Source organism: Streptomyces sp. NPDC002784, assembly GCF_053592135.1.
In genome coordinates, this window is the sequence record NZ_JBSFVD010000003.1 from 55,921 (window position 1) to 110,494 (window position 54,574).

The 54,574-nt window shown below is 72.5% G+C and carries 56 protein-coding genes and 2 pseudogenes (2 of these 58 running past the window's edge); 27 read left to right on the forward strand and 31 right to left on the reverse strand.

Features of this window, described 5'->3' with window-relative positions; all coding sequences use genetic code 11:
* The 4 genes from ACWD1Z_RS07570 to dhaM all read left to right on the forward strand — a co-directional run.
* Positions 1-384: the final stretch of a quinone oxidoreductase family protein gene (locus ACWD1Z_RS07570; RefSeq protein WP_451116423.1), read on the forward strand. Its footprint begins 594 nt before the window's first position; only the last 384 of its 978 coding nucleotides appear in the window; the start codon falls outside the window, past its left edge; its stop codon occupies positions 382-384.
* A gap of 115 nt (positions 385-499) precedes the next feature.
* On the forward strand, positions 500-1,492 hold the full coding sequence (dhaK, locus tag ACWD1Z_RS07575) for a dihydroxyacetone kinase subunit DhaK (RefSeq protein WP_451116424.1): 993 nt from the start codon (positions 500-502) through the stop codon (positions 1,490-1,492).
* Between the two features lie 47 nt (positions 1,493-1,539).
* Positions 1,540-2,139, forward strand: coding sequence for a dihydroxyacetone kinase subunit DhaL (dhaL, locus tag ACWD1Z_RS07580; protein WP_451116425.1), 600 nt, complete (start codon positions 1,540-1,542; stop codon positions 2,137-2,139).
* Positions 2,132-2,542: a dihydroxyacetone kinase phosphoryl donor subunit DhaM gene (dhaM, locus tag ACWD1Z_RS07585; protein ID WP_451116426.1), complete on the forward strand. Its 411-nt coding sequence runs from the start codon at positions 2,132-2,134 to the stop codon at positions 2,540-2,542. Before dhaL ends, dhaM begins: the two co-directional genes overlap by 8 nt.
* A 31-nt stretch (positions 2,543-2,573) precedes the next feature.
* On the opposite strand, the gene ACWD1Z_RS07590 is transcribed toward dhaM, so the two are convergent.
* The gene (locus ACWD1Z_RS07590; protein WP_451116428.1) at positions 2,574-3,200 is read right to left on the reverse strand and encodes a TetR/AcrR family transcriptional regulator; all 627 of its coding nucleotides are present in this window, start codon (positions 3,198-3,200) and stop codon (positions 2,574-2,576) included.
* Between the two features lie 137 nt (positions 3,201-3,337).
* Between ACWD1Z_RS07590 and ACWD1Z_RS07595 the strand changes: the two genes are divergently transcribed.
* Positions 3,338-4,090 carry an SDR family NAD(P)-dependent oxidoreductase gene (locus ACWD1Z_RS07595; protein WP_451116430.1) on the forward strand — a complete coding sequence of 251 codons (753 nt, stop codon included), beginning with the start codon at positions 3,338-3,340 and terminating at the stop codon, positions 4,088-4,090.
* Positions 4,091-4,099: 9 nt separating this feature from the next.
* Here the strand turns inward: ACWD1Z_RS07595 and ACWD1Z_RS07600 are convergent, their stop codons facing one another.
* Positions 4,100-4,810: a glycoside hydrolase family 75 protein gene (locus ACWD1Z_RS07600; RefSeq protein WP_451116431.1), complete on the reverse strand. Its 711-nt coding sequence runs from the start codon at positions 4,808-4,810 to the stop codon at positions 4,100-4,102.
* Positions 4,811-5,229: 419 nt separating this feature from the next.
* On the opposite strand from ACWD1Z_RS07600, the gene ACWD1Z_RS07605 reads away from it, so the two are divergent.
* Together ACWD1Z_RS07605 and ACWD1Z_RS07610 are read left to right on the forward strand one after the other, a co-directional pair.
* Positions 5,230-6,228, forward strand: coding sequence for a fibronectin type III domain-containing protein (locus ACWD1Z_RS07605; RefSeq protein ID WP_451116433.1), 999 nt, complete (start codon positions 5,230-5,232; stop codon positions 6,226-6,228).
* 293 nt (positions 6,229-6,521) lie between these two features.
* The gene (locus ACWD1Z_RS07610; protein WP_451116435.1) at positions 6,522-7,067 is read left to right on the forward strand and encodes a hypothetical protein; all 546 of its coding nucleotides are present in this window, start codon (positions 6,522-6,524) and stop codon (positions 7,065-7,067) included.
* Here ACWD1Z_RS07610 and ACWD1Z_RS07615 read toward each other — a convergent pair.
* From ACWD1Z_RS07615 to ACWD1Z_RS07630, 4 genes are all read right to left on the reverse strand, one after another.
* Positions 7,055-7,612, reverse strand: coding sequence for a PadR family transcriptional regulator (locus tag ACWD1Z_RS07615; RefSeq protein WP_451116437.1), 558 nt, complete (start codon positions 7,610-7,612; stop codon positions 7,055-7,057). The two genes, ACWD1Z_RS07610 and ACWD1Z_RS07615, sit on opposite strands and share 13 nt — an antisense overlap.
* A gap of 62 nt (positions 7,613-7,674) precedes the next feature.
* Entirely contained in the window at positions 7,675-9,690 is a 2,016-nt protein-coding gene (locus ACWD1Z_RS07620) for an FAD-dependent oxidoreductase (protein ID WP_451116439.1), read from the reverse strand.
* 89 nt (positions 9,691-9,779) lie between these two features.
* The gene (locus ACWD1Z_RS07625) at positions 9,780-10,154 is read right to left on the reverse strand and encodes a hypothetical protein (RefSeq protein WP_451116440.1); all 375 of its coding nucleotides are present in this window, start codon (positions 10,152-10,154) and stop codon (positions 9,780-9,782) included.
* A gap of 115 nt (positions 10,155-10,269) precedes the next feature.
* Positions 10,270-11,145, reverse strand: a complete 876-nt coding sequence (locus ACWD1Z_RS07630) for a hypothetical protein (RefSeq protein WP_451116442.1) — start codon at positions 11,143-11,145, stop codon at positions 10,270-10,272.
* A 1,016-nt stretch (positions 11,146-12,161) separates the two neighbouring features.
* Here ACWD1Z_RS07630 and ACWD1Z_RS07635 point away from each other — a divergent pair.
* A complete protein-coding gene (locus ACWD1Z_RS07635) occupies positions 12,162-14,186 on the forward strand; it encodes a SpoIIE family protein phosphatase (RefSeq protein WP_451117121.1) in 2,025 nt (674 codons plus the stop codon).
* Between the two features lie 212 nt (positions 14,187-14,398).
* On the opposite strand, the gene ACWD1Z_RS07640 is transcribed toward ACWD1Z_RS07635, so the two are convergent.
* The gene (locus ACWD1Z_RS07640) at positions 14,399-15,181 is read right to left on the reverse strand and encodes a putative protein N(5)-glutamine methyltransferase (RefSeq protein ID WP_451116444.1); all 783 of its coding nucleotides are present in this window, start codon (positions 15,179-15,181) and stop codon (positions 14,399-14,401) included.
* A gap of 202 nt (positions 15,182-15,383) precedes the next feature.
* Here ACWD1Z_RS07640 and ACWD1Z_RS07645 point away from each other — a divergent pair, with 202 nt between their 5' ends.
* The gene (locus ACWD1Z_RS07645; RefSeq protein ID WP_451116445.1) at positions 15,384-15,812 is read left to right on the forward strand and encodes a MarR family winged helix-turn-helix transcriptional regulator; all 429 of its coding nucleotides are present in this window, start codon (positions 15,384-15,386) and stop codon (positions 15,810-15,812) included.
* Here ACWD1Z_RS07645 and ACWD1Z_RS07650 read toward each other — a convergent pair.
* Positions 15,809-16,519: a GNAT family N-acetyltransferase gene (locus ACWD1Z_RS07650; protein WP_451116446.1), complete on the reverse strand. Its 711-nt coding sequence runs from the start codon at positions 16,517-16,519 to the stop codon at positions 15,809-15,811. The genes ACWD1Z_RS07645 and ACWD1Z_RS07650 overlap by 4 nt on opposite strands.
* Before the next feature lie 136 nt (positions 16,520-16,655).
* On the opposite strand from ACWD1Z_RS07650, the gene ACWD1Z_RS07655 reads away from it, so the two are divergent.
* The 5 genes from ACWD1Z_RS07655 to ACWD1Z_RS07675 all read left to right on the forward strand — a co-directional run bounded on the left by ACWD1Z_RS07655 (position 16,656) and on the right by ACWD1Z_RS07675 (position 20,725).
* Positions 16,656-17,261: a sulfite oxidase-like oxidoreductase gene (locus ACWD1Z_RS07655; RefSeq protein ID WP_451116448.1), complete on the forward strand. Its 606-nt coding sequence runs from the start codon at positions 16,656-16,658 to the stop codon at positions 17,259-17,261.
* On the forward strand, positions 17,254-18,009 hold the full coding sequence (locus ACWD1Z_RS07660) for a ferredoxin reductase (protein WP_451116450.1): 756 nt from the start codon (positions 17,254-17,256) through the stop codon (positions 18,007-18,009). Before ACWD1Z_RS07655 ends, ACWD1Z_RS07660 begins: the two co-directional genes overlap by 8 nt.
* Before the next feature lie 32 nt (positions 18,010-18,041).
* On the forward strand, positions 18,042-18,626 hold the full coding sequence (locus ACWD1Z_RS07665) for an Rv1733c family protein (RefSeq protein ID WP_451116452.1): 585 nt from the start codon (positions 18,042-18,044) through the stop codon (positions 18,624-18,626).
* 252 nt (positions 18,627-18,878) lie between these two features.
* A complete protein-coding gene (locus tag ACWD1Z_RS07670; RefSeq protein ID WP_451116453.1) occupies positions 18,879-19,847 on the forward strand; it encodes an acetylxylan esterase in 969 nt (322 codons plus the stop codon).
* A 134-nt stretch (positions 19,848-19,981) separates the two neighbouring features.
* Positions 19,982-20,725 (forward strand): GntR family transcriptional regulator, encoded by a 744-nt coding sequence (locus tag ACWD1Z_RS07675; protein ID WP_451116455.1) that lies wholly within the window; start codon positions 19,982-19,984, stop codon positions 20,723-20,725.
* A gap of 13 nt (positions 20,726-20,738) precedes the next feature.
* Here ACWD1Z_RS07675 and ACWD1Z_RS07680 read toward each other — a convergent pair whose 3' ends face one another.
* Both ACWD1Z_RS07680 and ACWD1Z_RS07685 read right to left on the reverse strand, forming a co-directional pair.
* Positions 20,739-21,467, reverse strand: a complete 729-nt coding sequence (locus tag ACWD1Z_RS07680) for a class I SAM-dependent methyltransferase (protein WP_451116457.1) — start codon at positions 21,465-21,467, stop codon at positions 20,739-20,741.
* A gap of 5 nt (positions 21,468-21,472) precedes the next feature.
* The gene (locus ACWD1Z_RS07685; protein ID WP_451116459.1) at positions 21,473-22,036 is read right to left on the reverse strand and encodes a PadR family transcriptional regulator; all 564 of its coding nucleotides are present in this window, start codon (positions 22,034-22,036) and stop codon (positions 21,473-21,475) included.
* 70 nt (positions 22,037-22,106) lie between these two features.
* Here ACWD1Z_RS07685 and ACWD1Z_RS07690 point away from each other — a divergent pair, with 70 nt between their 5' ends.
* The 3 genes and pseudogenes from ACWD1Z_RS07690 to ACWD1Z_RS07700 all read left to right on the forward strand — a co-directional run.
* Complete coding sequence (locus ACWD1Z_RS07690; protein ID WP_383309303.1) at positions 22,107-22,505, forward strand: nuclear transport factor 2 family protein; 399 nt, start codon at positions 22,107-22,109, stop codon at positions 22,503-22,505.
* A 395-nt stretch (positions 22,506-22,900) separates the two neighbouring features.
* The gene (gene rho / locus ACWD1Z_RS07695; protein ID WP_451116461.1) at positions 22,901-24,028 is read left to right on the forward strand and encodes a transcription termination factor Rho; all 1,128 of its coding nucleotides are present in this window, start codon (positions 22,901-22,903) and stop codon (positions 24,026-24,028) included.
* Positions 24,029-24,121: 93 nt separating this feature from the next.
* Positions 24,122-25,039: pseudogene (locus ACWD1Z_RS07700) on the forward strand (D-alanyl-D-alanine carboxypeptidase family protein); the annotation flags it as partial.
* Positions 25,040-25,077: 38 nt separating this feature from the next.
* Here ACWD1Z_RS07700 and ACWD1Z_RS07705 read toward each other — a convergent pair.
* Together ACWD1Z_RS07705 and mptB are read right to left on the reverse strand one after the other, a co-directional pair.
* Positions 25,078-26,445: a glycosyltransferase 87 family protein gene (locus ACWD1Z_RS07705; protein WP_451116463.1), complete on the reverse strand. Its 1,368-nt coding sequence runs from the start codon at positions 26,443-26,445 to the stop codon at positions 25,078-25,080.
* Positions 26,442-27,836 carry a polyprenol phosphomannose-dependent alpha 1,6 mannosyltransferase MptB gene (gene mptB, locus ACWD1Z_RS07710; RefSeq protein ID WP_451117122.1) on the reverse strand — a complete coding sequence of 465 codons (1,395 nt, stop codon included), beginning with the start codon at positions 27,834-27,836 and terminating at the stop codon, positions 26,442-26,444. The genes ACWD1Z_RS07705 and mptB overlap by 4 nt, the downstream gene beginning before the upstream one ends.
* A gap of 121 nt (positions 27,837-27,957) precedes the next feature.
* Between mptB and ACWD1Z_RS07715 the strand changes: the two genes are divergently transcribed.
* The gene (locus ACWD1Z_RS07715) at positions 27,958-28,779 is read left to right on the forward strand and encodes an MOSC domain-containing protein (protein WP_451116465.1); all 822 of its coding nucleotides are present in this window, start codon (positions 27,958-27,960) and stop codon (positions 28,777-28,779) included.
* 288 nt (positions 28,780-29,067) lie between these two features.
* Positions 29,068-29,343: pseudogene (locus tag ACWD1Z_RS07720) on the forward strand (aldo/keto reductase); the annotation flags it as partial.
* Here ACWD1Z_RS07720 and ACWD1Z_RS07725 read toward each other — a convergent pair.
* From ACWD1Z_RS07725 to ACWD1Z_RS07765, 9 genes are all read right to left on the reverse strand, one after another.
* Entirely contained in the window at positions 29,312-30,253 is a 942-nt protein-coding gene (locus ACWD1Z_RS07725) for a glutaminase (RefSeq protein WP_451116466.1), read from the reverse strand. The pseudogene ACWD1Z_RS07720 and the gene ACWD1Z_RS07725 overlap by 32 nt on opposite strands.
* A 143-nt stretch (positions 30,254-30,396) precedes the next feature.
* The gene (locus tag ACWD1Z_RS07730) at positions 30,397-31,413 is read right to left on the reverse strand and encodes an asparaginase (protein ID WP_451116468.1); all 1,017 of its coding nucleotides are present in this window, start codon (positions 31,411-31,413) and stop codon (positions 30,397-30,399) included.
* Positions 31,414-31,457: 44 nt separating this feature from the next.
* Entirely contained in the window at positions 31,458-32,126 is a 669-nt protein-coding gene (locus tag ACWD1Z_RS07735) for a FadR/GntR family transcriptional regulator (RefSeq protein WP_451117124.1), read from the reverse strand.
* A gap of 129 nt (positions 32,127-32,255) precedes the next feature.
* Positions 32,256-32,615: a fluoride efflux transporter CrcB gene (crcB, locus tag ACWD1Z_RS07740; protein WP_451116470.1), complete on the reverse strand. Its 360-nt coding sequence runs from the start codon at positions 32,613-32,615 to the stop codon at positions 32,256-32,258.
* Positions 32,612-33,124: a fluoride efflux transporter CrcB gene (crcB, locus tag ACWD1Z_RS07745; protein ID WP_451116472.1), complete on the reverse strand. Its 513-nt coding sequence runs from the start codon at positions 33,122-33,124 to the stop codon at positions 32,612-32,614. Before crcB (ACWD1Z_RS07745) ends, crcB (ACWD1Z_RS07740) begins: the two co-directional genes overlap by 4 nt.
* A gap of 60 nt (positions 33,125-33,184) precedes the next feature.
* Complete coding sequence (locus tag ACWD1Z_RS07750; protein WP_451116474.1) at positions 33,185-34,147, reverse strand: SMP-30/gluconolactonase/LRE family protein; 963 nt, start codon at positions 34,145-34,147, stop codon at positions 33,185-33,187.
* Between the two features lie 9 nt (positions 34,148-34,156).
* Complete coding sequence (locus tag ACWD1Z_RS07755; protein WP_451116475.1) at positions 34,157-34,444, reverse strand: ArsR family transcriptional regulator; 288 nt, start codon at positions 34,442-34,444, stop codon at positions 34,157-34,159.
* Positions 34,445-34,639: 195 nt separating this feature from the next.
* Entirely contained in the window at positions 34,640-36,199 is a 1,560-nt protein-coding gene (locus tag ACWD1Z_RS07760; RefSeq protein ID WP_451116476.1) for a glycoside hydrolase family 53 protein, read from the reverse strand.
* Between the two features lie 119 nt (positions 36,200-36,318).
* On the reverse strand, positions 36,319-38,340 hold the full coding sequence (locus ACWD1Z_RS07765; protein WP_451116477.1) for a beta-galactosidase: 2,022 nt from the start codon (positions 38,338-38,340) through the stop codon (positions 36,319-36,321).
* A 184-nt stretch (positions 38,341-38,524) separates the two neighbouring features.
* On the opposite strand from ACWD1Z_RS07765, the gene ACWD1Z_RS07770 reads away from it, so the two are divergent.
* From ACWD1Z_RS07770 to ACWD1Z_RS07800, 7 genes are all read left to right on the forward strand, one after another.
* A complete protein-coding gene (locus ACWD1Z_RS07770) occupies positions 38,525-39,853 on the forward strand; it encodes an ABC transporter substrate-binding protein (protein ID WP_451116479.1) in 1,329 nt (442 codons plus the stop codon).
* Positions 39,850-40,824, forward strand: coding sequence for a carbohydrate ABC transporter permease (locus ACWD1Z_RS07775; protein WP_451116480.1), 975 nt, complete (start codon positions 39,850-39,852; stop codon positions 40,822-40,824). Before ACWD1Z_RS07770 ends, ACWD1Z_RS07775 begins: the two co-directional genes overlap by 4 nt.
* On the forward strand, positions 40,821-41,726 hold the full coding sequence (locus ACWD1Z_RS07780) for a carbohydrate ABC transporter permease (RefSeq protein ID WP_389417882.1): 906 nt from the start codon (positions 40,821-40,823) through the stop codon (positions 41,724-41,726). Before ACWD1Z_RS07775 ends, ACWD1Z_RS07780 begins: the two co-directional genes overlap by 4 nt.
* Complete coding sequence (locus ACWD1Z_RS07785; RefSeq protein WP_451116482.1) at positions 41,723-42,754, forward strand: LacI family DNA-binding transcriptional regulator; 1,032 nt, start codon at positions 41,723-41,725, stop codon at positions 42,752-42,754. The genes ACWD1Z_RS07780 and ACWD1Z_RS07785 overlap by 4 nt, the downstream gene beginning before the upstream one ends.
* A gap of 132 nt (positions 42,755-42,886) precedes the next feature.
* Positions 42,887-43,237 (forward strand): VOC family protein, encoded by a 351-nt coding sequence (locus ACWD1Z_RS07790; RefSeq protein ID WP_451116483.1) that lies wholly within the window; start codon positions 42,887-42,889, stop codon positions 43,235-43,237.
* A gap of 70 nt (positions 43,238-43,307) precedes the next feature.
* A complete protein-coding gene (locus ACWD1Z_RS07795) occupies positions 43,308-43,697 on the forward strand; it encodes a MarR family winged helix-turn-helix transcriptional regulator (protein ID WP_451116485.1) in 390 nt (129 codons plus the stop codon).
* Positions 43,698-43,789: 92 nt separating this feature from the next.
* A complete protein-coding gene (locus tag ACWD1Z_RS07800; protein WP_451117125.1) occupies positions 43,790-44,773 on the forward strand; it encodes an AraC family transcriptional regulator in 984 nt (327 codons plus the stop codon).
* A 213-nt stretch (positions 44,774-44,986) separates the two neighbouring features.
* Here ACWD1Z_RS07800 and ACWD1Z_RS07805 read toward each other — a convergent pair whose 3' ends face one another.
* Positions 44,987-45,388 (reverse strand): SseB family protein, encoded by a 402-nt coding sequence (locus ACWD1Z_RS07805; protein ID WP_451117127.1) that lies wholly within the window; start codon positions 45,386-45,388, stop codon positions 44,987-44,989.
* A gap of 192 nt (positions 45,389-45,580) precedes the next feature.
* On the opposite strand from ACWD1Z_RS07805, the gene ACWD1Z_RS07810 reads away from it, so the two are divergent.
* Positions 45,581-46,159 carry an AMIN-like domain-containing (lipo)protein gene (locus tag ACWD1Z_RS07810; protein ID WP_451116487.1) on the forward strand — a complete coding sequence of 193 codons (579 nt, stop codon included), beginning with the start codon at positions 45,581-45,583 and terminating at the stop codon, positions 46,157-46,159.
* A 16-nt stretch (positions 46,160-46,175) separates the two neighbouring features.
* On the opposite strand, the gene ACWD1Z_RS07815 is transcribed toward ACWD1Z_RS07810, so the two are convergent.
* From ACWD1Z_RS07815 to ACWD1Z_RS07855, 9 genes are all read right to left on the reverse strand, one after another.
* Positions 46,176-46,649 (reverse strand): SRPBCC domain-containing protein, encoded by a 474-nt coding sequence (locus ACWD1Z_RS07815; RefSeq protein ID WP_451116489.1) that lies wholly within the window; start codon positions 46,647-46,649, stop codon positions 46,176-46,178.
* Between the two features lie 16 nt (positions 46,650-46,665).
* Positions 46,666-47,349, reverse strand: a complete 684-nt coding sequence (rosC, locus tag ACWD1Z_RS07820) for an 8-demethyl-8-aminoriboflavin-5'-phosphate phosphatase (RefSeq protein ID WP_451116490.1) — start codon at positions 47,347-47,349, stop codon at positions 46,666-46,668.
* Between the two features lie 141 nt (positions 47,350-47,490).
* On the reverse strand, positions 47,491-47,949 hold the full coding sequence (locus ACWD1Z_RS07825) for a PaaI family thioesterase (protein WP_451116492.1): 459 nt from the start codon (positions 47,947-47,949) through the stop codon (positions 47,491-47,493).
* A gap of 31 nt (positions 47,950-47,980) precedes the next feature.
* Positions 47,981-49,201: a beta-ketoacyl-[acyl-carrier-protein] synthase family protein gene (locus tag ACWD1Z_RS07830; protein WP_451116494.1), complete on the reverse strand. Its 1,221-nt coding sequence runs from the start codon at positions 49,199-49,201 to the stop codon at positions 47,981-47,983.
* A 16-nt stretch (positions 49,202-49,217) separates the two neighbouring features.
* On the reverse strand, positions 49,218-49,517 hold the full coding sequence (locus tag ACWD1Z_RS07835; RefSeq protein ID WP_451116495.1) for an acyl carrier protein: 300 nt from the start codon (positions 49,515-49,517) through the stop codon (positions 49,218-49,220).
* Complete coding sequence (locus tag ACWD1Z_RS07840; protein ID WP_451116497.1) at positions 49,514-51,184, reverse strand: AMP-binding protein; 1,671 nt, start codon at positions 51,182-51,184, stop codon at positions 49,514-49,516. The genes ACWD1Z_RS07835 and ACWD1Z_RS07840 overlap by 4 nt, the downstream gene beginning before the upstream one ends.
* Positions 51,181-52,707: a B12-binding domain-containing radical SAM protein gene (locus ACWD1Z_RS07845; RefSeq protein ID WP_451116499.1), complete on the reverse strand. Its 1,527-nt coding sequence runs from the start codon at positions 52,705-52,707 to the stop codon at positions 51,181-51,183. The genes ACWD1Z_RS07840 and ACWD1Z_RS07845 overlap by 4 nt, the downstream gene beginning before the upstream one ends.
* Complete coding sequence (locus tag ACWD1Z_RS07850; RefSeq protein ID WP_451116501.1) at positions 52,704-54,011, reverse strand: B12-binding domain-containing radical SAM protein; 1,308 nt, start codon at positions 54,009-54,011, stop codon at positions 52,704-52,706. The genes ACWD1Z_RS07845 and ACWD1Z_RS07850 overlap by 4 nt, the downstream gene beginning before the upstream one ends.
* Positions 54,012-54,449: 438 nt before the next feature.
* Positions 54,450-54,574, reverse strand: the 3' portion of a protein-coding gene (locus ACWD1Z_RS07855; RefSeq protein ID WP_451116502.1) for a helix-turn-helix transcriptional regulator. Its footprint extends 907 nt past the window's final position; 125 of the gene's 1,032 nt are visible here — the last part of the coding sequence; its start codon lies beyond the right edge, outside the window; its stop codon occupies positions 54,450-54,452.

Here is a 54,574-nt window from a genome sequence, read left to right on the forward strand (position 1 = left end):
CGCCGCGCCACCGGCGGCCGGGGCGTGGACCTGGTCCTGGACCCGGTCGGCGGGGACACCCTGCGCCGCGGGCTGGACGCGCTGGCGGTCTACGGGCGCCTGGTGTCGTTCGGCAACGCGAGCGGATCGGAGCCGTGGCAGGTGGGCCGGCCCGAGCTGTACGCGCAGGGCCGCTCGGTGGCGGGCTTCTCCATCCTGGCCCTCGCCCAGTCGGCACCGGACGCGCTGCGCGCGCTCGCCGAGCGGGCCTTCCGCACGGTCACCGACGGCACCGTGCGACTGCCGGTCACCGCGGAGTTCCCGCTGTCGGACGCGGCCGGGGCACACCGGCTCATGGGGAGCCGTACGTCCACGGGCAAGCTGGTGCTGCGGGTGGCCGCCTGAGCCGGGCGCCCCGCGCGCCGACGGGTCCTCCCCCGCACGTGACCTTCCCCGCCCCAAGGTCGATACTGCCGACAGCGGTCCGGAAGCTGTCTGCCCACCTCACCAGGAGGCACCCATGAGGATGCTCATCAACGTCCCGGAGACCGTCGTCACCGACGCCCTGCGCGGTATGGCGGCCGCTCACCCCGAACTGACCGTGGATGTCGAGAACCGGGTGATCGTACGGCGGGACGCCCCGGTGCCCGGAAGGGTCGCCCTCGTCTCCGGCGGCGGTTCGGGACACGAGCCGCTGCACGGCGGGTTCGTGGGGCCCGGAATGCTGTCGGCGGCCTGTCCGGGCGAGGTGTTCACCTCTCCGGTGCCCGACCAGATGGTGCGGGCCGCGGCGGCCGTGGACAGCGGCGCGGGCGTGCTGTTCATCGTGAAGAACTACACCGGCGACGTCCTCAACTTCGACATGGCGGCCGAACTCGCCGAGGACGAGGGCATCCAGGTGGCGAAGGTGCTCGTCGACGACGACGTGGCGGTCACCGACAGCCTCTACACCGCCGGCCGCCGCGGCACCGGCGCGACCCTGTTCGTGGAGAAGATCGCGGGCGCGGCGGCCGCGGAGGGCATGCCGCTGGAGCGGGTGGAGGCGATCGCGCGCCAGGTCAACGACAGCGCCCGCAGCTTCGGCGTGGCGCTCAGCGCCTGCACCACCCCCGCCAAGGGCAGCCCCACCTTCGACCTGCCCCCCGGCGAGCTGGAGCTCGGCGTCGGCATCCACGGCGAACCGGGCCGCGAGCGGCGGCCCATGATGACCTCGGGCGAGATCGCCGACTTCGCGGTGCACGCGATCCTGGAGGACATGGCCCCGAGCAACCCCGTCCTGGTCCTGGTCAACGGCATGGGCGCGACCCCGCTGCTGGAGCTGTACGGCTTCAGCGCCGAGGTCCAGCGGGTGCTCGCCGCCCGCGGGGTGGCCGTGGCCCGCACCCTCGTCGGCAACTACGTCACGTCCCTCGACATGGCCGGCGCCTCGGTCACCCTGTGCCAGATCGACGAGGAGCTGCTGCGCCTGTGGGACGCTCCGGTGCGGACGGCCGGACTGCGCTGGGGCATGTGAGCGGGCGGCGCCCGGGTGTCAACGTACCTACCACGCAAGGAGATCTTGTGCTCGACGCCGACTTCTTCCGCCGCTGGATGACCGCGACCGCCGCGTCCGTCGCCCGTGAGGCGGAACGGCTCACCTCCCTCGACTCGCCGATCGGGGACGCCGACCACGGCAGCAATCTGCTGCGCGGCTTCCGCGCCGTGACCGAGACCCTGGACAAGGAGTCCCCGGACACTCCCGGCGCGGTGCTGACCCTCGCCGGACGGCAGCTGATCTCGACGGTGGGCGGCGCCTCGGGGCCGCTGTACGGGACGCTGCTGCGGCGCACCGGCAAGGCGCTCGGGGAGGCGGCCGAGGTCGACGAGGCACAGTTCGCGGAGGCGTTCCGTGCCGGAGTGGACGCGGTGATGACGCTCGGGGGTGCCGCGCCGGGCGACAAGACGATGATCGACGCGCTGGTGCCGGCCGTGGACGCGCTCGGCTCCAGTTTCGCCGCTGCCCGGGCCGCCGCCGAGGAAGGGGCGCGGGCCACGACGCCGCTCCAGGCGCGCAAGGGGCGGGCGAGCTATCTCGGCGAGCGCAGCATCGGGCACCAGGATCCCGGTGCCACCTCCTCGGCCCTGCTCGTCGCGGCGCTGGCGGAGGCGAACGGTGAGTGACGACAAGCGGGTCGGGATCGTGCTGGTGTCGCACAGCGCCGAGGTGGCCGCGTCGGTGGCCGAGCTGGCGAAGAGCCTCGCTGGCGGCGGGACGTCGGTGCCGGTGGCGCCGGCGGGCGGCACCGAGGACGGCGGCCTCGGCACCAGTTCCGAGCTGATCGCGGCGGCGGCCGCGGCCGTGGACCAGGGGGCCGGGGTGGCCGTCCTGACCGACCTCGGCAGCGCGGTGCTGACCGTGAAGGCGCTGCTCGCCGAGGGCGACGAACTCCCCGACGGCACGCGGCTGGTGGACGCGCCCTTCGTCGAGGGCGCGATCGCCGCGGTCGTCACGGCGGCCACCGGCGCCGACCTCGCGGCGGTACAGGCGGCCGCGGAGGAGGCGTACACCTACCGCAAGGTGTGAACCTCCCGCACGGTGCGACCGGCGACGGGGTCTAGGCGATGCCGCGGGAGGCCACTTCCAGTGCCGTCCGCAGGGCCGCCTCCAGTGCGGCTCGCGTCGCCGTCGCGTCGGGGGCCTGGTCCGCGGTGTGCCAGGCGTGGTGTTCCACGGCCGCCCGCAGGGCCGCGTTGAACATCGCGGCCTGGATCACCGGGCGCAGGTCGTCGGCGGGCAGTCCGGCCCGCTCGGCGAGCGCCCGGGCGAAGGCCGGCTCGGCCTCGTCGTAGGTCTGGAGCCAGACGGCGCGCAGTCCCGGCTCGGTGCGGGTGAGCCGTACCAGGGCGCCGACGGTGTCGTGCGCGGAACCCTGGTCGGCCGGAAGGCTGCGGTCGAGGATCCGCTCCAGGGGCTCCCCGGGACGCCAGCTGCGCAGCGACTCGGCGATCATCTCGATCCCGGCCGAGAACAGCGGCTGTACGCAGTTCTCCTTGCTCGGGAAGTAGCGCCACACGGTCCGCGCCGAGACGCCGACCGCCTGCCCGATCTGCTCTCCGGTGGTCGCCGTCACCCCCTGGGCGACGAACAGGCCGACCGCGGCCCGGGCGATCTCCAGCCGGATCTCGGCCCTGCGCTCCTCGGTCAGCGGCGGTCGTCCCGTGCGTGCGCGGGCTGCGGTCATCTCTGCCTCCGGTCCGGTGATCACTGCCGGAATTCTCCCCCACCGCCCTCACCCGACTTTATGTCACTCACAGACATTAAGTGAGTAGGGTGGGCGCGCACAGGGCACTCGGCCCTGGCACAGGACGGGAGCAGCAGATGACCGAGGGACGTGGCGTCATCGTCACCGGGGCGGGTTCGGGCATCGGCCGGGCCGCGGCGCTGGCCTTCGCCGCCCAGGGCGACCGGGTGCTGGTGGCGGATCTCAACGCCGAGGGCGCACGCGCCGTCGTCGCGCGGATCGAGGGGGCGGGCGGCGCCGCGGTCGCCGTCACCGGCGATCTGAGCGAGCAGCCGGTCGTCGACGCGGTGGTGGCCACCGCCGTGGAGCGGTTCGGCGGGGTGGACGTGCTGGTCAACAACGCCGGGATCATGGACCGTATGTCGGCGGTCGCCGATGTGAGCGACGCGGAGTGGGAGCGGGTCATCCGGGTCAACCTCACCGCCCCGTTCCAGCTCACCCGGGCCGTCCTGCCGCACATGCTGGCGGCGGGCAAGGGCGTGATCGTGAACACGGCGTCCGAGGCGGGCCTGAGGGGCAGCGCGGCGGGCGCCGCGTACACGGCCTCCAAGCACGGGATGGTGGGCCTGACGAAGAACCTCGCGGTGATGTACCGCGGCAAGGGGATCCGCGCCAACGCCATCGCGCCCGGCGGCACCGAGACCGGTATCGTCGTCGACGCCGAGCAGGGCGCCCACGGGCCGGCGGCGCTCGGCCCGCACTTCGTCAACGTCGGCCGGCTGGCCCGGCCCGAGGAGCAGGCCGCGGCCATCGTGTTCCTCGCCTCGGACGCGGCGAGCAACATCAACGGCGTGGTGCTGCCCGTGGACGACGGCTGGTCGGCGGTCTGACCGAGGCGGTCAGCCGCCGCGCGCGAACGTGCGCGCCAGCCGCTCCCCCACCGTCACGGCGGCCTCGTGGTCCTCGATCGGGTCCACCCGGGTGTCCTTGAAGAGGATGTAGGTGACCTCGGAGTCCGTGCCGCCGCCGTGCGGGTCGGCGGGGATGCCGAGGGCCTCGGCGGCGGCGTAGGACGCCTCGCCGATGATGTCGCGGGGCCCCACGTCGCCGACGACCGCGTACCGCACACGGTCCCGGTGCACGAGGGCGACCACCGAGCCGCCGCGGATCCCGTGGTCCCGGTAGTCCCAGATGCGGCTCGGCGTGGGCACGACGACGTACGGGAGGCGTTCGGCGTCCAGGTAGCGGCCGTCGGACTGGGTGAAGGCGGTGGCGTCACTGAACCAGGGGTCGGTGCGGCCGTTGCAGCGGGGGCCCGGGCGGCCGTCGCAGTCGATGTCCAGGTCGGCCTTCCAGAAGACGGCGTCCGGGGTTCCGCAGACGGGGACCGTCGGGGAGCGGCCGTCGTCCGTGCGGTAGCGACCGCGGGAGATCTGGGCGCAGCGGCGCGTCTGGGCCAGCAGTTCGGCGGCGCGGACGTCGCCCTGGGGCCCCATCGCGGGCCGCACCGCCGACCTCTCCTCGGCGCGCGGCGGGGCGGTGGTGGGCGAGGTGGTCGGGGCGAGCAGGGCGGCGCTTGCCGCGACCAGCGTCAGCGACTGGACAGGCATGGATAAGGGACCCTCTCCGGGGGGACACTGACGGACACTCAGCCCAATCTGGTACCTGGCCGATCAAGAGGCCACCATTCGAGGGCCAGACGGGGTGCCCCGGCGCGTCCTTCCGCGACGGGTGGACCGAATCTCCGGCAGCGGCCGGGAGTCTGAGCCGGTGTCGGCCCGTCCTCCCGGCCGCGCACGGCCGGCGCGGCATCAGCGACGACAGCGGTCCGCGCCCCCGGCGTGAACTCCCGATTCCCCCGGGGGAGTCCAACCGTCGAGGGGCCAGCATACGTAACCGCCGCGAACGGTCACCCCCCACCGCCCTCTTGATGTGATCGCGTCAGTCGCGCCATATTGGTCCGGACCATTGCCGTGCCGGTGCCGGGAGTGCCGCCGCGGCCCCGGTTCCCCCCACGGGAGGCTCAGCCGTGCGACGCGTTCCGGTCCCCGCCCGCCCGCACCGACTCGCCCTGCTCTGCGGCGCCCTCGCCCTGGTCGCCTCCTGCGGCGGGCAGGGGCAGGCCGAGCAGGTCCCGCTGCCCGGCGCGCCGAGGGGCGTCACGGCCGAGGCGGGCAGCGCGACCAGCGTGCACGTGATGTGGAACGCGGTGGCGGTGAGCCAGGGCATCGACGGTTACGAGGTGTATCGCGGCCCCACAAAGGTCAAGGACGTGCCGGGTGACGCACACATGGTGGACGTCACCCGGCTCCGCCCGTCCACCACCTACACCTTCACCGTGCGGGCCCGCGACACCGACGGCCGCCTCGGACCGCCCAGCGAGAAGGTCCGCGCGACGACACCCGCCTCAGCCGCCGCGGACCGCGCGGCCCCGAGCGCGCCGGGCGCCCTCCGGGGCCGCGCGGTGGGCAGCCGGGCCGTCCAGTTGTCCTGGTCCCCGGCGAAGGACGACCGGGGGGTGGTGTCGTACGACATCCATCAGGGCGATACGAAGATCCACAGTGTGGGCGGGAACCAGCTGGCGGCCGTGGTGACCGGACTGCGGCCGGGCACCCGCTACACCTTCACCGTCCGCGCCCGGGACGCCGCCGACAACCGCTCCGCGCCGGGCACGCCGGTCCGCCTGACCACCCCCGGCACCGACGACGGCCGCGGCACCGCACCGTCCGGCTTCCGCGCCACGAGCCACCGCGACCAGGAGGACGGGGCCTACTACATCGACCTGAGCTGGGTCCCGCCGCGCGCCGACGGCCGGATCACGGAGTATCAGGTGCACCTGGACGGCAAGCCCGCCACCTCGGTGGTCTTCGGCGGCGACGAACCGCTCGAGAAGGCCACGTACAGCTTCTACGCGGGCGAGGAGGCGGGCGCGCGCCACCGGGTCCGGCTGCGGGCGCGGCTGCCCGACGGGACGTGGGGCGGCTTCTCGGCCGAACGCACGGTCACCACGGGCGACGCGGCACGGTGAGACGCGGCACGATGAGCAAGGCCCGGCCATGGGCCGGACCCGGCACGGTGGGCAAGGCCGCGCCATGGGCCGGACCCGGCAGGGTCAGCAAGGCCGCGCCATGGCCCGGACCCGGCACGGTCAGCAAGGCCCCGCCATGGGCCGGACGGTGGACCGCGTCACCTGCCCGGGTGCCGTCCGCATGCGCGCCGGGCCGAGGGGACGTTGGCTGACCCCGAGGCAGCACGGGCCTTTCCCGACCCTCGGCGGCGCAAGGGATGTACCGCCAACCGTGCCGCTGGAGGGCAGTCCACATGCGCAACTCATCGCCCATTGTCCGCTCGGGGCTGACCGTGGCGGCCGTCGCCGCGCTTCCGCTCGCCCTGACCGCCCCGACGGCCGGCGCGCAGTCCGGGATCTCCGTGAGCACCAGCGGCAACACGGTCTCGGTCACCACCAGCGCGTGCAGCCAGACCAGCTCCACCGGCAGCTGGGGCACCGCCTCGCTGCTCACCAGCAGCCAGGCCAACTTCGCCCAGGGCCGCCAGGTGGCGCTCTCGGGCACGACCAGCCAGCAGTCGGCGGCCTGGTCGAGCGTCAGCCCGGGCACGTACACCGTCGTGGTGCAGTGCACGTTCAACAACCAGACCGCGGGCACCCAGGCCGTCGTCGTCTCCTCGGCCCCCACGCCCACCGTCTCCGCGACGGCCTCCCCGTCCCGCGGGGTCATGGGCGGCGTGGGCGGCGGCACCAAGGACTACGGCACGCTGACCCTCGCCGCGGGCGGCGGACTGCTGGCGATCGGCGCCGCGGCGACCGTCTGGTTCCTGCGCCGCCGCTCCAAGCCCTACCGGCTCTGAGGCTCGGCGCCGGACAGCTCGGCGAACTCCTCCAGCGCGTGGGTGAGCCACTGGGTCCAGAAGGTCTCCAGATCGATGCCCGCCCGCAGCACCAGATGGCGCAGCCGGTCCTCGGGGCCGTCCTTGCCGGGCGGGAAGTCGCGCTCCTCGATCTCCCGGTACTCGGCCAGCTGCCGGGTGTGCAGGTCGAGATGACGGCGCAGATCGGCCGCGATGCCCTCGGTGCCGACCACGGCCGCCGCGCGCAGCCGCAGCAGCAGCGTGTCCCGCAGCGGCTTGGGGTCCTGGGGGGCGGCGCTCCAGCGGGCCAGCTCGGCGCGGCCCGCCGGCAGGACCTCGTAACTCTTCTTCTGGCCGCGGACGGGCTGCTCGGACGCGAGCGCGCGGATCAGCCCGTCCGCCTCCAGCTTTCCCAGCTCGCGATAGATCTGCTGATGCGTCGCCGACCAGAAGTAGCCGATCGACTTGTCGAAGCGACGGGTCAGCTCCAGCCCCGAGGACGGCTTTTCCAGCAGGGCGGTGAGGATCGCGTGCGGGAGTGACATGACGTCATCCTAGGGACGGCCCGGGACGGCCCGGGACGGCCCGGGACGGCCCGGGACGGCCCCTACAGGGCCGCCGCGACCTCCGTGCCCTGCTTGATGGCCCGCTTGGCGTCGAGTTCCGCGGCCACGTCCGCGCCGCCGATCAGGTGCGCGCTGCGGCCCGCGGCCACCAGCTCCCGGTACAGGTCGCGGCGCGGCTCCTGGCCGGTGCACAGGACGATGGTGTCGACCTCCAGGACCGTGCTCTCCTCGCCCACGGTGACATGCAGCCCGGCGTCGTCGATCCGGTCGTAGCGCACGCCCGGGACCATGCGCACGCCGCGGTGCTTGAGCTCGGTGCGGTGGATCCAGCCGGTGGTCTTGCCGAGGCCCGCGCCGACCTTGGTGGTCTTGCGCTGGAGCAGGTGGACGGTGCGCGGCGGGGCGGGCCGCTCGGGCGCCGCCAGCCCGCCGGGGCCGTCGTACGCCGTGTCGACGCCCCAGTGGCGGAAGTACGTCTCGGGGTCCTCGCTCGCCTTGTCGCCGCCGTCGGTGAGGAACTCGGCGACATCGAAGCCGATGCCGCCCGCGCCGAGGATCGCGACCCGCTCGCCGACGGGCACCCGGTCGCGCAGGACGTCGAGGTAGCCGACGACGCTGGGGTGGTCGACGCCGGGGATGTCCGGGGTGCGCGGGGTGACGCCGGTGGCGACGACGACCTCGTCGTAGCCCTCCAGGTCGGTGGCCTCGACGGGCGTGTTCAGGCGTACGTCGACACCCCGCGCGTCGAGCTGGTGGCGGAAGTAGCGCAGGGTCTCGTCGAACTCCTGCTTGCCGGGGACCTGGCGGGCGACGTTGAGCTGGCCGCCGATCTCGCTGCCGGCGTCGTACAGGGTGACCTCGTGGCCGCGTTCGGCGGCCGAGACCGCGCAGGCGAGACCGGCCGGGCCCGCGCCGACGACCGCGACCCGCTTGCGCAGCCGGGTCGGCGCCAGGACCAGCTCCGTCTCGTGGCAGGCGCGCGGGTTGACCAGGCAGGAGGTGATCTTGCCGCTGAAGGTGTGGTCGAGGCAGGCCTGGTTGCAGCCGATGCAGGTGTTGATGGCCTCGGGCCGGCCCTCGGCGGCCTTGTTCACGAACTCCGGGTCGGCGAGCATCGGGCGGGCCATGGAGACCATGTCCGCGTATCCCCCGGCGAGCAGTTCCTCGGCGAGTTCGGGGGTGTTGATGCGGTTGGTGGTGACCAGCGGGACCGACACCTCGCCCATCAGCCGCTTGGTGACCCAGGTGTACGCGCCGCGCGGCACGGAGGTGGCGATGGTGGGGATGCGGGCCTCGTGCCAGCCGATGCCGGTGTTGATGAGGGTCGCCCCGGCGGCCTCCACGGCCTGGGCGAGGGTGATCACCTCGTCCAGCGTGGAGCCGCCCGGGATCAGGTCCAGCATGGAGAGCCGGTAGACGATGATGAAGTCCTCGCCGACGGCCTCGCGGACCCGGCGCACGATCTCGACCGGGAAGCGCATGCGGTTCTCGTACGAGCCGCCCCAGCGGTCGGTGCGGTGGTTGGTCGGGGCGGCGATGAACTCGTTGATGAGGTAGCCCTCGGAGCCCATGATCTCGACGCCGTCATAGCCCGCCCGCCGGGCGAGCCGGGCGGTGCGGGCGTAGTCCTCGATGGTCCGCTCGATGTCGGCGTCGGTGAGCTCGCGCGGCGGGAAGGGGCTGATCGGGGCCTGCAGCGGGCTCGGCGCGACCAGGTCCTGGTGGTAGGCGTAGCGGCCGAAGTGCAGGATCTGCAGCGCGATCCGGCCGCCCTCGCGGTGCACGGCGTCGGTGATCCGCCGGTGCTGCTCGGCCTCCGCCTCGGTGGTGAGCTTCGCGCCGCCCTCGTAGGGGCGGCCCTCGTCGTTGGGCGCGATACCGCCGGTGACGATCAGGCCGACGCCGCCGCGCGCCCGCTCCGCGTAGAAGGCGGCCATCCGCTCGAAGCCGTGCTCGGCCTCTTCCAGACCCACGTGCATGGAGCCCATGAGGACCCGGTTGGGCAGCGTGGTGAAGCCCAGGTCGAGCGGGTTCAACAGATGCGGGTAACGGCTCATCGGGCCCCTCCGTGCGCGGCGTCGTCACCCCTGTTGTAGAGGACCGCGCACGGCTTATGCAACTAGTTGCACAATAGAAGAGATCCAGGTCACCGACTTTCCAGTCGTACGTGCAGCTCGCGCTCCTGATCACCGGAGGAGGTGCTGAGGTCATGCACCGTGAACAGGTCGTCCAAGGTGCTGCGGAAGCGCTCGATCGCCCAGTAGCCGCCCTGCACATCGGCCTCCACGGACGAGGACAGCCGCCCGTCGGGCCGCCGCTCGGCCGGGCGCGGGTCGGAGACGTCGAACGTGCCCAGCCACACCGTCGGCCGGGACTCGTGCCAGTCCTGCGGTACGTCGTCGGAGCACCGGTCCGATTCGAAGTGCGCGCACAGGGCGTCGAACACGATCCGGGCATCCTCCCTGCTGCATCCGCTCAGTTCCACGGAGACGGATTCCGGGTGCTGTCGCTCAGTGTCCATCGTGGTCACTCCTCTCGAGGCCGTGCAGCGTCACAGCGCGGGTTCCCCCGCGACACCGTGTCGCACTCCCAGATAAGCACCACATTCCGGGACGCACAGCCCCGAGAGGCCCGGCTCAGCCTCGGGTGAAGCGGTAGGTCTTGCTGTCGGTCAGGATGCAGAAGCCCGGCGACAGGACGATCACCCGCAGGGTGCCGGTACGGCGGTCGTAGTCGACGCCCTCCGTCTCGAAGGTGCCCGAGCAGCGGCTGCGCAGGGGGAGCTGGCGCAGGGCGGTGACCTGGCCGGTGACGTCGGTACTGCCCGGCTGGGCGGACAGGTCGATCCGGAGCAGCGGCTTGGTCATGCCGAACAGGGTCCCGGCCGGGTCGTCCGAGGAGCACAGCAGGGTGGCCGGACCGGAGAAGTCGCAGCCCTGCACGTCCCGTACGGCGCGGTCGAGGCGGACGGTGGAGGCCAGCGGGAGGTCGGCCGACGGGGAGGTGCCCGGGTTGGCGCCCGGGGTCGGGAAGACGAGCAGCCGGTTCATGGTGCCGTACTCGCCGGCCAGCATCCACTGGCCGGAGGGCGCGACGGCGACCCAGGAGTTGTTCAGCGCCTCTCCGGGGCCGAGCGTGTGCACGTACTCCGACCAGGCGCCGCCGGGCGCCTGCACCCGGAACATCTTCGCGGTGCCGGAGTCGGCCTGGTACGGCTCGATGTAGTAGCCGTCGTAGGTGGCGTCCGGGTCACCGACGTGGTTCCAGCCCCGGCTGCTCACGCCCAGGGGGATGGTGCCGATGCCGGTGTAGCGGTTGGGGCTGCCGGCCGGGACCTCCACGGAGGCCAGGCCCTGGCTCTCGGTCAGCGGGTTGGCGCGGTCGGAGCCGACCTCGGTCCAGGTCTCGGCGGCGGAGGCGGGCGGGGCGGCGGACAGGACGGCGGCGGCACTGGCGAGGGCGACGAGTCCGGTCAGGACGGCGTGACAACGTTGCCGGGCGCGCAGGGGCATGGGCCGACTCCTCGATCGGGGGGGTGGGGTGCGGGTGCTCGGCGGACAGTGTGGCGCGCCGGGATGGTCATGTACAGACCAATAGTGGAACTCCAGTGGTCGTCTTCGTGGCGCTTGCCCGGACGTCCGGCCTCGTGTTGAGGGATGGTGGAGGTGAGCGACGCGAGAGGTCGCGGAGACGGTTGAGCGCGGTACAACTGGGGGAGTCGGCACGGGGGCGGCGTGCCGCGTGAAAATGGGCGAAGGCGGTGCGTGGGATGACTGCAGCCGGATCTCCCGTGGCCCGGGACGACGAACCGCCACCGGGCGAGGAGCCCACGCGCGCCACGGTGCCCCTGGCAGAGGGTGACGAGCCGGTGCGGGGCCCTACGCCGCCCCTGGCAGAGGGTGACGAGCCCGTACGTGCCTCCGCGCAACCGGCGGCCGGGAGCGACGAACCGGTACCGGATAACGAGCCGGCGCGCGCCGCCACGCGACCCACGGACCGCGGCGACGAGCCGGTACCGGGCGACCAGCCCGCGCACGCCCCCACGCCACCCCCGGCCGGAGGCGACCAGCCCGCGCACGCCCCCACGCCACCCCCCGCCCGAGGCGACCAGCCCGCGCACGTCCCCACGCCACCCCCGGCCGGAGGCGACGAACCCGTACGCGCCCCCAAGCCACCCACGGCCGGGAGCGACGAACCGGTACCGGATAACGAGCCGGCGCGCGCCGCCACGCGACCCACGAACCGCGGCGACGAACCGGTAGCGGGCAACCAGCCCGCGCACGCCCCCACGCCACCCCTGACCGGAGGCGACGAGCCCGTACAGACCCCTACGCCACCCCACGCCGGAGGCGACGAGCCCATACGCGCCCCCACGCCACCCCCCGCCCGGGGCGACCAGCCCGCGCACGCCGCCGGGCCACCCCCGGCCCCGGGCCACCGGCCGGGGGCGGGCGGCGCGCCCGTGCGCGCCGCCGCGTCCGGGTCGCTGCCCGCTCCCCCGGTCGGCGACGAACCGGTGCGGGGGCCCGTGCGGCCCACCGGGCTGCTCGATGTGCTGGGCGTGGCCTCCGTCGTCCTGGACACCGACGGCCGGATCGTGCTGTGGAGTCCCCAGGCCGAGCAGCTCTTCGGCTACTCCGCCCAGGAGGCGCTGGGCCGGTCCGCCGCCCGGCTGATGATCCACGAACAGCACTACGACCTGGTGGTGAAGCTGTTCGCCGATGTGCTGGAGACCGGCGAGAGCTGGGCCGGGGCCTTTCCGATCCGGCACAAGGACGGCAGCACCCGGCTGGTGGAGTTCCGCAACCAGCGGCTGCTGGACGACCTGGGCGACGTGTACGCGCTCGGTCTGGCCGCCGACCAGTCGACCGTGCGGCGACTGGAGCGGGACGTGGCGCTGTCCACCCGGATGGTGGCGCAGTCGCCGACCGGTCTCGCCGTCCTCGACACCGACCTGCGGTTCGTCTCCGTCAACCCCGCGCTGGAGCGGATCAACGGCATGCCGGCCGAGGCGCATCTGGGCCGTACCGTCCCCGAGGTCCTGCCCGACCTGGACACCGACGCCCTGGAGTCCGCGGTGCGGCGGGTGCTGGACAGCGGCGCGGCGCTGGTCGACCAGGCCCTCGTAGGACGCACTCCGGCCGATCCGGACGAGGAGCACGCCTGGTCGGTGTCGCTGTACCGGCTGGAGGACACGCTCGGCACCGTGCTGGGCGTGACCTGCATGGTCGTGGACATCACCGAGCAGCACCGCGCGCAGACCGAGGCCGAGGCGGCACGCCGGCGCCTCGCGGTGATCGCCGACGCGTCCACCCGTATCGGCACCACCCTCGACCTGGACCGCACGGCACGCGAACTGGCCGATGTCGCCGTCCCCGAACTCGCCGACATCGCGGCCGTGGACCTGCTGGAGGCGGTGGTGGAGGGCAGACGCAGCATCCTCGGCCCCACCGAACCGGCCGTGATCCGCGCCCTGGCCGTCCAGGCGGAGCATCCGTCGGAGGCACTCGACGCCGCCGATCCGCCCGGGCAGATCGCGCGGTACGCACCCGACCGGCTGGTCACCGAGTGCGTGCGCACCGGCAGCCCGGTGCTGCTGGCCGGGGTCGAGCCCGCGGACCTGCCCAGGATCGCCCGTTCCCCCGAGGCCGCCGAGCAGCTGGCCCGCGCGGGGGTGCACTCCTATCTGGCCGTGCCGCTGATCGCCCGCGGCGAGGTGCTGGGCGCCCTCGACCTGAAGCGGATGACCAACCCCCTGCCCTTCGGGGACGACGACCTGCTGCTGGCCCGGGAGTTGGCGGCCCGCGCGGCCGTACAGATCGACAACGCCCGCTGGTACCAGAACGCCCGCAACACCGCCCTCACCCTCCAGCGCAGTCTGCTGCCGAGCCATCCGCCGATGACGGGCGGTCTGGAGGTGGCCTCCCGCTACCAGCCCGCGGGCGCCACGGCGGAGGTCGGCGGCGACTGGTTCGACGTGATCCCGCTGGACGGCGGCAAGACCGCGCTGGTCGTCGGTGACGTGATGGGCAGCGGGGTGAACGCCGCCGCGACCATGGGCCGGCTGCGGACCGCGACCAACACCCTGGCCTCCCTCGACCTCGACCCGGCCCGGCTGCTGGAACACCTGGACAGGACCACGGAGGGCCTGGACCACTCCATCGCCACCTGTGTGTACGCGGTCCACGACCCGCGGCTGCGGCAGTGCAGGATCGCCAACGCCGGGCACCTGCCACCGGTCCGCCTGCGCGAAGGCCACGCCCCGGAGCTGCTCGAACTCCCCACCGGGGCACCGCTGGGGGTGGGCGGAGTGGCCTTCTCCACCACCACCGTGTCGCTGGAGCCCGGCGACCGGCTGGTGTTCTACACCGACGGCCTCGTCGAGACCCGCCAACACCCGCTGGACGAACGCCTCGACGCCCTGCTGCGCCTCCTCGACGGCCCCGACCGCCCCCTGGAGGAGGTCTGCGACCTCCTGCTGCGCACACTGCACCAGCCCGACAACTCCGACGACGTCGCCCTGCTCATCGCGCGGGTGGCGACACCGGGTTAGGCCCCGGGCGGTGGCGGCGCTGCTACGACGGGCTGCGCGTCGGCGTCACCGGACGCGCCGGACCGCCCCGGTGAACGCACGGTCCGGCAGCGCGCACCCTGCACGGCGGGGCGACCGCCAGGGACCTGGACGACGCCGAGCGGCCCTGCAACGGCCGACGCCGCCGCCCCGGTCCCCCAGCGGCGCGACGACCACGCCACGGCCGCCTGCCCCTAGGGCACCGTGCCGAGCACGACCTGGGCGTACCGCTCCTCGCACACCGCCGGGCGGGCTGTCAGGCCGCCGCGGGTGAAGGCCCCGACGGCGGCCGCGGTCTGCCGCTCGCTCGTCTCGACGAGCAGGCAGCCGCCCGGCGCCAGCCAGCGCGCCGCCTCACCGGCGACCCTGCGCAGCAGGTCCAGGCCATCGGCGCCGCCGTCGAGGGCGGTCAGCGGCTCGTGGTCGCGTGCCTCGGCGGGCAGGAGGGCGACCTCGCCGGTGGGCACGTAGGGGACGTTGGCGGCGAGGATGTCGACACGGCCGCGCAGGGCCGGGGGCAGCGCCCCGAACAGGTCACCGGTGTGGACCCGACCGCCGTACGCGGCGACGTTGCGGCGGGCGCAGCGCACCGCGGCCGGGTCGATGTCGGCGGCGTGCAGGGCGACCGGGCCCAGCGCCGCGGCGAGCGCGGCCCCGACGGCGCCGGAGCCGCAGCACAGGTCCACCACCACACGGGCGGCCGGGACCTGGGCGAGGGCCTGCTCGACCAGGAACTCGGTACGGCGGCGGGGGACGAAGACCCCGGGTTCGACGGCGATGCGCAGTCCGCGGAACTCGGCCCAGCCGAGGACCAGTTCGAGGGGTTGGCCGGCCGCACGCCGGTCCACCAGGGCGGCGAGCTCGGGCCCGGAGCCGGCGGTGGTCAGCAGCAACCGTGCCTCGTCCTCGGCGAAGACACAGCCCGCGGCACGCAACGTGGCGACGACGGCGTCACGGGAGAGGGAAAGGGAAGACAAAGGGGGGCCTCTCGGAATCCGAAGGGCGCTCCTCGGGTCACCGGCGAACGGCGACGGCACCGACGCGCGGGGAGAGCACCCGACCTGACACTGCGGTAATGGGTCTCACCCCCTCGGTGCGACACGTCCGGGACGCTCCGCGGACGGCCGTCAGCCTACCCAGTGATCTCCGCCGATGTCTGCCGAGTTGTACTCTGCAACCATGAGTACGAGGGACGTGCCGGACCCGGCCGTGGAGACGATCCAGCGGGAGATGACGGCCTTCGCCCGCCGCGCCCGTGCCTCGGCGGGGCGCATGCATCCCGAGCTGTCGCTGGTCTCGTACACCCTGCTCGGGCATCTGGAGGAGAGCGGCGGCTGCCGGGCCACCGACCTCGCGGCGCACTACGCCCTGGACAAGTCCACCGTGAGCCGCCAGGTGGCCGCCCTGGAGCGCGACGGCCTCATCGGCCGCAGCCTCCACCCGGACGACCACCGGGTGCAGGTGCTGCACCTGACGGAGGCCGGGCGGCGGCTCCTCGCCCAGGTCACCGAGCGGCGGCGGACGGTCGTGCGGGAGCGGCTGGCCGACTGGCCGGACGAGGATCTGGAGCGGTTCGCCGGGTACCTGGTGCGCTACAACGCCGGTTAGGCCACCGGCTCCAGCAGGTCGTCCGGGACGCGGGTGCCGAGGAAGACGGTGCTGCGGCGCGGCCGGAAGCCCAGCGCCTCGTACAGCCGGATCGCGCCGGTGTTGTCCGCGGCCGCCTGCAGGAAGGGTGTCTCGCCGCGCTGCTGGATGCCGTGGGCGACGGCGAGCACCAGCCGTCCGGCCAGGCCCTGGCCCCGGACGGCGGGGTCGGTGCACACCGCGCTGATCTCCGTCCAGCCCGGCGGCCGCAGCCGCTCCCCCGCCATGGCGACCAGGGCACCGTCCCGGCGTATGCCGAGGTAGGTGCCGAGTTCGAGGGTGCGGGCCCGGAACGGTCCCGGGCGGGTGCGGGCGACCAGGTCGAGCATCTCGGGCACGTCGGCCGGGCCGAGGCGGACCGCCTCAGGGTCCGGTGCGCCGGCCACGTCCGGGCCGACGAGCTGCACGCCCTCGGCGCGGAAGACGGTCTCCCAGCCCTCGGGCGCCGGGCCCCGGAAGCCGATCAGCAGGGCCTCGTTGCCGGGACCGGCGAGCGCGGCGACGTCGGCCCAGTCGGCGGGCTCCGGATCGGCGGGAAGCGCCACCCAGGGCGCCACCTCGGCGGGGTAGCGCAGGACCCGGCCCCGCTGCTCGGCGAATCGGGCCTGCGGGCCGGTCAGCGCGGCCAGAGCCGGGTTGTCGAGGACCTGGTCGTACGCCTTGGACATCTCTTCCCTCTCTCCTTCGCCGCCACAGAAGCCAAGCAAGATCGGTGGGCGGCTGTTCCCGCCCGGTCGGACCAGTACGGTTGAATGAGCAACGTACTGATCACGGCCGTCACGGCGGTCTGGAGGCACCACCCGCATGAACGTCACCCGAGGCTTCACCGGACGCCCACGCGTCCCCGACCCCGGACTGCCACCCGGCCAGTACGACGCCGGCGACGACTGGCCCGTCCTGTCCGCCGAGGTCACGCCGGATCTCGCGCCCGGCGAGTGGACGTTCCGCGTCGACGGCCTGGTCGAGGAGCCCCGCGGCTGGACCTGGGACGAGGCGCACGCGCTGCCCGGATCGGTCTACGAGGGCGACATCCACTGCGTGACGAGCTGGTCGAAGTTCGGGGTGCGGTTCGGGGGCGTCTCCCTGGACGCCTTCCTCAGTGTGGTCCGGCCCCATGCCTCCGCCACCCATGCCGTGGCCTACTCACACACCGGGTACACCACGAACCTCCCGCTCGCGGACCTCACCGGCGGGCGCGCCTGGATCGCCTGGGAGTACGACGGCCGGCCGCTCGCCCCGGAGCACGGCGGCCCGGCGCGGCTGCTGGTGCCGCATCTGTATTTCTGGAAGAGCGCCAAGTGGATCGCGGGCCTGCGGATCCTCGACCACGACGAGCCGGGCTTCTGGGAGCAGAACGGCTACCACGAGCGGGGCAACCCGTGGGAGGAGCAGCGGTACTCCGGTGACTGAGACCTTCACTCCCCCGACCCGCTTCGCCGTGCCGGGACGTATCGCGGTGAGCCAGCAGACGGCGACGGTGTGGCAGAGCGCCACCATCGCCGAGATCCGGCGCGAGACCCCGCGTGCGGCCACCGTCCGGCTCGCGGTGCCCGCCTGGGCGGGGCATCTGCCCGGCCAGCACCTGATGCTGCGGCTGACCGCCGAGGACGGCTACGCGGCCCAGCGCCACTACTCGATCGCGTCCGCGCCCGACGACTCCGGGCACATCGAGCTGACCCTGGACCATGTCGAGGGCGGCGAGGTGTCCGGCTGGTTCCACACCGTCGCCCGGCCCGGCGACCGGGTCGAGGTGCGCGGACCGGTCAGCGGCTTCTTCGCCTGGCCCGGTGACCGGCCGGCGCTGCTGATCGGCGCCGGATCCGGGGTCGTCCCGCTGATGTCGATGGTCCGCCACCACCGGGCGCGCGGCCTGGACGTGCCGCTGCGGCTGCTGGTGTCGGCGCGCGGCCCCGAGGAGCTGATCTACGCGCGGGAGTACGGCGCGGAGACGACGATCGTGTTCACGCGCAGCGCGCCGGAGGGTGTGCCGGTCGGACGTGTGTCGGCCGCACATGTGGCGCCGCTCCTGGCCGAGCGGCCGCCGGGTGGGTGGGAGGCCTATGTGTGCGGCTCCAACGGGTTCGCCGAGCACGCCTCGCGGCTGCTCGTGGAGGCGGGCCAGCCGGTCGACCGGATCCGCATCGAGCGCTTCGGCTGACTTCCGCGCGCGTCGGCGGGTACCCGACCGGTGTGACGAGGACGCGAGCACCCGGCCGGCGCCGGCGGGACAACCCGCTGCGGCGCCGGTCCGATGTCAGGGAGGCGTGGGCGCTCCTGGTGGTGGCCGTCCTGCTGTTCCTGGCCGCGCCGTCGGCCGGGGTGGCGGCGGGCTGGTGGGCCCATGACGACGCCCGGGCCACGGCGGCGGCCCAGCGCGCCGACCGCCACCGGATCCGCGCGGAGGTGACCGGCGCGGCGGCGGGATCCCTCCCCACCGTGCAGAGCACCGAGCGCAAGCAACGGGTGACGGTGCGCTGGACGGACCTGGACGGCACGCGCCGCACGGACACGGCTCTGGTCCCGGCCGGCACCCACCGCGGTGAGCGGGTCGACGTGTGGCTCGACTCCGCGGGCCGCAGCGTCTCCCCGCCGACGACCGAGGCGACGGTCTGGCAGCACACCGTGACGATCGGCGTCTGCGCGACGGCCGGCGTGGCGGGCCTCGTCCTCCTCGGACACGCCCTGTTCCGCCGCGTCACGACCGCGCACCGGCTCGCGGAGTGGGAGCGGGAGTGGGCCCGCGTCGAGCCGCAGTGGAGCCGACGGGACGCCTGACGCGCGGTGATCGATCGTGCGGTGACCCGACCACCAGGGAGGGTGGGCCCGTCGCCGGCGATCTCCCACCCGGCCTGCCCGGCTGCCGGCTCTGCCTCACCGACCAGCACTTCTGCCCTGCGGCCGGGCCGCCGACCGGACTCGCCACGGCGTCGGCGCGGGACGCGGACCCCGGGATTGATCTGGCGAAAGGTCCGATCACCCCCGTACCGTGTGATCATCCGCAGGCCCTCCTCCCAAAGGCGGTCTTCCATGGCCCTGTTCGACCTTCCGCTCGACGAACTGCGGGAGTACCGCAGTGACTCCGTCGCGCCCGAGGACTTCGACTCCTTCTGGTCCAAGACGCTCCAGGAGGCCCGCGCACACGATCTGGACGCCCGCTTCGAGCCGGTCGACACGGGGCTGGCCACGGTGACGGTGTACGACGTGACGTTCGCCGGGTTCGGCGGTCATCCGGTGAAGGGCTGGCTGACCCTGCCCGCGGGGGCGGAGGAACCGGTGCCGCTGGTGGTGGAGTTCGTCGGGTACGGGGGCGGGCGCGGGCTGCCGCACGAGCATCTGCTGTGGGCGTCCACCGGGCGGGCGCACTTCGTGATGGACACCCGCGGCCAGGGCAGTGCCTGGGGCGGTGGCGGTGGTACGGCGGACCCGGTGGGCGGGGCGCCCGCCTACCCCGGCTTCATGACGCGCGGTGTCGACGCCCCCGAGAACTACTACTACCGGCGGGTGTTCACCGACGCGGTGCGAGCCGTGGAGGCGGCCCGTGCGCATCCGCTGACCGACGCCTCGCGGACCGTGGCGGTGGGCGCCAGCCAGGGTGGCGGGATCACGATCGCCGTGGGCGGTCTGGTGCCGGACCTGACGGCCGTCGCCCCGGACGTGCCGTTCCTGTGCGACTACCCGCGCGCGGCGACGCTGACCGACCGGCACCCGTACCGCGAGATCGGCCTCTACCTCAAGACGCACCGCGGCCGCGGCGAGGACGTGCTGCGCACGCTCTCCTACTTCGACAGCGTCCACTTCGCCGCCCGCGGCACGGCCCCCGCCCTGTTCTCGGCCGCCCTGGAGGACCAGACCTGCCCGCCTTCGACCGTCTTCGCGGCCTACAACGCCTGGGCGCACGACGACAAGGCGATCGAGGTGTACGAGTTCAACGACCACGAGGGCGGCGGGCCGTTCCACGAGGCGGTCAAGATGCGCTGGCTGCGGTCGTACGCCTGACGCGTGCGGTGATCCGTGGGCCGGTTTCGGCCGAACCGGCCCAACACCCTTCCCTAGTGGTTTAGACCAATGCTAATTCTGGTGGCGCAATGAGTCGACACGGCTACGGCACGTCACCAACAGGAGGGCGCGGCATGGCCCGCACCACCCCGCACGACCACTCGCTCACCGAGGCACAGCCCCTCTACTGGCGGATCGCGACGCAGTTGCTCGGCGAGCTGCGCGACGGCACGATCCCGCCCGGCGAACGGCTGCCGGGAGAGCGGCACTTGGCCCGGCACTTCGGGGTCAGCAGGGAGACCGTACGGCAGGCGCTGGAGGTGCTGCGACACGACGGCCTGGTCGCCACCGACCGGCGCGGCAGCCACGCCACGCTGCCCGGCCTGCCGGTCGAGAATCCCGCGGCGCTCACCTTCCCGGTCGGCGCCCGGGCGGCCGATCCGGGCGCCGTCGACCGGGCGACGGTGGCGTGGGAGACGCCCCCGCCGGGTCACGCCGAGGCCCTGGGCCTGGCCCCGCACCGCCGGACCCTCGTGCACCGCTACGAGTCCGCGGGCGCCGACGGAGGCAGTCGCCGCATGGCCGTCACGTCCTTCTCCGACGTGGCCGTGGCCGAGGTGGCGGAGCTGGCCCGCTACCGGGACCGCGCCGACGGCTCCACCTCGGCCCAACTGCACCGCGCCTACGACTGGATGCGCAAGGCGGGCCTGGACCTTCATCACCGGGACTCCATCACCCCGCTCGCGGGCGCGGCGTCGGTACGGGTCACGCGACGCGTGCACGACCAGTACGCCCGTCCGCTGGAGATCACCGAACTGGTCGTGGACGCCCGACAGGACGCGCTGGTCTACGAGTTCACGCTGCCGGCGGCCGTCTGAGCGGGGCTACCCCTCACGTCGGCCGGCGCGCCACGATCATCCGGACCCTCGGGCTCCCGTCCCGCCGACGGCCGAACTCGGGCAGGGGCTCCAGGGTCACGGAGAATCCGGCGCGCTCCAGCTCCGGGCGCACCTCGCCCAGCCGGAACGCCCGGTAGTACATGACGAACGGCGGGCGCCACACGGCGTTGCGGACCCGCATCACCGCGTCGAAGCCGAGCAGCGTCCAGTACGCCCGCGAGCCGGGGCGGGGCGGGGCGACGACCGGGAAGACGAACGCCCCGCCGGGCCGCAGGACGGAGTGCACCTGGGCGAACAGGCCCGGCAGTTCGCGTGGCAGGAAGTGCCCGAACGCGCCGAAGCTCACCGCGAGGTCGAAGGCGGGCGCGAACGGCAGGGCGCGGGCGTCGGCGCGGACGCAGGACACCGGCGGCCCGGCGGCGGGGCGGGGGCGCTCGCGGGCGACCGTGAGCATGCCCGCGCTGAAGTCGAGCCCGACGACTGCGCGGCGGCACACGCGCGTGAGGACGTCGACCCCGGCGCCGGTGCCGCAGCACAGGTCGAGCCCGGTGCCGAAGGGCCCCCTGCGCTCCAGCGCCGCGGCGACGGCGTCGAGCACCGAGTCCGGGGTGCGGAAGGGGGTGTGGTCGAACTTCGGGGCGAGCAGGTCGTAGCCGTGTTCGACGGACGACAGTGCCTGGACGGCGAGTTCGCGCAGGGAGGGGCCTTCGGGGCTGAACATCCGCGTCAGCCTAGAGGACTCCGCTGCTTCAGCACGGCGAGAACGCGCTCGCACCAGCCCACGTTGCCGCGCTCGTAGTCGATGCCGGCGAGCAGGGTGAGATAGGGCCCGACGCGGTCGCTCTCGCGCAGGTACTCCTCCTCGGTCCGCCCGGCCAGCAGCCGCTCGCGCACCCGCTCGTAGCGGGCGAGTTTGCCCTGGGACCAGCTCATCCGCTCCTCGATCAGCGCGCGGGCGGGGCCGGGGTCCGCGTCGTCCAGGGCCTGCATCTTGATCATGAGTTCGTCGCGCAGGGCCGCCGGACGGCGCACCGGCTCGGCGGCGAAGGAGCCCAGCTCCTCCCGGCCCGCCTCGGTGAGGGTGAACATCCGCTTGTTGGGCCGCCGTTCCTGCTGCACCACCCGGGCCGCGATCAGGCCGTCCTGCGTCAGGCGCTCCAGCTCCCGGTAGAGCTGCTGGGGGGTCGAGGCCCAGAAGTTCGCGAAGGACACGTCGAACACCTTGGACAGCTCGTATCCCGACGCCTCCCCCTCCAGGAGGGCGGCCAGGACGGCGTACTTCAGCGACATGTGGACAACGCTAGCAGGGGGTGATTAATCTCTTCTGCACCTACTCAAAAAATTGACTATGGAGGCCGCGATGAAGGCGTTCCGCGAGGCGATCGAGGCATGGGACCTCGACGCCGCCGAGGCACTGCTGGCCGAGGACGTCGTCTTCACCAGCCCGGTGGTGTTCAAGCCGTACCCCGGCAAGGCGCTCACGGCCGCGATCCTGCGCGGGGTGGCGCGGGTCTTCGAGGACTTCCGCTACGTCCGGGAGATCGACGACGCGGGCGGCCGGGACCACGCGCTGGTCTTCACCGCGCGGGTGGGCGACCGGGAGATCCAGGGCTGTGACTTCCTCCACGTCAACGAGGACGGCCTGATCGACGAGTTCACCGTCATGGTCCGCCCTCTGTCGGCCGCCCAGGCGCTCCAGGCCGCCATGGCCGCCCAGTTCGAGCAGATCGCCAAGGACGCCGAGGCACGCTCCGCCTGAGCGTCGACCCCTTCGACCGACTTCTCCGCCGCCCTCGCCGTCCGCCACCCGCGGAACAGGCGAGGGCGTCGCCGCGTTGACGCAGGCAGGAGTGACCACCCCGCGGCTTGCCGGTTCGGCCGCGCCTCCCCCTGCTCCACGGAACTCTCGCCAGGCACTGAACCGGCGTGGTACCGTCCTGTCAGCACTTGTGTACGCCCTGTCCAGGGCGCCGGTGCCAGTTCCCCTTCAGTCAGCCGGTGTCGTACCGGCTTCCCCGCCACCTCGTGACCAGCGGTTCCGTCGTACCCGAGGTGCTGTTTCCCGCCGCCCGGAGGCGCTTCGTCCGCCCCGTTCTCGCGGCTCCCCCCTTCCTCGCATGTCCCCTGCCGTACGTCCGTGAAAGGACACCCACCATGACCACCACACTCGAACCCCCCGTACAGAAGACCGCCCCGCAGACCGTCACCGGTGTGCTCGACATCGACGCGAGCGGGAAGGGGCAGCTGCGCACCGGAAGCCTGCTCGCCGCCTCCACCGACCTCCAGGTCTCCCCCGCCCTGATCCGCCGTCACGGCCTGCGCAGGGGCGACCTCGTCGAAGGCGTACGAGGCGACCGGCGGACCCTCGCCGAGGTCGCCCGCGTCAACGGCCGCGCGCCCGAACGCAACCGCCGGAACTTCGGCGACCTGACGCCGCTGCACCCGAGCGAGCGGATCCGCCTCGAACACCCGGCGGCCGGGCTCACCGGGCGCGTCGCCGACCTGATCGCCCCCGTCGGCAAGGGCCAGCGCGGGCTGATCGTCGCCCCGCCCAAGACCGGCAAGACGGTCCTGCTCCAGCAGCTCGCCGCCGCGGTCGCCGGCAACCACCCCGAGGCCCGCCTGATGGTGGTGCTGCTCGACGAACGCCCCGAGGAAGTCACCGACATGCGCCGCTCCGTGCGCGGCGAGGTGTACGCCTCGACGTTCGACCGGGCGCCCAAGGACCACATCGCGCTCGCCGACCTCGTCGTCGAGCGGGCCAAGCGGCTCGTCGAGGCGGGCGAGGACGTGGTGATCCTGCTCGACTCGCTGACCCGGCTGTGCCGGGCGCACAACAACGCGGCCGCCGCCGGTGGCCGCACCCTCAGCGGAGGCGTCGACGCCTCCGCGCTGATCGGCCCCAAGCGCTTCTTCGGCGCCGCCCGCGCGGCCGAGGAGGGCGGCTCGCTCACCATCCTCGCCACCGCCCTGGTCGAGACCGGCTCACGCGCCGACGACTACTTCTTCGAGGAGCTCAAGGGCACCGGCAACATGGAGCTGCGCCTCAGCCGCGACCTCGCCTTCCGCCGCGTCTTCCCGGCCGTCGACCTCAACCCCTCGGGCACCCGCCGCGAGGAACTGCTCCTGAGCCCGGCCGAGTTGACCGGCGTGCGCGGCCTGCGCCGGGCCCTCCAGGGCAAGGACGCCCTGGACACCCTCCTCCAGCGGATGCGCGAGACCCCGGACAACGCGACCTTCCTGCGCCGGATCCAGCCGACGCTGCCCGCGGATCCCGCCTGACCGACCGGGACCGCGTGCGGCATCCGGGTGCTCGCGGGCGACGCTCCGTCCGGGCAGCGCGGCGTGTCGCCGAGCGCTTTCTACGTTGATCATATGAAGATCGGATTCTCTTACCGGGTGACCGTCTCGGCCTGCGTGCTCTGTGTGGCGGGCCTGTGGGGGCTCGCGCCCGCCGCGGCGGCCGACCGGGGCGACACGGGCCCCGCCGCGGCGGCCGACCGGGGTGACGCGGGTCCCGGTGGGGCGGAGCGGACGCGGGGGGTGGCGGTTCCGCCGGCGTCGTTGCTGCACCGTCCCGGTACGCAGGTGCGGCCGCGCGCGGGGGCGCCCCGGGTGCCCCGGGTCTCGGCGCTGTCGTGGGTGGTCGCCGACGCCGGTACCGGTAAGGTGCTCGCCGCGCACGCCGCGCACCGCAGACTGCCGCCCGCCAGCACCCTCAAGGCGCTTTTCGCCCTCACCGTGCTGCCCGCCCTGCCCGGCGGGATCCGGCACACGGTCGACGAGGAGGAGCTGGCGGGTGTCGGTGCGGGCAGCAGCATGGTCGGGGTCGCCGAGGGGCGCACCTACCGGGTGGCCGATCTGTGGAACGGGGTGTTCCTCAACTCCGGAAACGACGCCGTGCACGTCCTGGCGCGGCTGACCGGCGGCTGGCGCGCCACGGCCGCCCGGATGCAGGCCAAGGCCCGGGCGCTCGGCGCCCTCGACACCCGGGTGCTGTCGCCGGACGGCTACGACACACCGGGCCAGGTGTCCTCGGCGTACGACCTCGCGGTGTTCGGCCGGGCGGGGCTGCGCAACAAGGACTTCGCGCGGTACTGCGCCACCGTCGAGGCCAGGTTCCCGGGCCGCGGCGGATGGTCGTACCCCATCCGCAACACCAACCGGCTGCTGACCGGCGCCGACGGGGTCGCCCCCTACCCCGGCCTGATCGGCGTCAAGAACGGCTACACCAGCCGGGCCGGCCACACGCTGGTGTCAGCGGCCCGGAAGGGGAACCGGACCCTCGTCGTCACGGTGATGAACCCTCAGTACGGCGGCGGACTGGCCGTCTACGAGGAGGCCCGGGAGCTGCTGGACTGGGGTTTCGCCGCGGCGGGCCGGGTGGATCCGGTGGGCTCGCTGGACGCGCTGCGGGCCAGGCCCCGGCCGGGGCCCGAGGCGGTGTCCGAGCCGGTGTCCGCGGGGGCCGCCGCGGCGCCGGCGGAGCCGGGCCCGGGCTGGGCCGAGGCCGGGCTGGTGGCGGCCGCCGCCGGGCTCGGCGCCGGGGCCGTCGCGGTCGCCCTGCGGCTCAGGAAGGGCCGGGCGGCCGGGAGTTGACCCACCGGCAGCCACAGCAGCAGACCCAGCGTGATCCAGACGTAGGCGTTGGAGCCGAGGAAGCCGTCGATGCCGGAGGGGTCGTCGAACCACAGCCACACCACGCTCGTGCACAGCACCGCGTACAGGGCGCCCGCGGTGCGCGGGTGCCCGGCGCGGATCAGCACGGCGAACGAGGGCAGCAGCCACACCAGATGGTGCACCCAGGTGATGGGGCTGACCAGACACGCCGTCAGGCCCGTCAGGGCGAAGGCCGCGATCCACTCCCCCGCGGCGACCGCCCGGCTCGCCCGCCACGCCCACACGCACAGCACCAGCAGCACGGCGACCGCCCACAGCGCGCGGTCCGGTGCGCCGAGCCGGGCCAGGACGCCTTGGAGGGACTGGTTGGAGACGTAGTCCAGGCGGCCGATGCGGGTGGTGTCCCACAGGGCCCGCGTCCAGTAGAAGCGCGAGGCGTCCGGGGCCACGCAGGCGGCCAGGGCCGTTGCCCCGAGCGCCACAGCCGTGGCGACCGCGGCCGCCCGCCACCGGCGGGCCAGCAGGAGCAGGCCGATGAAGACGGCGGGCGTGAGTTTGATCGCGGCGGCCAGGCCGATGCCGTAACCCGCCCGGCGCTCCCGTCCGGTGGCCAGGAGCCAGGCGTCCGTCAGCACCAGGGCGAGCAGCACCACGTTGACCTGGCCGAAGCTGAAGGTGTCGCGCAGCGGCTCGAACAGGGCTAGCGCGCAGACGCCGAGCACGCAGCCGAACCAGCCGTGCCGCCGCCAGTCCCGTCCGGCCAGGATGCGCACCACCACGGCCAGCGCGGCCAGGTTGAGCAGCAGAGTGACGACGATGGCGGCGGGCAGGTCCAGCAGGGCCATGGGCAGCATGACGACGGCGGCGAACGGCGGGTAGGTGAAGCCGTACGTCGTACCGGGCACCAGGTAGTCGTAGATGCGTCCGCCGTGGTGGGTCCAGCTGTCCACGGTGCCGTGGTAGACGCGCAGGTCGAACCAGTCGCGCAGCAGCGGCACGGTGGCGGTGAACACCGTCACGGCGGCGACGAGGAGCAGCGCGAGCGGCAGCCGTCCGCGGTCGGTGCGGGGCAGTCTCATGCGGTACGCCCCCGGCCCGGCGCGAGTTCCGCCTGGTGGGCCTGGAACAGCACGACCACCGCGAGCACCCCGCCGGAGACGGCCAGCACCAGCTGGCCGGTGTCCGCCGGGCCCCCGCTGGGCAGGGTGGCGAGCGCCAGTACGCCCGTCACGGCCGCCACCCGGTGCCGCACCGAGGCGCTGGGCGCCGCGGCGGCGATGAGGAACAGGCCCCACAGGGCGTACCAGGGGCGGATCGCGGGACCGAGGGCGGCCACGGCGGCGAGGCTCAGGCCGAGCGCGTACACCGGGCGCGGTCTCAGCCGCAGCCAGATGACCGCGACGGCCACCACGGCCGCGGCGACCCCGAGCGCGTGCCACGCGGGCACGGCCAGGGGTGCCAGGTCGCTGCCGAGCCCTTCCAGAAGGGCGCGGGTGGCGCGGCCGAGGAGGCTGGTGAGCGCCCAGTTGTGCGGCGAGACGGGGGTGTCCAGGGCTCCGATCCAGCCGTATCCGGTACCGGCGACGGCGGTCGCGGCGACCGTCGTGGCGGCGGTGGCCGCCGCGGTCGTCAGCACGGCCCGGGCCGGCGGGCGGCCCGCCCGCACCTGGAGGACGACGACGGCGGCCAGACCGAGCACCGCGGGCGCCTTGACCAGGGCGGCGAGGGTGACGAGTACGGCGCCCAGGACCGGCCACCGGCCGAGCGCGGCGACCAGGCCGAGCCCGAGCAGGCCGAGCATGACGGCGTCGTTGTGGGCCCCGGCGATCAGGTGCAGCAGAACCAGCGGGTTGAGCGCGCCGAGCCACAGGGCGGCGGCCGGATCGGCGCCGCTGTGCCGGGCCAGAGGGGGCAGGGCGGCCGCCATCAGGGCCACCCCGAGCAGGGCGACGAGCCGCATCCCGAAGAGCCCCGCGGGGAGTTCACCGCTGGTCAGCGCCGACAGCGCGGAGGCCAGGGCGAGGAAGACCGGGCCGTACGGCGCTCCCGTGTGCTGCCACAGCGGGGCGACCTCCTCGGCGAGCGGACCGCCGAGCCGGGACGGCCCGTGGGTGTAGACGTCGAGGTGGGCGTCCACCATGGCGCCCTGCGCGAGATAGCTGTACACGTCCCGGCTGAACAGCGGCGGCGCCAGCAGCAGCGGGGCCGCCCACACGGCGAGGGTGACCAGCAGGGCGCGCGGAGCCGGCGGCCCGTCGCCGAGCAGGAGACGGCCCAGCAGTGCCCAGGCCGCTATCAGCAGGACGACGCCGAAGTACACACCGATCAGGCCGAGGGCGGCCTCGGCGGAGGTCGGCGCGAGGAGGTCCCGGACGGGCAGCGCTCCGGCGGTGCCGCCGCCTGCCGCGAGGAAGGCGGTACCGGCCAGTCCGAGCACCTGGCAGCGGCGGAGATCGACGGGAAAGGCCATGGCCAACACGCGGTCAGCGTGTCAACGTCGGGTGGCCGGAAATCGACGCGGTTCCCTCCGGGGGGAAGCCGACGTGTGTCCGGCGCGTGGCAGCCTGGCCACCGACCGGAGGAGGCGGCACATGGCCGATGTCGTGGAACTCTTCTGCTACCCCGTGAAGGGCTGCGCGGGTACGTCGGTGCGTGACGCGCTCCTCACCCCGGCGGGGCCGGCGCACGACCGCAGCTTCATGGTCATCGGCGAGGACGGTGTCTACCGCACCCAGCGCCGCCATCCCCGCCTCGCCCTGATCCGGCCCGCCGTCAGCGCCGACGGCGGCCGGCTCACCCTCGACGCGCGCGGCTCGACCGTGCACATCGACGTGACCACCTCCGCGCCGCGACGCGACGTCGACCTGTTCGGCGAGGTCTTCCGGGGGATCGACCAGGGCGACGAAGCCGCCGGCTGGCTCTCGGAGGTGCTCGGCACCCCCAGCCGTCTGGTCCGGGTGCCCCCGGAGCACGACCGGATCGCCGACGGCTGGACGCCGGGCCCGTCCGGCTACGCCGACAGCAGCGCCGTGCACCTGCTGACCCGGTCCTCCCTCGCCCTGCTCGGTCAGCGGCTGCCCGAGCCGCTGCCGGTGAGCCGCTTCCGGCCGAACATCGTCGTCGGCGGTGACGGCTGGGCGGCCGAACCCCATGCCGAGGACCGCGCGCGCCGCATCACGATCGGCGGGACCGAACTCGGGTACGCCAAGCTCGCGGTGCGCTGCGCGGTCACCCTCGTCGACCAGGAGACCGGCGCACGGCAGGGCAAGGAACCGCTGCGCACGCTTGCGGGCTACCGGCGCGCGGCGAGCGGAGGAGTGGTGTTCGGCGCCAAGTTCTCCGTACTGCGCCCGGGAAAGCTGTCCGTCGGCGACGAGGTGGTCGTCCAGGAGTGGGGCGACGCCGAACGGTAGGCCCCGCTCACCGGAAGCGGGAGCTGGGTACGGGGCCCGAGGACGGCAGGTGGGCGCGGTCGCCCTGGAGCCAGGTCGAAGAGCCCGCCGATGATCTCGGGGCCCACCTCGTTCAGGTCGTACGCCACGACCACGGTGTCCGCCCGCTCGGGGTCGAAGGGCAGTGCCGGAAGTCCGAGCACCTCGGCCGCGGCCAGACCCAGGATCCGGCTGCCGCGGTCGGGCAGCAGGGACACCGACGTGGGCCGTGCGCCGACGGCGGCCAGCACCGTCCTCAGCCGCAGCAGGCCGTGCGGCCCCCTGAGCGGTGGCCTGAGCGGCCTCGGCGGGGAGCGCATGGCCAAGGTCGCCGGCCGGCACGGGGCCACGGTTCCGCAGATCGCCCTGGCCTGGCTGCTCGCCCGCTCCCCCGTCACCCTGGCCATTCCCGGCACCGGTTCCCTCGCCCACCTGGAGGAGAACACCGCGGCCGGGTCGATCGTCCTCACCGAGGAAGACCTGGCCGACCTGGCGGCGGAGCGGACCGCGCCGGTCAGAACACCGACAGACCGGTCAGCGTCGTGAAGCGGTCCAGCGCCGCGACGCCCGCCACCGAGTTGCCGCGCTCGTCGAGGCCCGGGCTCCATACGCACAGCGTGCAGCGCCCGGGCACGACGGCGATGATGCCGCCGCCCACCCCGCTCTTGCCGGGCAGGCCCACGCGGTAGGCGAAGTCGCCCGCCGCGTCGTACGTCCCGCAGGTCAGCATCACGGCGTTGACCTGCTTGGCCTGGCTGCGGGTCAGCAGCCGGGAGCCGTCGGCGCGGACGCCGTGCCGGGCGAGGAAGCCGGTGGCCAGGGCGAGGTCGGCGCAGGAGGCGCGGATCGAGCACTGGCGGAAGTACTGGTCGAGCAGGGCCGGTACGGGGTTGTCGATGTTGCCATAGGAGGCCATGAAGTGGGCCAGGGCGGCGTTGCGGTCGCCGTGCGCGGCCTCGGAGGCGGCGACGTCCGTGTCGAAGTCCAGCGTCGGGTCGCCGCTCTCCGCGCGCAGGAAGGACAGCAGTTCGCCCGCCGCGTCGCCGGTACGGGTCTGGAGGCGGTCGGTGACGACGAGGGCGCCGGCGTTGATGAACGGGTTGCGCGGGATGCCGTTCTCGTACTCCAGCTGCACCAGCGAGTTGAAGGGGTTGCCGGAGGGCTCGCGGCCCACGTGCTCCCACAGTGCGTCGCCCTCACGGGCCAGGTCCAGGGCGAGGGTGAAGACCTTGGTGATGGACTGGGTGGAGAAGGGCTGGCGCCACTCCCCCACTCCGTACACCGTGCCGTCGAGTTCGGCGACGGCCATGCCGAAACTGCGCGGGTCGCAGGCCGCGAGCGCCGGGATGTAGTCGGCGGCACGGCCACGGCCCGGGGTACGCCCGATCTCGTCGGCGATGCGCTCCAGGACCGGCTGGAAGGTCTGGGACGACGGTGCAACGCTCATGATCACCATTGTGCCTCCGGGCCGGTCGGCGAGGCCGGGCAGGCCGGGCAGGCCGGGCCGGACGTCACCCAGCGGCGAAGGGCTTGGGGCGCTCCCCAGAGGCGCCGGGAACTACACGACCAACCACGTACGCCCCAGAGGCCGGCCACACCCTAGACGCACGGCGCGACAGCGACCGGCTCCAGCGACCGCACCGGCCGCACACACCCCACCGCCCGGCCGCCCCCGAGCAGCGCCTCGCCCTGGAACTCGGTGAGCAGCGACGGATCGACCCCGGCCCGCGCGAGCGCCGCCGCCGCGACCGGGACCCGCGCCCGGTTCGCCCCGTCGGAGATCTTCACGGCGACCGCCCGCCCGTCGGGCAGCGCGGCGACCTGCACGCCCTCGAAGCCGTCCTTCGCCAGCAGCCCGGGCACGGCCCGCATCAGCGCCGCCACGTCCCGCCCGGTGCCGGAGGCCATCTCCGCGTGCTCCCGCACGGCGTCGGCGATCCGCGCCTCGGGCGTGCCCGGCGCGGCGGCCGCGATCCGGGCCGCGGCCCGGGCCAGCCCGTGCAGCGAGACGGAGAACAGCGGAGCCCCGCAGCCGTCCACCGTCACCTGCGCGATGCGCTGGCCGGTCAGATCCTCGACGATCTCGGCGATCGCCTGCTGGAGCGGGTGCCCGGGGTCGAGGTACCCCTCCAGCGGCCACCCGTTCAACCGGCAGGTGTACAGCATCGCCGCGTGCTTGCCGGAGCAGTTCTGGGCAAGGCGCGAGGGCAGCCGCCCCTCCCGCACCCAGGCGTCCCGGACCACCGGGTCGAACGGCATGTCCGGCACGTTGCGCAGGTCGCTCTCGGAGACACCGGCCAGTTCGAGGATCCGCCGGGTACCGGCAAGGTGCCGCTCCTCGCCCGAGTGGCTGGCCGCGGCGAGCGAGAGCAGCTCGCCGTCGAGCGGCAGCCCGGCGCGGACCATGGCGACGGCCTGCACGGGCTTGAGCGCCGAGCGCGGATAGAACGCGGCCTCGATGTCGCCGAGCTGGAGGCGGACCTCGCCCCCGGTGCCGAGCACGACGACCGAGCCGTAGTGGATGCCTTCCACGACTCCGCCGCGTATGAGGTGGGCGACGGGGGCGTGCAGGGGCTCACGGAGGAGGGGTGCGTCCGGGAGGGAGGTGCTGTACATCACTGCCTGTTTCCTGGGGTGGTGGGCGGCGGCCGGGGCGCGGGTCACGCGTCGGCCTGCCGGGGTGCCGTGCGCGCCGGGCGCACGATGTCCGTGAGGGTGGTCGCGACGCGGTCGAGGTGATGCGCCATCGCCTCGGTGGCTTCCTGCTCGGAACCGGCGATCAGTGCCTCGACGATCGCCCGGTGCTCGCGGTTGGACTGCTCGCGGCGGCCGCCCAGTTCGTTGAGGAAGGCCGACTGGCGTGCCAGGGCGTCCCGGATCTCCTCGATGACCCGGCGGAAGACCGGGTTCTGGGCGGCCTCGGCCACGGCGAGGTGGAAGAGGGTGTCCATCGCGACCCACGCGGTGGTGTCCGTCTCGCGTTCCATGCGGTCGAGCAGATGGGCCAGGTGGTCGAGGTTGTCCGGGGTGCGGCGCCGGGCCGCGTATCCGGCGACCGGGATCTCGACGTGCCGGCGCACCTCCAGCAGATCGCTGGCCGCGTAGTCGCCGAAGGTCGGGTCCTCGACGGCGGAGGCGACGACGAAGGTGCCCTTGCCGGTCCTGGAGACGGTCAGGCCCATGGTCTGCAGCGCCCGGAGGGCCTCGCGCAGCACGGGTCGGCTGATCTCCAGGGTGCGGCACAGCTCCGCCTCGGAGGGGAGCTTGTCGCCCACGGCGTACTCGCCGCGTTCGATGGCGGAGCGCAGATGCGCGAGCACCGCCTCCATGGCGCTGACGCGCCGGGGAGGCTGTCCGGCTGTCCGGCTGTCTGACAGGTTCACGGGAGTGATGGTCCGTATGGCGGAGGGTGCTGTCAAGGCGGAGGGTGCTTCAAGACGCGCCCGCCCCACTGCGGGTCAACCCCACAGCGCTCCGGCGAGCCATGCGCCCGCGAAGGCGGCGCCGAGGCCGACGACCACGCTCCCGGCGATGTTGCCGAGGGCGTACAGCCCGGCCCCCGTCTCGGTCAGCCGCAGGGTGTCGTAGGAGAAGGTCGAGTACGTGGTCAGCGCCCCGCACAGACCGGTGCCGAGCAGCAGCTGGAGGTGGGGGCTCGTGGCGCCGGTGAGCAGGCCGAGGGCCAGGCAGCCGGTGATGTTGACCGCGAGGGTGCCCCAGGGGAACACCGAGTCGTGGCGGGACCGCACGGCGCGGTCGGTGAGGTAGCGCAGCGGGGCGCCGACCATGGCGCCCGCGACGACGAGCAGCCAGTTCACGAGGGGTTCCCCCCTTCGGTGGGGCCGGCCTCGTCCTCCCTGGTCGACCCCTCGCGGCCGCTGTGCCGCCGCACGACCCGGCGGGTCGTCGCCGCGCCGAGCCAGACCGCCGTGAGGGCCGCGAGGAGGGTCGCGGCGAGGTAGGCCAGGCCCGTGCCGGGGTGGCCGGAGTCGAGCAGCTTCCGGATGTCGACGGCGTACGTCGAGAAGGTGGTGAAGCCGCCGAGGACGCCGGTGGCGACGAAGGGGCGTACCAGGCGAGGGGCGCTCCACGCCTCGGTGATGATCACCATGAACACGCCGATCACGGTGCAGCCGATGACGTTGGTCCAGAAGGTCGCCCAGGGGAATCCGCCGGGCCTGAGCGGCCACCACAGGGAGAGGGCGTACCGGCCGGTGGCCCCGAGGGCGCCGCCGAGCGCGATCACGGCGAGGACGGGTGCCTGGCCGCGCAGAACGGGCGGTCTCGGGGTGCGGGCGGCCCGCGGCTCGGTGTCCGAGGCTGACATGGTCGTACGTCTCCTGCCGGGACGGCCCGGTGCGGGCCGGTCAACAGGGTAACGCCGGGCTCATTTCGCGGCGGGCGGCTCGCACAGGGCGACTCCGCGCTCCCACAGGCTGCCCAGGACGAGGTGGCCCGCGGCCTCGCAGACGCTGGTCACCATGCGGAAGCGGGAGTGGCGGCGGGCCAGGTGGTGGCGGACCGCGCCGGTGTCGTCGACGGCGAGGACGCCGATCGTTCCGGTGGGACGGAAGGGGGCGCGCACCGCGACCCGGGCGGCGGCGCGGCGGACGGCGGGCGTGGCGCGGTGCAGCAGATCGAGGGGTGGCACGCGCGGGCCGGCGAGGGCGACCCAGAGGGGGCCGTCCGGGGTGCCGCGCCAGAGGTTGTCGGGCATGCCGGGGAGGTGCTCGACGAAGGGTTCGGCGCGGCCCGCCTTCGGTCCGGTGAGCCAGTAGCGGGTCAGGCGGCAGGCGCCGGTCTCGGCGACGACCAGGAAGGACTCGTCGGCGCTCGGGGCGAGGCCGTTGGCGAACCGGAGTCCGTCCAGGAGGACTTCGGGGGCGTCCGCGCCGGGTGCCAGGCGCAGGAGGCGGCCGGTTCCGGTGTCTTCGGTCAGGTCGCCGATCCAGTGCTCCAGGGGGTAGCGGCGGCTGGAGACGGTGAAGCAGACGCTGCCGTCGGCGAGCGCCACGGCGTTGCTGGCGAAGCGCAGCCGCTCCCCCGCCACCGAGTCGGCGAGGATGCGGACGGTGCCGTCGGTGAGGTCGACGCGGAGCAGTCCCTGCTCGGCGTCGCACACCAGCAGCGTGTCGTCGGTGAGGAGTTCCAGGCCGAGCGGGCGGCCGCCGGTCTCGGCGAGCACGCGGACGCGGACCTGGCCGGGGTCCGCCAGTCCGTCGAGTCTGAGGATGCGGCCGTCCTCGACGCCGGTGAGGACCTGGCCGCGGGAGTCGGCGACCACGTCCTCGGGGCCACGGCCGCCGATCGCGACGTACCGGTGCGGGACGAGGGTGCGGGGACGGTTCATGCGCTCCCTCTACCAGCCCTTCTCGAAGATGCGCGCGACCTCGGCGATCCGCACCTCGTCGCGCCGGTAGTAGGTGCGCCGCCGGATCCGCCGGGTGCGCAGCAGGCCGACGCAGGCGAGCAGGCTCAGATGGGTGTCGGCGACCGGAGGGGCCACCCCGAGTTTGTGGGCGACGGCGTCGGAGGTGACGCCGTCCTCGACGAGGTCGCCGTGCGGCTGGGCCGGGAAGTGCGCGGCCGGATCCTTCAGCCACTCCAGGATGTCCAGACGCCTCGTGCTCACCGGTGTCCTCAACATCGTGATCCCTCCGTCCGGTCCTCCTCGTAGCGCGTGTTCCCCACTGTTCCGCAGTCGATGCCGACATGTCCGGCACTCACCGCGTAATGGCCGGTAGCGAACTGTCGTGCGATCCCGAGGCGTTCGGGCTGGCGGGTACGAGCAAGGCCCGGCCGCGCGTTCCCGCGGCCGGGCCCCGTTTCTCTTCCGGCGGGGTCAGCGGTGGCTGAACCAGGCCATCGCCGGGAGCGCCCTGTCGTCGTAGCCGAACAGGGCCTGGTTCTCCCAGCCGTTGCCGGAGGAGGGGTCGGTGGGGTCCCAGCCGTTGCCGGTGACCGCGGTCCAGGTCGACTCCCAGTAGAAGACGCCGAGTCCGCGGCCGTTGGGGACGGCCTCCACGATGCTCGCGATGTCGTTCATCCAGCGGGTCTGGCCGGCCGGGGTGGCGGGGTAGCCGGGGACCAGTTCGCTGTCGAGGTCGATGATGTTCTCGTGCGTGTCCTCGCTGTCCAGGCGGAAGGGGTAGGCCGTCTCGGCGACGAAGACCGGCTTGCCGTAGCGGCCGGCCGCGTCGTCCAGGGTGGTCTGGAAGTCGTGCAGCGTGCCGTGCCAGTAGCCGTAGTAGGACAGGCCGATGACGTCGAACTTGACGCCGTTCGCGACCGCGCTGTCGAACCACCAGCGGGTGCCGGAGAGGTCACCGCCCTTGGCGAGGTGCAGCGCCACTCGGGTGGTGGAGTTGACCGCCTTGACCGCGTCGTAGCCGGAGTTGAGCAGACCGGCGAGCTGCGACCAGTTGCTGGTGGAGCCCTCGGACCACAGCATGCCGCCGTTGATCTCGTTGCCGACCTGGACCATGTCGGCGGTGGTGCCCTGCGCCTTGAGCGCGTTCAGGACGTCGTACGTGTGCTGGTACACGTCCGTCTTGAGCTGGCTGTAGGAGTGTCCCGCCCAGGCGGCCGGCTTGCTCTGGGCGCCCGGGTCGGCCCAGGTGTCCGAGTAGTGGAAGTCCACCAGCAGCTTCATGCCCTGCGCCTTGACACGCTTGGCCAGGGCGAGGACCCGGGCCTTGTTGTTGTAGCCGTCGGCCGGGTTCACCCAGACCTTCACGCGGGCGTAGTTCTGTCCGGCGGACTTCAGGACGGCGAGCGGATCGGCGAGCGCCCCGGAGCTGGTGCGGTAAGTGCCGCCCAGCGCTTCGCTCTTGGGGATCGAGGAGACGTCGGAACCCTTGATCGAGGTACTGGACGTACCGGAGGCGAAGGTCAGGTCGTCGACGTTGATCCAGTTGCCCGCGTTCGCGTCACTGTTGACGCTGATGGTGCACTGGTTGCTCGTCACATTGACCGGCACGACGATCCGGATCCACCCACTGGCGGACACCGGCAGCTGCGTGCGCTGCTCCGCGCCGCCGCAGTTCTTGAGGGCTAGGTAGGCGGAGTTCTGCCCGCCGCCGGAGCGGACCCAGGCGGTGAGCTTGTAATTGCCGTTGGTGAGCCCGGACAGGTACTGGTAGGTCTCCACCTTGTAGGCGGAGGACGACCAGTGGCTCAGCCGGTAACTCCCGCCGTGACCGCCGGACTCCACGAAGGAGGCCGCGGTCGAACCGTACTCGGACCAGCCGGACGGGGTGGCGGCGCCCGCGCCGTCGGACTCGAAACCGCCGTTGGTGAGGGTGCTCGCCGCCTGGGCGCTCTGCGCGGGAAGGGCGGTGAGGGCGAGCCCGGCCGCGAGCGGCAGCAGCAGGGCCTTTAGGGTGCGTCTGGGATGGAACATCTTCGTCCGTCGTCCCTTCGACGTGGATGGGGATGGGGGTTCCCTCGCCCGGGATCAGCGGGCGGGGGCGCCCCTCCGCCCGCGGCTCTCGTGGCACGCGCGGGCGGAGGGGAGTCGGTTCAGCCGTCGAGCCGGACGACCCGGACGGTTCCGGCGGGCACGTCGAGGCGCCCCGCGGCCCGTTCGCCGGTGAGCAGTTCGGTGCCGTGCGTCTCCAGCGGCACCTTGGCGTCCGACGGGCTGTGATTGATCGCGAACAGGTAGCTGCCCGACTCGCCGGTGCGGCGCACCACCTCGACGTCGTGCGGGAGGTCGGCGCGCGGGGCGATCCGCGCGTCCTCGGCGGCCCGGCCGAGCAGGGCGTCCAGGCCGTGCGCGTCGAGGCGGGTGGACACGTACCAGGCGGTGCCCTCGCCGCGCCGGTTCCGGGTGACCGCCGGGCGGCCCGCGGTGAGTCCGTCGGCGTACGTCCACACCGTCTCGGCCGCGCCGGGCACCACGACCTCGCTCCACACGTCGCCGGTGAGCTCGGCGCCGTCCGGGCCGGTGACCCGGACCGTGTCGCCCTGGAGCAGCGGCGAGAACTCCTCGACGGTCAGGCCCAGGACGTCACGCAGCGGTCCGGGGTAGGCGCCCTCGTGCACGGCGTCGTACTCGTCGACGATGCCGGAGAAGTACGACACGACGAGGGTGCCGCCGTTGTCGACGTACTGCGTGAGGTTGCGCCCGGCCGCCTCCGTCAGCAGGTAGAGGGCGGGGACGACGACCAGGGGGTAGGCCGACAGGTCGGCCTCCGGGTGGGCGAAGTCGACCGTGAGGTGGCGGTCGTAGAGGGCCTCGTAGAAGGCGTCGGCGCGTTCGCGTGCGTCGTGGTCCTCGCTGGGGCGCCAGTCGAGGCTCTGCGCCCACCAGGAGTGCCAGTCCCACAGGACGGCCACGTCGGCCTGCGTCCGGGTGCCCCGGATCGGGTTCAACGCGTCGAGGGACGCGCCGAGTTCGACGACCTCCCGCCAGATGCGGGTGTCGGTGCCGCCGTGCGGGACCATCGCCGAGTGGAACTTCTCGGCGCCGCGCCGGGACTGGCGCCACTGGAAGAACATCGCGCCCTCGGAGCCGCGTGCCACATGGGCGAGGGAGTTGCGGGCCATCTGGCCGGGGGCCTTGGCGGGGTTGCGGGGCTGCCAGTTGACGCCCGAGGTGGAGTGCTCCAGCAGGATCCAGGGCGCTCCCCCGGCCACCGAGCGGGTCAGGTCGGCGGCCATGGCGAGGTTGACGTGGGTGCGGCGGCCGTCGGTGATCAGGTAGTGGTCGTTGGTGACGATGTCGACCTCGCGGCCCCAGGCCCAGTAGTCGATCGAGTCGCACTGGCTGAGGGCGGTCATGAAGTTGGTGGTCACCGGGACGCCGGGGCTGAGGCGGTGCAGGATGTCCCGCTCCATCCGGAAGTTCTCGCGCAGGGTGGCGTCGGCGAAGCGGCGGTAGTCCAGCGCCTGGGCCGGGTTGCCGACGGTCGGTGTGGTGCGCGGCGGGTTGATCTGCGCGAAGTCGGTGTAGCGCTGGCCCCAGAAGGCGGTGCCCCAGGCCTCGTTCACCGCCTCCAGGGTGCCGTACGTCGTCTCCAGCCAGCGGCGGAAGTGGGCGGCGCAGGAGTCGCAGTAGCAGGCCGAGACGGGGACGCCGTACTCGTTGTGCACGTGCCACATCGCCAGGGCGGGGTGGCCGGCGTAGCGCTCGGCGAGCCGGGTGGTGATGTTCGCGGCGGCGGCGCGGTAGTCGGGGTTGCTGGGGCAGATGGCGCCGCGGGAGCCGAACTCGTAGCGCACGCCGTCGGCGGTCACCGGCAGGGCCTCGGGGTGTTCCCGGTAGAACCAGACGGGCGGGACGACGGTGGGGGTGCCGAGGTCGACGCGGATGCCGCCTGCGTGCAGCAGGTCGAGCAGGCGGTCCAGCCAGCCGAAGTCGTACTGCCCGCGCGCGGGTTCCAGCAGCGCCCAGGAGAAGATCCCGGCGCTCACCATGGTGACGCCGGCCTCCCGCATCAGCCGGACGTCCTCCTGCCAGACGCTCTCCGGCCACTGCTCGGGGTTGTAGTCCCCACCGAAGGCGAGCCTGGCGAGGCCCTTGGGGGTGGTCTCCGGCATGGATTCTCTCCCGGGTAATCGATCATTTGGGAACGTGCACACACACCCTCGGTGGTGCGAGCCCAACATAACCGCACAGCAACAACCATTGACAAGTGTCCGGGATGTTTCTCTACTGTGAACGCTCACAGAAGCATGGCAGGTTCTCGCAGCAGGCGGGAACCCCAGGTCAGGGGAGAGATCCATGCCCATCACGAAGCGCAGCGGGCTCAGCCGCATCACCGCCTCCGGCGTCGCTGTCGTCCTCGGAGCCACCGCCCTCGCCGCGTGCGGCTCGTCCGACGACGACACCGAGGCCGCGTCCGGTCCGGTCTCGCTGACGTACTGGACCTGGACGCCCGGCATGGACAAGGTCGTCGACCTGTGGAACAGCGGCCCGGGCAAGAAGGAGCAGATCAAGGTCACGGTGAAGAAGCAGGCGTCCGGCGACACGCTGGTCACCAAGATCCTCACCGCGCACAAGGCCGGCAAGGCGCCCGACCTGGTCCAGGCCGAGTACCAGGCGCTTCCCACCCTGGTCAGCAATGACGCGCTCGCGGACATATCGGGGGACACCGGCGAGGCGAAGGCCAAGTTCGCCGACGGCGTCTGGCAGCAGACCACGCTGGGCACGGACGCGGTCTACGCGATACCCCAGGACATCGGCCCGATGATGTTCTACTACCGCGAGGACCTGTTCAAGAAGTACGAGCTGACGGTCCCCAAGACCTGGGACGAGTTCGCCGAGACCGCCCGCAAGCTGAAGAAGGCGTCTCCCGGCACCGACCTCACCACCTTCTCCGCCAACGACTCCGGTCTCTTCGCGGGCCTGGCCCAGCAGGCGGGCGCCCGCTGGTGGACCACCGAGGGCGAGACCTGGAAGGTCGGCATCAATGACGCGGCGACCCAGAAGGTCGCCACCTTCTGGGGCGACCTCGTCAAGGAGGGCGCCGTCGACAACCAGCCGATGTACACCCCGGCCTGGAACAAGGCGCTCAACACCGGCAAGCAGATCGCCTGGGTCTCCGCGGTGTGGGCGCCCGGCACGCTGACCACCGCCGCGCCCGACACCAAGGGCAAGTGGGCCATGGCCCCGCTCCCCCAGTGGTCCGAGGGCGAGAACGTCACCGGCAGCTGGGGCGGCTCCTCCACCGCCGTCACCACGGACTCCGACCACCGGGCCGCCGCCGCCAAGTTCGCCGCCTGGCTGAACACCGACGACGCCGCCCTGCAGGCGCTGGCCAAGGAGAGCGGCATCTACCCCGCCGCCACCAACGCCCAGACGTCCGGCGCGTTCACCAGCCCGCCGGAGTACTTCTCGAACCAGGCCGACTTCTACACGCAGGCCGCCGAGATCGCCAAGAGCACCGCCCCCTCCGCCTGGGGCCCGAACGTGAACGTCGCCTACACGACCTTCAAGGACGCGTTCGGCGCCGCCGCCAAGAACAAGTCGGACTTCGTCGCCGCCCTGAACACCATGCAGGACGAGACCGTCGCCGACATGAAGAAGCAGGGCTTCGAGGTCTCCGAGTGACCAGCGCCCGCCGGACGTCGTACGGGGTCAAGGGGGCCCCGTACGCCCTCCCGTCTCCCACCGCCACCCTCAAACGAGCGCGAAGCGCGCCCTACTTTTTTCTCCTCCCAGCGACGATTCTCTTCCTGCTCTTCTTCGCGCTGCCCATCGGCTACGCGGTCTGGCTCAGCTTCCGCAAGGTGCAGGTCTCCGGGCTCGGCCTCGGGGCCGGTGCCCGCTCGGAGGTGTGGGCCGGCCTGGAGAACTACGCGGACGCCCTCACCGACAGCGAACTGGTCGACGGCGCGCTGCGCGTGCTCGGCTACGGCTGCATCGTGGTGCCGGTGATGCTGGGCCTCGCCCTGCTGTTCGCGCTGATGCTCGACTCCGAGAAGGTGCGGCTCGCCCCCTTCACCCGGCTCGCGATCTTCCTGCCGTACGCCATCCCCGGCGTGGTGGCCGCACTGCTGTGGGGCTTTCTGTACCTGCCGGACGTCAGCCCCTTCTACTTCGTGCTCGACCGGCTGGGGCTGCCGCAGCCGGACCTGCTGGACGGCGGTCCGCTCTATCTCGCCCTGTCGAACATCGCGGTCTGGGGCGGCACCGGCTTCAACATGATCGTCATCTACACCTCGCTCCAGTCGATTCCGGCCGAGGTGTACGAGGCGGCCAAGCTGGACGGCGCCACCCCGACGCAGATCGCGCTGCGGATCAAGATCCCGATGGTGGCGCCCTCGCTGGTGCTGACCTTCTTCTTCTCGATCATCGCCACGCTCCAGGTGTTCAACGAGCCGACCACCCTCAAGCCGCTGACCAACTCCGTGTCCACCACCTGGAGTCCGCTGATGAAGGTGTACCAGGACGCCTTCGGCAAGGGGGACATCTACGCGGCCGCCGCCCAGGCCGTGATCATCGCCCTCGCCACGCTGGTGCTCTCCTTCGGCTTCCTGCGGGCCGCGAACCGTCGTCAGAAGCAGGAGGCAGCACGATGAGTTCTCTTGCCGTCCGCAAGGCCGCGCCGGCGGCCGGGACCACGCCCGGCACCGCCCAGGGCCCGCCGCTGCGCCGCCGGATCGCCCTGCTGCCCACCGTCACGCTGCTGATCGGCGCGCTCTACTGTCTGCTGCCCGTCGCCTGGGTGGTCGTCGCGGCCACCAAGTCCGGCAGCGAACTGTTCTCCACCTTCACCTTCCTGCCGGGCACCGGCTTCACCGAGAACCTCAGCGACCTCAACGCCTACCGCGACGGCGTGTACTGGACGTGGATGGGCAACTCCGCCCTCTACGCCGGTCTCGGCGCCCTGCTCTCCACTGTCGTGTCGGCGTTCAGCGGTTACGCGCTGGCCGTCTACCGCTTCCGGGGCCGCGAGACCCTCTTCAACGTCCTGCTCGCGGGCGTACTGATGCCGCCGGTGATCCTCGCCGTCCCGCAGTACCTGCTGCTGGCGGAGGTCGACCTCACCGACTCGTACCTGTCGGTGCTGCTGCCGCTGGTCCTCTCGCCGTACGGCGTGTACCTCGCGCGCATCTACGCGGCCGCCGCCGTGCCCGCCGACGTGATCGAGGCCGGGCGCATGGACGGCGCGAGCGAGTGGCACATCTTCACCCGGGTCGCGCTGCCGATGATGGTGCCGGGTCTGGTGACGGTCTTCCTGTTCCAGTTCGTGGCCGTGTGGAACAACTTCCTGCTGCCGTACATCATGCTGAGCGACGACGAGAAGTTCCCGATCACGCTCGGTCTGTACACGCTGCTCGAACAGGGCGCCAACACCCCCGCGCTGTACACCCTGGTGATCACCGGGGCGCTGCTCGCGGTGCTGCCGCTCATCGTGCTCTTCCTGGTCATCCAGCGCTTCTGGAGCCTCGATCTGCTCTCCGGAGCCGTAAAGTCATGACCATGAGCAACACCGGGGCCCGGCGCAGACCGCCGACGATCCACGACGTGGCGCGCGAGGCCGGTGTCTCACGGGGCACCGTCTCGCGCGTCCTCAACGGCGGGCACTACGTCAGCCCCGCGGCCCAGGAGGCGGTCAACGCCGCGATCCGCAAGACGGGTTACGTCGTCAACCGGCACGCCCGTTCCCTGATCACCGGGCGGTCGGACTCGGTCGGCTTCCTGCTGACCGAGCCGCAGGAGCGGTTCTTCGAGGACCCCAACTTCAATGTCCTGCTGCGCGGTTGCACCCAGGCGCTGGCCGCGCACGACATTCCGCTGCTGCTGATGCTGGCCGGCACCGAGGACGAACGGCGGCGCATCACGCGCTACATCACCGCCGGCCATGTCGACGGGGTGCTGCTGGTCTCCAGCCACTCCGGCGACCCGGTCGCCGAGGAGTTGCGGAAGGCCGGGGTGCCGCTGGTGGCCTGCGGCAAGCCGCTCGGCCTCGCTTCCAAGGTGAGCTACGTGGCGGCGGACGACCGGGACGGCGCCCGCGACATGGTGCGCCATCTGCTCTCGCTGGGCCGGCGCCGAATCGGTGTGGTCACCGGTCCGCCGGACACCCCGGGCGGTGTGGAGCGGCTGGCCGGCTACCAGGAGGTGCTCACCGAGGCGGGCGTCGGGATCGACGAGCGGCTGATCGTCTCCGGCGACTACAGCCGGGCCAGCGGCGAGGCGGGCGCCGACCGGCTGCTCGCGCAGGCGCCGGACATCGACGCGGTGTTCGTCGCCTCCGACCTGATGGCCCAGGGCGTGCTGACGGCCCTGGAGCGAGCCGGGCGCCGGGTCCCGCAGGACGTCGCGGTCGGCGGCTTCGACGACTCCCCCGCGGCCCTCGCGGCCCGTCCCGAGCTGACCACCATCCGCCAGCCCTGGGACCGCATCAGCACGGAGATGGTCCGGGTGCTGCTGGCCCAGATAGGCGGCGAGGACCCGGCGGCGGTGATCCTCCCCACCGAGCTGGTCAAACGGGAATCGACGTGACGCCGTCGCGCCGGGCAAACGGCCGGCCGGCCCACTCGGTCAGGATCGAAGAAGCCGCGGACGGCTCCCCCGCCCTAGCGTGAGACCACCGACGAACCCTGTCGGAACCCCGTCTCACGCAAGGAGTACGCCATGACCGCCGGTGTTCGCACCATCATCTACCCCGTGAAGGACCTCGCCCGGGCGAAGGCCGTGTTCGGCGCCCTGCTCGGGGTGGAGCCGTACGCGGACGACCCGTACTACGTCGGCTACAAGGACGCCGGCCAGGATGTCGGCCTCGACCCCAACGGCCACGCCAAGGGCATGACGGGGCCGGTGCCGTACTGGCACGTCGACGACATCCGGGCCACGCTCGCGGGACTCCTGGAGGCAGGGGCGGAGGTGCTCCAGGACGTCCAGGAGGTCGGGGCGGGCCGCCAGATCGCCTTCGTCAAGGACGCGGACGGGAATCTGATCGGGCTGCTGCAGGACCCGGGCGAGTAACCACCGGTAAGCTTGCACGCACAATAGTTGCACGGTAAACAACTGGCCGGGTCGGTGCTACCGTGCAGATATGGCAGCCAAGACGGCCGGGAATGGGCTTGAGGAACGGTGGCGGGACATCCTGTCGGTGCACGCGCGCACGATGTGCGAGATCGACCGCGTGCTGCACCCCCACGGGCTGGGCGCGAGCGATTTCGAAGTGCTCGACATCCTCGCCACCGCCGCACCCGAGGAGGGTGACCACTGCCGGGTGCAGAACCTGGTGGGGCGGGTGCATCTGAGCCAGAGCGCCCTGTCCCGGCTGATCGGCAGACTGGAGAAGGACGGCCTGGTGCAGCGCTCCATCTGCGCCGAGGACCGGCGCGGCGTCTGGGTCGCCCTCACCGCCAAGGGCCGTGAGGTGCACGCCGAGGTGCTGCCGCTGCAGCGGGGCGTGCTGGCCCGGATGCTCCACGGCTGACCCGGTGTCCGGCGGGCCGTTCGACCTCCCGGTCCCGTGGGCATCATGACTCCCACAACCCTGTGAGGGGACGGGGAGACACCGACTTGTCCGTGGACGATGACCGTACCGCCGAGTTCGTCACCTACTCGACGCGCTCGGTGGAGGAGAGCCACGACGCGATAGCGACCCACTACTACGACCTTCGTCTGGAAGTGGCCGGTCCCGTCGCCCAGTTCCGTACCACGCTCGGCGTAGTCGACCTGGGCCCGCTGGTCGTGGGCGATGTCTCGTTCGGCACCGGGATGCGCATGAGCTTCGGCGAACCGGGCGTCTACCACGTGGCCGTGCCCCTGGAGGGCGGCTTCGCTCTCCGGCAGGGCGGCGGCGCCACCCTGTTCACCCACCCCCGGCGGGCCCTCTTCTTCGACCCCGGGTACGGCATCCGCATCGACGACTGGTCGCCCGACTGTCACGCGCTGACCGTGAAGCTCGACCAGGCGTCCGTGCTGCACGGCCTGGAAGCCCTGCTCGGCAGGCCGGTGCGCCGCCCGCCGCGCTTCGAGCCGTACATCGACGTGACCCGGGGAGCCGGCCTGAGCTGGGCCCGGCTGGTGCGGTGGTTCCTGCTGGACAAGGAGGTCTCGCACGGCCTGCTGCGCCGCCCGCTGATCCGCGGACGCCTGGAACAGGCCCTGCTCGAAGGGCTGTTGCTGGCCGCCGACCACTCCTACCGGGCCGAGCTCGAGGGCCCGCCGCCACCGATGCGGCCGGCCGCGGTGAAACGGGTGATGGACGCCGTACAGGAACGGCCCGCGGAGCCGTACGACGCCGCGCGGCTCGCGGCCATCGCCCAGGTGAGCGTGCGCACGCTGCAGGAGGCGTTCCGCAAGCATGTGGGGGTGTCGCCGATGACGTACGTCAGCGAGGTGCGGCTGGACCGGGTGCACGGTCAGCTCAGGGTGTGCGCGCCCGGCTCGACGACCGTGGCGGCCGTGGCCTACCAGTGGGGGTTCGCGCACCTCGGCCGGTTCGCGCGGCGCTACCGGGAGCGGTTCGGGGAAAGCCCCTCGCAGACCCTGCGTGCCCCGCACTGAGCCGGGCCGCGCCGTTCCCCCGCGTTTTGCGGACAGACGCCGCGCAAGAAGGAGCGACGCGGCCCCGGGACGGCCCTATCGTCGGGGGTTCGGCGATCGTGACGCGCGGACCGAGCGGAGTCGGTGCCACTCGGTCCTGCGCGAGCGCATCGCCGGGAGGGCCCGGCCGCTCCCCCACCGACTTTGGTGGCCGGGCACATCCCGGCGGGTGGCTCAGGGCCGGGCCAGCAGCGTCCGCACGCCCTCGGAGGTCAGCGTGAGGGGATGCGGGGAGCCGGCGTCGATCGTCAGGGACAGGTCGTCCGCGGGCCACTGCGCGGCGAGCGCGCCCAGCGGCACCAGCCGGTAGCGGCCGACGAACGGCAGCAGCTCGGCCATCGCGGGCTCCGAGGTGAACACGGGCACCACGGGAGCGCCGTCCGGCTGCTCCAGTACGGGCAGCGCGACGGCGTCCGGGTCGGTGGCGTCCTGCTCACTGGCGTCGTCCGGCACGGGCACCAGCACCTCGCTCCCGGCGAGCGTGTTCAGCGCCGCGATGTCCTCGTGGTTGGCGGTCAGGGCGTCCAGCGCCTGACGGGCCGGGGTGGCGGTGTGGCGGTCGGCGGGTGTGTCCATCACGAATCCCCTGGTAGCGGCGGTGGTCGTGCGGGCCGCGTACCCGATCCGGAGGAGAGCATTCATGGGCCGGGACTCAGCTGGGCAGCCCGTCCCGGAGTGGCTTCGGGTTTCTCCGTGATGTACCGCAACCATTCCCGCAAGTCGGGTGTCTCCCCTAATACCACACCTACGCACCCGTCGGGGGACGCAATGCGAAGAAGCAGAACAACCTGGGTCACACTCGCCGCCGTCGCCGCCCTGGGAGTGCCGGCGCTGCCCGCCGCCACCGCCTCGGCCGCCACCGCGCAGACCACGGTCTGCCCGACCGGCTGGGGCAGCACCGCCAAGGTCCGCTCCACCTCCACCGCGACACCGCTCGAGAACATCCGCACCGGCCGTCACGCCTGCTACGACCGCATGGTCATCGACGTGCCGGGCGCGGGCAAGGCCGGCCTCGGCTACTCGGTCCGGTACGTGAACCGGCTGTACCAGGACGGCTCGGGCCGTGAGATACCCGTCGCCGGAGGTGCCGTCCTGGAGGTCAGGGTGGCCGCGCCCGCCTACGACCCCGAGACCGGCGCCCCCACCTATCCGGGCCGGGTGAGCAGGCCCCTGCCGGGCGTCGACCTCGCCGGGTACCGCACCTTCCGGGACACCCGGTTCGCCGGCAGCTTCGAAGGGGAGACGCTCGTCGGGCTCGGGGTCCGCGCGCGGCTGCCGTTCCGGGTGCAGGTGCTCACCGACCGGATCGTCCTGGACGTCGCCCACAACTGGACCGGCGCCCGCTGATGAGCGGGACGGGCCCTCACCCGGGGCCCTGACCGCCCTCCACGAGCCCGGCCAGTCTGGCCAGGGCCATCCGCGTGCCCGTCTCGTTGTCCGCGGCGGGCACCGCGTCGGGCAGACCCTCGTGCACCACCAGGACGTCCGTGCCGCCGCCGTCCGCGTCGGTGAGCGTGGTGGTCATCGTCATCGTGCCGCGCAGCGCCGGATCCGGGGCCTCGAACTCGAGCACCTCCACCACCCGCTCGTCGGGCACCAGCTCCGCGAAGTGCCCGTGGTAAGTGTCGGTGTCCGCGGCCGTCTTCCCGGCCCCGGTCGGCACGTCATAGGTGAGCGACACCCGGAACGCGCCGCCCACCCGGGCCTCGAAGACATGGACGCGTGCCGTCATCCCGTCCGGCACCCGCCATCGGCCGACCGCTTCCGCGTCCAGGAGCGCCCGGTACACGGCGGCGCGCGGTGCGTTCACATGCCGGGAGACCCGCGTGGTGTGCATGACCCGAACCTAGCGCTCAGTCCCGGCCCACCTCCAGCACGTCGGACGGCGTCGCGGTCAGGTGGGTGGCGTCGCCGATGGACCGTACGACCATCCGCTCGCCCTTGACGGCGAGAATCGACACGCTGGTCAGCGGGAGGATCAGGTCCAGCCGGCCCCAGCCGAGGTTCATCAGGCTGCCGAGCAGGATGACGAGCGCGGAGTCATGGCCGACCACCGCCACGCGGGTCGTGCCGTCAGGGGCGGGCGGAGTGCCCGCGACGGCCGCCGCGACCGCCTCCCGCATCCGCTCGGCGACTTCCTTCTCCGGCTCGGCGAAGGGGTACACGCCGTGCGGTGTCAGCTCGCTGGGCCGTCCGTCGTCCCGGTTGGTGCCCACCTCGCGCAGCCGGGCATCGGTACGGACGCGCAGGCCGTGCTCGGCGGCGACGGCCGAGGCCGTCTGCCGGGCACGCCGGGCGCCGCTCGCCCACACCCCGTGCAGGGGGACCCCGGCCAGCCGCGCCGCCAGGTACCCCGCCTGTGCTCTGCCCGTGTCGGACAGCGCCGGGTCGCGCGGGTCGCCCTCGTGGTCCTGAAGGCCCCGGTAGGAGTCGGCGTGGCGGATCAGCCAGACCTCGCTGACTCCGGGGACCCCCACGAGGTAGCGCTCGTACACCGAGCGCATGATCTGAGGAAAGCTCTCGCGTCCGTCGTTCATGGCGATCTCCGTATCCGTGCTCGGCGGTTCAGGCGAAGAACCTCGTCGTCATGCCGCGCATCCCGCGGAGCGGCCGGTCGGGGTTCTCGGTCGGTTCCGGCTGCATGAATCCTCGTTGGGGCGCAACGGTGACGCCGCCGGTCAGTCGTCGTAGCCGTCGAGGTCGGTCAGCAGGATCTGGGACACGGTGTAGGTGCCCTGTCCCGCCGCCACGAGTTTGCCGCTGTCGGAGTAGACGTCGCTGCGGGCGACGTAGATCGTTCTGCCCGCGGTCACCACCTCGCCGACGGCGTGGACGCCCTCCTTGCGGACCGGCCGGATCAGGTTGATGTGGTAGTCGACCGTCAGGACGCTGTACGTCTCCTCCATCGAGTTGGCGGCCATGAACCCGGCGGTGTCCGCGACCTCGAAGAGCATGGCCGCGTGCAGGAAGTCCGCGTTCTGCGTCAGCTCCGGCTGGAACGGGATCGCCACCCGTGCGACGCCGGCCTTCTCGATCTCGATGGTCTTGTCGAGGAACCGGGAGATCTTGCAGCGCATGCAGCAGCGGGTCAGCTTCTCGAAGTGCGTGGCGGCGGAACTCGAGGACGCGGAACTCAAGACGGTGCTCCTTGTGAGTGCGGTGGCACGGCTAGGCGCGGGACACCACCAGGCTGGCATTGATCCCACCGAATCCGAACGCGTTGATCAGACAACGTCGGAGGTCCGCCGCGCGTGGCTCGCGGGCGATGTCGACGTCGGCGAACGACGGCTCGGTGCGGTCCAGTTTCACGGTGGGCGGCACGGTGCGATGGCGCAGCGCCAGCAGCGCCGCGGCAAGGTTCATGGGACCGTTCGCGGCGAACGCGTAGCCCGTGTGTCCCTTGATCGAGGTGACCACGGGCATCCGGCGCCCGCCCGCGGTCGCGGCCCGTACCGCCGCCAGTTCGGCCGCATCGCCCTGGACCATGCCGGACGCCTGCGCGAAGACGCAGTCGATCTCCTCCGGTGCCAGCTCGGCGTCGGCGAGCGCGTCCGCCATGCACCGGGTGATGTGGCGGCTGGACAGGCCGGTGATCCCGTCGCCGCCGCTGTTGGAGGCGAACCCGCTCAGCTCGCCGTGGATCACCGCGCCGCGCGCCTCGGCGTGCGCCCGCTCCTCCAGGACGAAGACGGCGGCCGCCTCACCGACGACCATGCCGTCCCGCTGCCGGTCGAACGGACGGGGTGTCAGCTCCGGGTCCGGATGCCGGCTGAGCGCCCGCATCGCCTCGAAGCCGGAGTAGGTGATCGGCGTCGTCACCGCCTCGGCCCCGCCCGCCACCGCCCAGGTCCGGGCCCCGGAGCGGATGGCGCGCATCGCCTGCCCCAGCGCCTGGCAGCCGCTCGCGCAGGCCCCGGCGACCGTCACCTGTTCCCCCTCGATGCCGTGCCGCAGCGCGATCATGCTCGCCGCCATGTTGGGGATCAGGGAGGGGATCAGGAAGGGGCTGGTCTTCCGTGCCCCCTGCCGCTCCTGCTGGAGCACGCCCGCCTCGATGCTGGGCAGTCCGCCCATGGCGACACCGAGGTAGACCCCGCCGTCGCGCGGCTCGGCGATCGAGCTGTCCTTGAGCGCGCCGTCGGCCGCGAACAGCGCGTAGCGCACGAACCCGCTCATCCGGGTGATCTCGAACCGCAGCGGACCCGGCTCGAAGACCACCCGGGTGTCGTCGATCTCGGCGGCATGGCGGGAGCGGAACCGGTCCGGGTCGAAGCGGGTCACCGGGCCGATCCCGGAGCGTGCGGTGATCAGGCCCTTCCACAGTTCGTCGGCGTCCGCGCCGAGCGAGCAGACCACCCCCATGCCCGTGACCACTACGCTGCGCGGCACGACGTCTCCGAGCGGGTCACGCCTGCTGCCGGGAGGCGTCCAGGGTCTGCCGGATGTAGTCCTCCAGGTCCTGCATCGTCTCCAGCTTGTCCATGGCGGACTCCTCGAAGTCGACGCCGAAGCAGTCCTCCAGATACAGCAGCAGCTCGATCATCTTCAGCGAACTCATGCCCTCGATGGAGTTGTTGACGTGCGACTGCGGAGTCAGATGGGAGACGTCCCGCTCGACGAACTCGCCGATGTGGATGACGAGTTTGTCGAACAGCTCCGGATCCTGCTGCTCGTCCTGCATCGTGTGGGCCTCCCCCATCGTCATGCGTGTCGGCTGGGCGCGGTGAGCTGTTCCTCGATCATCTTTCGGCACAGATGGCGCTGGATCTTGCCGCTGGTGGTGCGCGGAAGCTGCGCGCGGGCGATCCAGTGGAAGGCGACGCCCGCGATCCCGAACGCCTCCGCGAGGGCGCGGGTCACCCGGTCCGTGACGGCCTGCCGTTCGCCCTCCTCGGCGAGCCGCTCGTCGAGCAGCAGATGGAGCTGCTCGGTGGGCAGACTCCGGTCGGGGACGCCGACGGCCACGACGGCCGGGGTGCGCGGGGACTCGGTGACGGCTTCCACGAACCGCTCCAGCTGGTCCGGTACGTAGTTGCGGCCGGCGATGATCACGATGTCCTTGCGGCGGCCGGTGACATAGACCTCGCCGTCGACCTGGTAACCGAGGTCGCCGGTACGGAGATAGCCGTCCGGTGTCCGGAAGGCGTCGTCGGCCTGCGGCTGCGGGCCCGGCCCCGGCAGGTAGCCGTCGATCACGCTGGGCCCGGCCACCTCGATCTCCCCGATCGCCCGTTCGGGCACCGGTGCGCCGTCCTCGCCGACGATCCGCAGGCTATGCCCGGGCAGCACCGGGCCGACGCACGTCATGGCGACGCTGCGCGGGTCGTCGGCGGGCCGGGGCTCGGCATGGCCCTTGGCCGCGACGGCCTCGGCGTCCACCCGGTCCACCGTGTAAGCGCGGTCCACGCCGGGGATGGTCACCGCGAGTGTCGCCTCCGCGAGTCCGTACACGGGCAGCAGCGTCGTCTCGGGCAGTCCGAACGGGCCGAAGGTGTCCTGGAACTCGCGCAGGGTGGAGGCGTGCACCGGTTCGGCGCCGCACAGGGCGACCCGCCAGCGCGACAGGTCGAGACCGTCCGGCGGGCGGCGCCGCGCGACCCGCGCGCAGATGTGGAACGCGGAGCTCGGCGCGGGCGACAGGGTTCCGCCGTACCGGCTGATCCAGCGCAGCCAGGACATGGGGTTGCGCAGGAAGGTGACGGGGTCCGCGAGCACCATCGGGATACGGGCCTGAAGCGCGTAGGAGATCCCGATGAGGCCCATGTCGTGGAACAGGGGCAGCCAGCTCACCAGGGAGTCGTCCGCTCTGGCCCGGATCGCCTCGGCGATGGCGCGGACGTTGGCGACGATGTTGCCGTGCCGGACCATGGCGAGCTTGGGGGCGCCGGTCGAACCGGAGGTGGCCTGGAGATGCGCCAGGGTCTCCGGCCGGGCGCGCGGCGCGTCGACCCCGGGGTCCGCGCCCCGCACGGCGTCCGGTGTGGTGACCGGGATCTGGAGGGCCGGCGCCAGTTCCGGGGGCGCGATGATCCGGCGGGCTTGCGCGTGCTCCGCGAGCCTGCGCAGGTTCTCGGTGCAGCGCTCGCTGCCGGCGCCCGTCGGTTCCGCGGCGACGACCGGCACGATTCCGGCGTACAGACAGCCGAGGTACACGGCGAGGAAGTCGCGGGAGGTGGGCAGGACGAGGATGACGCGGTCGCCCTCGCCGAGGCCCTGGGCGCTCAGTCCGGCCGCGGTCCCGCGGAGCAGGCGGGCCACGTCCGCGCAACTGAGGGCGAACTCCTCCTCGGTGCGCTCGATCACCCGGAAGGCGAGCCGGTCCGGGGTGCGCCGGGCGCTGTCGAGCAGGGCGTGGACGACGGTGCCGGTCATCGCGCGTATCGCTTCACGAACTCGACGTCGGTGCGCTTGGACGACTGCGCCAGCCAGTCGCGGAGTTCACCGTACCGGGAGTCGAAGTCGGCTTTCAGCCGCTCCTCCTTCAGCGTCCCGGACGAGGTGTAGTACGGCTTCTCCAGGTCCGCCAGGAAGCGGATGTGCTGCTCCATGCCGGCCCGTCCGCGGTCGACACTGCGGGCGTAGGACTTCAGGCGGGCCCGCCGCTGCGGGCGTTGCTCGATCTCGAAGGCCCGCTCGAAGAAGATGTCGTAGCTGTCGAGGATGCCCCGCTGGAGTTCGCTGGGGCGCATCTCGCGGGGGAAGATGCCGACGAACGAGTAGTGCTGGTAGGTCGGCACCTCCATGATGATCCGGTGGTCCTCGACGTCCTGCCGGGCCCCGTACAGCAGGTCCTGGAAGGGGTATTCGGCCAGGCACACGAAGACCGGGTGCATGATGCGGGCCTCCGCGCACCACCGGGCGGTGGCCTCGATCGCCGGCCGGTCCTGGACGTCGAGGCCGAAGATGATGGCCGAGTGGATGGCGATGTCGTTCTCGGCGAAGCGCAGCAGCCGGCGGGTCTGTTCCGAGGGGTCGACGCGCTTGTTGAACGCCTTGAGGACGCTCGGGTCCTCCGACTCCACGCCCAGGCAGTACTCGTCGAACCCGGAGCGCTTCAGGTCGAGGACGAGGTCCATGTCGTCGGCGTGGTTGACCCGGCTCATGGCGATGAACTTGTAGCCCCGGTCCCGGAAGGTCTCGGCGATCTCCCGGCAGTAGTTCTTGCGGGTGGTGAAGTTGAGGTCGGTGACGTAGAAGCGGTTGCAGCCGGTCTGTTCGTAGATGGCGTCCAGTTCGCTGCGGACGTCCTCGGCGGTCTTGGTGCGGAACTTCCGTCCGAGCAGGCGGATCGCGTAGCAGAACGAGCAGTCGAAGGGGCAGCCCCGGGACATGGAGACCGTCGCCCAGTGCAGTTTCGGCGCCCGGGCCAGGAGTTGGGGGTTGATGGCGTTGGCGATGTTGCCGTACCGGGCGACCTGGCTGAGGACCAACCGGCCCTCCGCGCCGATGTAGGCGAGGTTGTCGACCCCGGTGACCGGGTCGCCGGCCTCCAGCGCCCTGATCAGCTGGACGGACGGGATCTCGCCCTCGGCGATCACCGCGTAGTCGGCGTAGCGCAGTGCCTCGTAGGGCGCGAACGCGGCGTGCGGACCGCCCATGATCACCACGCAGTCGGCGCGCTTGTGCCGCTTGATCAGCTCCAGCGCCTCGAGGTTGGACCAGAAGTGGGTGGCCAGCGCCGAGATGAGGATGTAGTCGTACTCGGCGAGCGGGAAGTCGCCGGGCCGCTCGCCCCAGAACATCTGGCACATCTCGACGCGGGCGTCCGGGAACTCCTGCTGGACGAAGGAGGCGACGTAGTAGATGCCGTCGTTGTACGTGGTCGCCAGGGTGGAGGCGTCGGGATAGGCCTCGTGGAAACCGAGCTGGACGCAGAGGATGTTCAGCGTCCTCATGACGGCGATCCGGAGTGGCTGACCTGCCGGTCGGCGTGCCGGCGCGCGAGTTCGGTGCGGAGCTTCGTCTTCATCTCCTGCTTCAGCCGGGCGGCGATGCGGTCCGGGTCGTTGACCCGGCGCTGCGCCCAGGCGAGCAGGTCGCGCGCTTCGGTGCGGTTCATGTGGGGGTGCTTCCACACCAGGTTGTACAGATCGTGCTTGCTGAGGTCCGGCTCGTCGACCAGGTGCTCCATCTGGCGGTAGAGCCGGGTGCCGTGGAAGGGGGTGAGCAGCGTCAACTGGCAGGCGAACAGGCCCTCTTGGCTGAGCTGCTCGATGTCGTACCGCATGTCCTCGATGGTGTCCTCGGCGAATCCCACCATGAACGTGCCGAGGGCCCGGCGGCCGTTGTCGATGAGTTCGCGCACGGTCTGCCGCACGTTGTAGACGTCGTCACGCTTCTTCACGTCGGCGACGTTCTTGTCCCGGTAGGACTCGATGCCGACGATGGCGCCGTCCATGCAGCGGTCGGTGAGTTCGGGTATCCGTCCCCGGATCAGATCGGCGCGGGTGAGGCAGATCCAGGGCAACTCGCGTTCCGCGAGCGCGTCCACGACCTGTTCGGCCAGCTGGTTGGTGAGGAAGAAGCTCTCGTCGTAGATGATGACGTGGGCGACCTTGGCATCCCGGTACGCGTCGAGCGCCGCGTACGTGTCCTCCATGAAGATGGCTTCTTCTTTGGGATTGAAGATCGGGGTCGAGCAGAAGGTGCAGCCGATGTTGCAGCCGCGCTTGGAGTACAGGTAACCGACCGGGGAACTCATGCCGCGAAAGCCGCTCTCCCCCAGCATCGCGGGGTGCCGCACCCGCGGCAGCGGCGTGCCGTAGACGTACTCGTGGATCGGGGCCTCACCGGCGCCCTTCACCAGCCGGGTGAAGTACTGGTCAATGCCGGGTGAGAGCACCCCGTAGTTGCCCGCCCAGATCTCCGGCACCCCGGCTTCCCGGGCGCACTTGGCCATCTCGATCGCGACCGGTGTGGACCAGGTGTAGAAGCTGAGGCCGACCATGTCCCAGTCCTCGGCGTGCAGCGCGTCGAGGTATTCCTGCCAGGTCGGGTACTCCAGGATCTCGACGTCCGGCACATTGTGCTTGATGAAACGCAGGCCGGTCGGCGGACAGGTGACGGATAATCGGTCCTCCAGGTCGACCGCGCAGGTCCAGGCCATATAGGTGTCGGTGCGGTCGTACCAGTTTCCGCCGACGCCATCGGGTTCGACCAGTGCTTCTTTCGGAGCTGTCGCCAGGAGCACTTTCTTCATTGCGTCCCCTTCGCTTCGAATAACTCGCTGCGCGCAATATCATCGTGAAAGGCTTCGATTTCGGGAGTGCTCCGATTTTTTGACCCTAGGTTCGCGTCAACTCGGGAGTCAACCCATTGGCGGCGCTCCGGTCAGGAGGGCCGCCAAATTCACGCCACCCGGTCACCGGCGTCCGTACTCGCGCCACGTGGGATCCCCGGCGCGAATTCCGATCACGGCGACGTGTCGCGAAGGGGCAGGTGGTCCATGCCTTCTGGACCGGGGCGGGCATCGAGGACCGGAGATCACGGGGTGAGTGCGGGGGGCGGTTTCGGCGCCCGGTCCAATGGCCGGATCGGGCCACCTCGATTGCCTTGGTCAACTGGGTCGTGCAGCCGGTTTCCTCGTGCGGGAGGGCGTGGCGGCGATCAGCCGGACCGGCGGCCCGCGGGTCGGCCGCTACCGGCCGGGCGCCGTCGACCGGTCGCCGCCCTGGTCCGAGCTGGCCTCGCGGGACGTGACGCCGTAGGCGCGGGCGAGGACCTCCACGGTGGACGCCATGGCTTGCCGCAGTTCCGCGGGCG

Bases quoted from the DNA above. Each gene is read 5' to 3' on its own strand.
- ACWD1Z_RS07690 (WP_383309303.1), top strand. From the start codon at position 22,107: ATGAAGGCGTTCCGCGAGGCGATCGAGGCATGGGACCTCGACGCCGCC.
- ACWD1Z_RS07625 (WP_451116440.1), bottom strand. From the start codon at position 10,154: ATGGACACTGAGCGACAGCACCCGGAATCCGTCTCCGTGGAACTGAGC.
- ACWD1Z_RS07655 (WP_451116448.1), top strand. From the start codon at position 16,656: ATGAACGTCACCCGAGGCTTCACCGGACGCCCACGCGTCCCCGACCCC.
- ACWD1Z_RS07790 (WP_451116483.1), top strand. From the start codon at position 42,887: ATGACCGCCGGTGTTCGCACCATCATCTACCCCGTGAAGGACCTCGCC.
- crcB (WP_451116472.1), bottom strand. From the start codon at position 33,124: ATGTCAGCCTCGGACACCGAGCCGCGGGCCGCCCGCACCCCGAGACCG.
- rosC (WP_451116490.1), bottom strand. From the start codon at position 47,349: ATGAACGACGGACGCGAGAGCTTTCCTCAGATCATGCGCTCGGTGTAC.
- ACWD1Z_RS07645 (WP_451116445.1), top strand. From the start codon at position 15,384: ATGAGTACGAGGGACGTGCCGGACCCGGCCGTGGAGACGATCCAGCGG.
- rho (WP_451116461.1), top strand. From the start codon at position 22,901: ATGACCACCACACTCGAACCCCCCGTACAGAAGACCGCCCCGCAGACC.
- ACWD1Z_RS07610 (WP_451116435.1), top strand. From the start codon at position 6,522: ATGCGCAACTCATCGCCCATTGTCCGCTCGGGGCTGACCGTGGCGGCC.
- dhaK (WP_451116424.1), top strand. From the start codon at position 500: ATGAGGATGCTCATCAACGTCCCGGAGACCGTCGTCACCGACGCCCTG.
- ACWD1Z_RS07785 (WP_451116482.1), top strand. From the start codon at position 41,723: ATGACCATGAGCAACACCGGGGCCCGGCGCAGACCGCCGACGATCCAC.
- ACWD1Z_RS07620 (WP_451116439.1), bottom strand. From the start codon at position 9,690: ATGAGCCGTTACCCGCATCTGTTGAACCCGCTCGACCTGGGCTTCACC.
- ACWD1Z_RS07595 (WP_451116430.1), top strand. From the start codon at position 3,338: ATGACCGAGGGACGTGGCGTCATCGTCACCGGGGCGGGTTCGGGCATC.
- ACWD1Z_RS07755 (WP_451116475.1), bottom strand. From the start codon at position 34,444: ATGTTGAGGACACCGGTGAGCACGAGGCGTCTGGACATCCTGGAGTGG.
- ACWD1Z_RS07615 (WP_451116437.1), bottom strand. From the start codon at position 7,612: ATGTCACTCCCGCACGCGATCCTCACCGCCCTGCTGGAAAAGCCGTCC.
- ACWD1Z_RS07835 (WP_451116495.1), bottom strand. From the start codon at position 49,517: ATGACGATGGGGGAGGCCCACACGATGCAGGACGAGCAGCAGGATCCG.
- ACWD1Z_RS07795 (WP_451116485.1), top strand. From the start codon at position 43,308: ATGGCAGCCAAGACGGCCGGGAATGGGCTTGAGGAACGGTGGCGGGAC.
- ACWD1Z_RS07770 (WP_451116479.1), top strand. From the start codon at position 38,525: ATGCCCATCACGAAGCGCAGCGGGCTCAGCCGCATCACCGCCTCCGGC.
- ACWD1Z_RS07845 (WP_451116499.1), bottom strand. From the start codon at position 52,707: ATGAGGACGCTGAACATCCTCTGCGTCCAGCTCGGTTTCCACGAGGCC.
- ACWD1Z_RS07685 (WP_451116459.1), bottom strand. From the start codon at position 22,036: ATGTCGCTGAAGTACGCCGTCCTGGCCGCCCTCCTGGAGGGGGAGGCG.
- ACWD1Z_RS07590 (WP_451116428.1), bottom strand. From the start codon at position 3,200: ATGACCGCAGCCCGCGCACGCACGGGACGACCGCCGCTGACCGAGGAG.
- ACWD1Z_RS07680 (WP_451116457.1), bottom strand. From the start codon at position 21,467: ATGTTCAGCCCCGAAGGCCCCTCCCTGCGCGAACTCGCCGTCCAGGCA.
- ACWD1Z_RS07850 (WP_451116501.1), bottom strand. From the start codon at position 54,011: ATGAAGAAAGTGCTCCTGGCGACAGCTCCGAAAGAAGCACTGGTCGAA.
- ACWD1Z_RS07675 (WP_451116455.1), top strand. From the start codon at position 19,982: ATGGCCCGCACCACCCCGCACGACCACTCGCTCACCGAGGCACAGCCC.
- ACWD1Z_RS07600 (WP_451116431.1), bottom strand. From the start codon at position 4,810: ATGCCTGTCCAGTCGCTGACGCTGGTCGCGGCAAGCGCCGCCCTGCTC.
- mptB (WP_451117122.1), bottom strand. From the start codon at position 27,836: ATGGCCTTTCCCGTCGATCTCCGCCGCTGCCAGGTGCTCGGACTGGCC.
- ACWD1Z_RS07805 (WP_451117127.1), bottom strand. From the start codon at position 45,388: ATGGACACACCCGCCGACCGCCACACCGCCACCCCGGCCCGTCAGGCG.
- ACWD1Z_RS07840 (WP_451116497.1), bottom strand. From the start codon at position 51,184: ATGACCGGCACCGTCGTCCACGCCCTGCTCGACAGCGCCCGGCGCACC.
- ACWD1Z_RS07725 (WP_451116466.1), bottom strand. From the start codon at position 30,253: ATGGTGATCATGAGCGTTGCACCGTCGTCCCAGACCTTCCAGCCGGTC.
- ACWD1Z_RS07735 (WP_451117124.1), bottom strand. From the start codon at position 32,126: ATGGAGGCGGTGCTCGCGCATCTGCGCTCCGCCATCGAACGCGGCGAG.
- ACWD1Z_RS07815 (WP_451116489.1), bottom strand. From the start codon at position 46,649: ATGCACACCACGCGGGTCTCCCGGCATGTGAACGCACCGCGCGCCGCC.
- ACWD1Z_RS07780 (WP_389417882.1), top strand. From the start codon at position 40,821: ATGAGTTCTCTTGCCGTCCGCAAGGCCGCGCCGGCGGCCGGGACCACG.
- ACWD1Z_RS07730 (WP_451116468.1), bottom strand. From the start codon at position 31,413: ATGTACAGCACCTCCCTCCCGGACGCACCCCTCCTCCGTGAGCCCCTG.
- ACWD1Z_RS07670 (WP_451116453.1), top strand. From the start codon at position 18,879: ATGGCCCTGTTCGACCTTCCGCTCGACGAACTGCGGGAGTACCGCAGT.
- ACWD1Z_RS07750 (WP_451116474.1), bottom strand. From the start codon at position 34,147: ATGAACCGTCCCCGCACCCTCGTCCCGCACCGGTACGTCGCGATCGGC.
- ACWD1Z_RS07810 (WP_451116487.1), top strand. From the start codon at position 45,581: ATGCGAAGAAGCAGAACAACCTGGGTCACACTCGCCGCCGTCGCCGCC.
- ACWD1Z_RS07760 (WP_451116476.1), bottom strand. From the start codon at position 36,199: ATGTTCCATCCCAGACGCACCCTAAAGGCCCTGCTGCTGCCGCTCGCG.
- ACWD1Z_RS07715 (WP_451116465.1), top strand. From the start codon at position 27,958: ATGGCCGATGTCGTGGAACTCTTCTGCTACCCCGTGAAGGGCTGCGCG.
- ACWD1Z_RS07705 (WP_451116463.1), bottom strand. From the start codon at position 26,445: ATGAGACTGCCCCGCACCGACCGCGGACGGCTGCCGCTCGCGCTGCTC.
- ACWD1Z_RS07630 (WP_451116442.1), bottom strand. From the start codon at position 11,145: ATGCCCCTGCGCGCCCGGCAACGTTGTCACGCCGTCCTGACCGGACTC.
- ACWD1Z_RS07650 (WP_451116446.1), bottom strand. From the start codon at position 16,519: ATGTCCAAGGCGTACGACCAGGTCCTCGACAACCCGGCTCTGGCCGCG.
- ACWD1Z_RS07765 (WP_451116477.1), bottom strand. From the start codon at position 38,340: ATGCCGGAGACCACCCCCAAGGGCCTCGCCAGGCTCGCCTTCGGTGGG.